A 56,369-nucleotide genomic window follows, 5' to 3' on the forward strand; every position below is an offset into this window, starting at 1 on the left:
CGCGAGGAGTTGCGGGAGCTCGCGGAAAGGGCGCACCAGGCGGCCGAGCGCCCCCATTGAACCGAGCACCACCCTTTGGACGGCCACGACCCTGGAACCGACCACTTCCCTGGAACCGAGCACGCCCCTGGAATCGAGTACGTCCACGGGAACCTCCAGCCGCTCCGCCCACGTTGACCGGATGACTGACGGAACACGGGTGACGGGGGTGTCTGCTCAGTGGGCAGGAGTGCCGCCGGGTCGCGGACTGCCGGGTCAGAAAAACCCGCTCGCCGAAGGTTCGTAGCCCACGCCCCTCACCTCGGGTTACCCCGGGTTATTACCCCCGGGTAGAAAGCACTCACCTACCGGCCGGTACCTTGTGCACGATGTACTTGTGGGCAATTCTCCGGGGGGAGACCAAGCCATGACCGAGGGCGCCGCCATCGACACCCGTCCGACGAAGATCACGTTCGTCGCCGAGGCCACCGCGCACGGTGGCCGGGACGGCTATGTCACCAGCCAGGACGGCCAGATCGAGCTGAAGGTGGCGATGCCCCCGGAGCTCGGCGGAGACGGCAACGGCACCAACCCCGAGCAGCTGTTCGCGGCCGGCTACAGCTCCTGCTTCCACAACGCCCTGATCCTCGTGGGCAACCGCGAGGGCTACGACCTGACCGGCTCCACCGTCGCCGCGAAGGTCGGGATCGGCCCCAACAAGCACCGCGGCTACGGTCTCGCGGTCGCGCTCAGCGTCTCGCTCCCGATCCTCGACGCGGGCATCGCGGCAAAGCTGGTGGACGCGGCCCATGAAGTCTGCCCGTACTCGAACGCCACCCGCGGGAACATCGACGTGACGATTCTGCTTGGGTGAGTGGGGAGTGTCGGTAGGCATTCCCCTGCACTCGCGGGCAGGAGGAGCACGGGCGTGGACGTGAACGGTGCGGTCGCCGAGGGCTTCGAGCCGGTCAGGGAAGCGTTCGTACGGAACTTCGAGGCGCTCGGGGACCGGGGCGCGGCGGTAGCCGTGTACCGGGACGGGCACAAGGTCGTCGATCTGTGGGGCGGCACCCAGGACGTCGACGGCACCGAGCCCTGGCAGCGCGGCACCGCGCAGATCGTGCGCTCGGCGACCAAGGGCGTGGCGGCCGCCGTACTCCTGCTGCTGCACCAGCGTGGAGAGCTGGACCTGGACGCGCCGGTCGGTGAGTACTGGCCGCAGTTCAAGGCGGCCGGCAAGGAGCGCACGCGGGTGTGGCACCTGCTCGCGCACCGGACCGGTGTACCCGTACTCGACACCCCGCTGACCCCGGCGCAGGCGGCCGACCCCGTCCTGGGCGCCGAGGCGGTCGCCGCACAGGCGCCGGCGTGGGAGCCGGGAGCGGACCACGGGTATCACGCGCAGACGTACAGCTGGCTGACCGGCGAGCTGGTGCGGCGGGTCACCGGGCGCGGGATCGGCGAGTGGATCGCGGCGGAGATCACCGGCCCGGTCGGGGCGGACTTCTGGCTCGGACTGCCGTACGCCGAGCAGGCGCGCGTCGGCCGGGTCGCGCAGCTGGACGAGCCGCCGGTCGACCCCCACGGCCTGCGCGCCCGCCCCAAGCGCGCCGTCTCCGAGGCCTACGCCGACCCCGGCTCCCTCACCCGCCGCGCCTTCGCCGCGATCACGCCGCTCCCCGACGAGAACGACCCCGAGTACCGCGCCGCCGCCCTCCCCGCCTCCAACGGCATCGCCACGGCGGACGGTCTGGCCCGTTTCTACGCGTCTCTCGTCGGCGAAGTGGACGGCGGGACCCGTCTGTTCACACCGGAGACCGTGGAGCTGGCGCGTACCGAGCGCAGCGCCGGGCCGGACCGTGTGCTGGTGGTGCACACCCGGTTCGGCCTCGGCTACATGCTGCACGGAGCGGCCTCACCGCTCCTCGCCCCCACCTCCTTCGGCCACCCGGGCCGCGGCGGCGCCCTCGGCTTCGCCGACCCCGAGTCGGGCATCGCCTTCGGCTATGTGACCAACGGCTTCAGGAAGAGCGTGACAGCGGACCCACGGGCCCAGGCGCTGGTACGGGCGGTGCGGGGGGTCGTAGGCCCGTAGTGGAGCGGTCGCGGTGCACGGTGGGCCAGTGACGCGTGTAGTGCACGTGTAGTGCACAGTGTTATGTGACATAACACTGTGCACTACACGTTAATCGGATGCGACGTCCGCCCGGACGCCGAGTCGATCTCCCCGTGCGCCTTGGTCAGCAACTGCATCGCGATCTCGTTGAGGGCCCGTGCGCCGGCGATCTCCTCGCCCACCCTCGGCTGAGGGGAGTCCGTGTGGTGCCGGGCCGCGTGGCCGTGTGCCCGCACCTCGGTCCCGTCCGGCAGCCGCACCAGCGCGACCGCCTCCGTGTGCTGCTCGTCCTCCCGGAACTCCAGTTCGATGTGCCATCCCACAGTGGTGTGCATCATGACGATCACCTCCGGAACACCTGCTTCCAGAGTGCTCCTCGGCGGGCCCGTACGCACGACGTTCCGGGGTCAGGGTGTCTCCGGGGCGAGTATGAAGATGCCGGCGACCTTCTCGTCCGTGTCGAACGCGACCCGGGCCTTCATGTCGCCGGCCTCGTAGCGCAGCGGGACGTCGACGACCGTGTGGTCGCCGATGCGGCGGACGAACGGCTCGGCCTCGCCGAAGCCCTCGAAGGCGCCGACCAGTCCGGCGACCGTGGCGAGGCCGCTGCCCCGCACCTCGTCGGTGAACGCGGCGAGGACCTCGTCGTTGAAGGACCGCCGGGCCCGCTCCATGCGGCCTTCCAGGACGTCCTCGACGATGCCGACGGCGCGTTCGGCGGCGTCGGTCATGTGCACCGTCTTGTCCATGGGCTCTCCCGTCCGGGGATCGATGGGCTTGCCGAACCTCTGGAAGGCGGCCTGGCGGGTGACGCCGAGCAGGTCCCCGATCTCCTGCCAGGTGTGTCCGGCGTCCCGGGCCTGCTGCACACAGAGCCTGAGCACCTGCTCCGCCATGTCGTCGACGTCCCTGGAGCGCCGGACCAGGTCGAGATAGGCCGGCGGCGCGAGCGGACTGCCCAACGCCCCGGCCAGGACCGAGGACCGCTCGGCCAGCAGGGCGCTCAACTCGGAGAGGGACGGCGAGGTTTCGGGCACACGTAAAGGATGCCTTTACAGCCCATCGCCGTCAAGGGATCCTTTACAACGCTCCTTCCCCGCGCTCCGCGCTCTGCACTCTGAACCCCATCACGGCCATCCACCCACCCCCGGACCTCCTACCCGGCGTGCAGCATCAGCCCGATCCCCACCACCAGCAGCCCGGCTGCGGCGATCCGCGGTGTGCCGAACCGCTCCTTGAAGAACAGGGCGCCGATCGCCGCGCCCACGATGATCGACGACTCGCGCAGGGCGGCCACAGGCGCCAGCTCGGCCTTGGTCTGGGCCCACAGGACGAGGCCGTACGCCAGCACGGACAGGGCGGCGCCCAGCAGTCCCAGGGCGGCGAACGGCCGTAGCGTGCCCACCAGCCGGCCACGCAGACGGTGGGCCGCGTACGCCGGGAGGAAGACGCCCTGCACCGCCATCAGCCAGGCGATGTACCCGAGGGACGACCCCGAGGCCCGTACCCCCAGCCCGTCCACGACGGTGTACGAGGCGATGGTGAGCCCGGTCGCGAGGGCGGCGCCGATCGCGGCCCAGTTGGGCCGGCGTCCCCGCAGCCCCCACAGCGCGACACCGGTCAGGCCCGCGCAGGACAGCGCGATACCGGCGGCGGCCCAGCCGTCGGGGACCTCATGGGCGAAGACCGCCGCGAGCACGGTGACCACGAGGGGCGCGGTGCCGCGTGCGATCGGGTACGCCTGACCGAAGTCGCCCAGCCGGAAGGACCGCATCAGCAGTACGTAGTACGCGATGTGGATGAGCGAGGAGCCGAGGAGGTACGGCCACGCGGCGGCCCTCGGGAACGCCGTGAACGGCGCCATCGCCAGCCCGATGAGCATGCCGCCGCCGGCGATCAGGGTGAAGCCGACCAGCTTGTCGGTGATCTGGTGGGCGATCGCGTTCCAGCTGGCGTGGGTGACCGCGGCGAGCAGGACGGCCGCGGCGACGAGCGGGGTCACGAGGCCGGCTCGCGCACATCCACGAGGGTCGCGCCCGCGTGGGCGATCAAGTCCTTGGGCTCCATCGGGAACACGGCGTGCGGATTCCCGGCCGCGGCCCACACCACGTCGTGCGCGAGCAGCGAACGATCGGCGAGCACACGGGTCTTCGTACGGTGCCCGAAGGGCGGCACCCCGCCGATGGCGTACCCGGTCGCCTCCCGTACGACGTCCGCCTGAGCCCGGGTGACCTTCCCGGCGCCGAGTTCCCGCCGTACCCGCTCGACGTCCACCCGGGAGGCGCCGTCCATGAGGACCAGCACCGGGACGCCGTCGGCCGCGAAGATCAGGGACTTGCAGATCTCGCTGAGCTCGCACCCGATCGCGGCCGCGGCCTCGGCGGCGGTGCGGGTCGCGTCCGGGAAGCGGCGGATACGGGTGTGCAGGTCGTCCAGGCCCAGTTCGCGCAGGGCGTCGGCGAACCGGGGGTGGGCTCCGGAGCTGTCGGCGGTCGTCATGCACGGCACGCTAGCGGCCGATGTCCGGTGCAGGCGACCGAGTTCCCCCGGGCTCGGCGTCCTCCACGAAGTAGCTGTCGTGATGGGTCCTGGCGCCCGCGAACCGTGCTCCCGACTCCACCTTGTAGAGGCCGAACTCACCGCCGGTGGACTTGGTTGGTGGCCAGGTGGTGGGTCGAGGACCGCCTGGTGACGAGATGTCGGCGGGGGTGTCGGCGGGCCGGAAGACCGCGCTCACCTCGCCCTTGTCGCCGTGAAAGCGGTCCGCCGGGTACTCCGGGTCCTCGGGGAACGACATGCCGCACTCCTCACCTCGGGTGTCCGCGCCCCATCCCGATCCGCGCCCCGGGGGCCCGCATCGGGCCGGGGCACCAACCCCCACGGAACCCTCACCCTCGCCCTGGCAGGACACTCAGCCGCCGAAGCCGACCGCCTTCGTCTCCGCGACCGCCGCCGTGCGCCCCGGCGCCCCCTGCCAGCGCCAGTACAGGTTCGTATGGGCGATGACCTGGTCCGGGGGCGGTGCCCCCCACTCGCTGTTGTCGTTCGTCGTGTGCGCGTCGGCGACCAGCGTGACGTCGTAGCCCCGGACGAACGCGCCGTGGATCGTGGAGCGGATGCACGCGTCCGTCTCCGCGCCGGTCACCACCAGGTGGCCGACCGCCGCCGCGGCCAGGGCCTCTTCCAGGTCCGTGCCCTCGAAGGAGTCGCCGTAGCCCTTGTGGATGAGGGGTTCCGAGTCACGGCGGGGCAACTCGGGGACGTACTGCCAGTCCTCGCTGTCCTTCGGCAGGCCCTCGTCGGAGTGCTGGACCCAGATGACCGGAACCCCCTCCACCCGGGCCTTGTCGACAAGCGCCGCGATGTTCGCGACTACCGCGTCCCGTTCGTGCGCGGACGCCACGACGCCCTGCTGGACGTCGATCACCAGCAGGGCGGTGTTGGGTCGTGCGGTCAATGTGGTCATGTCCGGCAGGCTAGCCCCGGCCACTGACAATCGCCTCGGGCTCGGGCTCGGCCGTGGCCTCGGGCTCGGCCGTGGCCTCGGGCTCGGCCGTGGCCTCGGGCTCGGCCGTGGTCTCGGCCTCAGCCGTGGTCTCGGCCGTAGTCCCGGCCTCAGGCCCACGGCGTCTGTGCGACCTGCTCCTGTCGCGTCGTCTCCGTCCGCTTCCGGCGGCCGGAGACCAGCCCGCCCGCCGCTCCCAGCGACACCAGGCCCATCATCGCGGCGGCGAGGATGCCCTTGACGCCGTCCATGGTGAAGTACATGGCGACCGCGGTCCCGCCGTTGAAGAGGAACAGGAACCACAGTGTGCCGGGGCGGCCCAGGAACGCCTTGATCTTCGGCTTCTTCGCGATCCGCGAGCCCGCGAGCAGCGCGATCACCGTGCCGACCGCGGTGACGACGTTCTTCTGGGTGCTGTCGTCGATGACGGCGCCCGAGCCCGCGCTCGCGGCGAGGCCGACCACGAAGAGCTGCCAGAGGATCAGGTCGCCGATGAAGCGCTTGACGCGGGCGAAGGGGGAGGAGACGGCGGGCTTGACGGACTTGGCGTGCTTCACGGGAGGGGCCTTCCGGGCGGGAGGTGAGGGGCGGGACGCGGGTTTCGGGGTCTCTTCGACCCGTCGTCAACGATCCCGTCCGGCGCTCTCCGCAACGAGGGAGCGGCCTCCCGAACAGGGGGTGTAGCCCGCTACACCCCGCAGCCGTCCGGAAGGCCGCTCCCCGCTCAGCGGGACGTCACGCCCGCACCAGCTCCCTGTCCTCGTCCGCGTCCGTCCCCTTCGCGTCGCCGTCGGCCAGGTCCTTCAGGCCCTCGCCCTCGACGTCGACGTTGGGCAGCGCCCGGTCCAGCCACTTCGGCAGCCACCAGGCACGCCGTCCGAGCAGCGCCAGCACGGCCGGGACGATCGCCATGCGTACCACGAACGCGTCGAAGAAGACGGCGATCGCGAGGCCGAAGCCGATCATCTTGATCATGGACTCGCTGGAGGAGATGAAGCCTCCGAAGACGGCCATCATGATGACCGCGGCGGCGCCCACGACCCGTGCGCTGTGCCGGAAACCGGTCACCACGGCCTGGCCGGGGGTCTCGCCGTGGACGTAGGCCTCCCGCATCCGTGTCACGAGGAACACCTCGTAGTCCATCGCGAGACCGAAGACCACGCCCACCATGAAGATCGGCATCATCGACATGATCGGGCCGGTCTGTTCGACGCCCAGGAGTCCGCCGAGCCAGCCCCACTGGAAGACCGCGACCACGGCGCCGAGCGCGGCGAGCACGCTGAGCAGGAAGCCGAGCGCCGCCTTGAGGGGCACGAGGATCGAGCGGAAGACCGCGATCAGCAGCAGGAACGCCAGGCCGACCACCAGGCCGAGATACGGGATCAGCGCGTCGTTCAGCTTCTGCGAGAAGTCGATGTTCATGGCCGTGGTGCCGGTGACCAGGACCTTCGCGTCGGTGGCCGAGGTGATGTCCGCGCCCTTGTCGCGGATCGCGTGGACCAGGTCCTCGGTCTGCACGGAGGACGGCTTGGAGCCGGGTATCACGGTGATCGTCGCGGTGTCGCCGGCCTTGTTGAAGACCGCCGGGGTGACGGTGACGACGTCCTTGAGGTCCTTGATGTCGTCGGACACCCTGGTGGCGGCCGCCTTGGGGTCGTCGCTGTTCTTCGCGTCGACCACGATCATCAGGGGGCCGTTGAAGCCGGGCCCGAAGCCCTCCGACAGCAGGTCGTACGCCCTGCGCTGGGTGGTGGAGGTGGGCTGGGAGCCGTCGTCGGGCAGGCCCAGTTCGAGCTGGGTGGCGGGGAGCGCGATCGCGCCGAGGCCGACCACGCCGAGCAGCAGTACGGCGGCCGGGCGGCGGACCACGAAGCTGGCCCAGCGCTCGCCCAGACCGAGCTTCTTCGGGGTGTCCGCCTTCTGGGTCTTCTTCCCCCGGCGCTTCTCGCCCGCCGGCCTGACCTTCCTGCCCGCGTAGCCGAGCATCGCCGGGATCATGGTGAGCGCGATGAGGACGGCGACGACGACGGTGCCGGCCGCGGCGAGGCCCATCTTGGTCAGCATGGGTACGTTGACCACCGCGAGGCCCGCGAGGGCGATCACGACCGTCAGGCCCGCGAAGACCACCGCCGAGCCCGCGGTGCCGGTGGCGCGGCCGACCGCCTCCTCGCGGGAGCGGCCCTCGGCCAGTTCGCCGCGGTAGCGGGAGACGATGAACAGCGCGTAGTCGATGCCGACCGCCAGGCCGATCATCAGGGCGAGCGTGGACGTCGTGTCGCCGAGGTCCAGTGCGTTGGCCAGGGCCGTGATGGTGGAGACTCCGATGCCCACGCCGATGATCGCCGTCAGCAGGGGGAGTCCGGCCGCGACCAGGGAGCCGAGCGTGACGACCAGGACCACGGCCGCGATGGCGAGGCCGACGACCTCGCCGGCCGCCCCGGGTTCGGCGCCGGCCTGCAGCGCGTCACCGCCGATCTCGACGGTCAGTCCGGCGTCCCGCGCGTCCTGCGCGGCCTCCTTCAGGGCGTCCCGGGAGGCGTCCTTGAGCTCCATCCCGGAGACGTCGTAGCGGACGGACGCGTAGGCGACCGTGCCGTTCTTGCTGACGGCGTTCGCCTTGTAGGGGTCGGCGACGGAGGTGACCTCGGAGCCGTCGGACAGCTCCTTGACCGTCTTCTCGACGATCGCCTTGTTGCCGGCGTCGGTCATCTTCTCGCCGGCGGGTGCCTTGAAGACGACCCGGCCGGTCGCGCCGTCGGCGCTGGCGCCGGGGAACCGCTGCTCCAGCAGGTCGAAAGCCTTCTGTGCTTCCGTGCCCGGGATCGAGAAGGAGGTGGAGCCGGCGGCGGGCGCACTCGCCGCGCCGGCCCCGGCGAGGGTCAGCAGCGCCACCCAGAACAGGGCGACGAAGTGCCGTCGCCGGAAGGCGAAGCGGCCGAGTTTGTACAGGAACGTGGCCATGGAGATGTGACTCCCGGTCAGGTCGTGGGCATGAGGACAGGGGTGATCACCCGGTGGGGGAGGACAGGGGTGACCGTCCCGACGACTTGAGCGGTGACGTCAGGCGGGGAGAACGAGAAGGGGAGGGGTCAGGCGCGGAGGGCGGGTAGGACCACCGCGTCGATGTACGAGGTCAGGAAGGCCTGGGTCGGCGGCTGCTCGTCGATCATTCCGCGGGCGGCGAACGCGCCGATCATCATGTGCACGATGAAGCCGATCGCCGGGTTGTCCGCGCGGATCTCGCCCCGGTCGATCGCCCGTTGCAGGACGGCGCGGAACTCCGCCATCTCGGGCTCCACCAGGTGCTCCTTGAACGCCCTCAGGAGATCCTCGTTGCTGTGGATGGCCATGGCCAGGCCCCGCATGAGGGCGGAGTTGGCCTCCATCTCGCAGTCGTCGGACCGCAGGGTGAGGGCGTGCAGGTCGCCGCGGAGCGATCCGGTGTCGGCGACTTCGAGGGAGCCGGGCTTGTTGTGCCGCACCGCCTTGGCGACCAGTTCGGCCTTGCCGCCCCACTGGCGGTAGAGCGTGGCCTTGCTGGACTTGGTGCGGGCCGCCACGGCGTCCATGGTGAGGGCGTCGTAGCCGACCTCCCGGAGCAGGTCGAGCACGGCCTCGTACAGCTCGGCCTCGCGCTCGGGCGTGATCCGACTGCGACGCGCCGTTGCGACCTCAGTCATGCGATTCACCTTCCCGCTCGGGACATTCCTTCTTCGTACCTCCATGAAGATACCCTGAGACAGTTCGAAACGAAACCGTTTCGTACGTGTCCTGCCTCACGATCGTGAAGCGCGCATAAGAAGCGGACGACGGGACACGCACAGACGCGGACGAAACGCCACGCGCAGATACGGACGAAGTGGCACGCACGAGTTGCCCGGCCCCTGATGCCGGAAAAGCATGGGGAGGTGAGCTATCTGCGCCTGCCGCACCTGAGCGGTGACCTGTTGTGCTTCGTGGCCGAGGACGACCTGTGGCTGGCCCGTCTGGACAGCCCGGACCGCGCCTGGCGCCTCACCGTCGACCGTACGAAGACCGGCCACCCGCGCTTCTCGCCGGACGGCGGCACGATCGCGTACACGAGCTGGCGGAGTCTGGTCCCCGAGATCCATGTCGTCCCCGTGGACGGCGGACCGGGCAGACAGCTCACCCACTGGGGGTCGGCGGACACCCAGGTGTGCGGCTGGACCCCCGCCCAGCAGGACAAGGGGGGAGCCATCCTGGCCGTCGCCTCCCACGGCGAACCCTTCTCCTACTTCACCTGGGCCTACAAGGTCTCCCCCGACGGCGACCCCGGCCGCAAGCTCCCCTGGGGCCCGGTCTCCGACATCCAGGTCGCCGACATCGACGGCGAGCGCCGAACCCTGCTGCTCACCGGCACCCCGCCGCATGAACCGGCCGCCTGGAAGCGGTACCGGGGCGGCGCGACGGGACGCCTGTGGCTGCACGGCGAACGCCTCCTGGCCGACCTCGAAGGCCATCTCCACTCCCCCATGTTCGTCGGCGGCCGCATCGCCTTCCTCTCCGACCACGAGGGCGTCGGCAACCTCTACTCCTGCGCCTACGACGGCTCCGACCTGCGCCGCCACACCGACCACGACGCCTTCTACGCCCGGCACGCCGCCAGCGACGGCACCCGCGTCGTCTACCAGTGCGCCGGCGACCTGTGGCTCGTCGACGACCTGAGCTCCGAGCCACGCAGACTCGACGTACGGCTGGGCGGACCGCGCGCGGGGCGCAGGCCGTACCAGGTGCCGGCCGCCCAGCACGTGGACGGCGTCTCGGTCGACGAGACGGGCCGCGCGAGCGCCGTCGTCGTACGCGGCAGCCTGTACTGGCTGACCCACCGCGACGGACCCGCCCGTACGATCACCGACACCCCCGGCGTACGGGTCCGGCTCCCGGAGATGCTCGGCTCGGTCGGCCAGGTCGCCTACGTGACCGACGCGGAGGGCGAGGACGCGGTCGAGATCGCCTACCTTCCGCGCGCGACCGGCGACCGGGAACCCCGCCGTCTGGCCTCCGGCGGACTGGGCCGGGTCCTGGAGCTGATCTCCGACCCGATGGGCGAACGCATCGCCCTCGCCGCGCACGACGGACGGGTGCTGCTGATCACCGTGTCCGACGATGCGGCTACCGCCGCGGGCACGGAGGACTCCAACGGCGAGGTCACCGAGCTGATCCGCTCGATCAACGGCCCGGTCCGCGACCTCGCCTTCTCTCCGGACGGGGCATGGCTGACATGGTCGCATCCGGGCATCGGCCGCTCCCTGCGCCAGATCAAGATGGCGCGCATAAAGGACAGACTGATCGTCGACGTCACCAACGGCCGCTTCGAGGACGAGAACCCGGTGTTCACCAGGGACGGCCGCTATCTGGCGTTCCTGTCGTGGCGCGGCTTCGACCCGGTGTACGACGTCCACACCGGGGATTTGTCCTTCCCGCTGGGCTGCCGCCCGTACCTGGTGCCCCTGTCCTCGGCCACGCCCTCCCCCTTCGCGCTGACGCCGGAGGGTCGGCCGGCCGCCGGCGGTCTGGACCCGCTGGAGGAAGAGGAGGGCGACGGCGCGGTGACCGTCGAGATCGAGGGCCTGGAGAGCCGGGTCACCCCCTTCCCGGTCACCGCCTCCAAGTACTCGGCGCTGTACCCGGTGGCGGGTGGCGGACTGGTCTGGCTGCGCTGGCCGATCTCGGGCGCGCTCGGCGAGACGTTCGCCAACCCGGACGACACCAGCGGCCGGCCGACGCTGGAGTACTTCAACATCAGCAAGGCGAAGAAGTCCGAACTCGTGGACCACCTGGACTGGTTCGCGGTGAGCGGCGACGGCAGCAGACTGGTGGTCGTCGACGAGGACGATCTGCGCGCGGTCCCGTCCGCCGAGTCCGGGGACGGCGACACGACGGTCTGGATCGACCTGCGCCGCATTCTGCACGAGGTCGATCCGGCGGCGGAGTGGCGCCAGTCGTACGAGGAGGCGGGCCGGCTGATCCGGGCGTACTTCTGGGACCCGGGGATGTGCGGGGTCGACTGGGAGGCGGTCCTCGACCAGTACCGCCCGCTGGTCGAACGGGTCGCCTCCCCCGACGAGTTCGCGGACCTGCTCCGCGAGGTCCTGGGCGAACTGGGCACCTCCCACGCCTATGTCACCGCGGCCCGCCGCAACGAGGGCCCGCCGCACTACCAGCGCCGGCAGGGCCTGCTGGGCGCCAACTTCGTGCGCAGGGAGGAGGGCTGGGTGGTCCGGCGGATCCTCCCGGGCGACTCGTCGGACTCCAAGGCACGCTCACCGCTGGCGGGCACGGGCATCCGCGAGGGCGCCGTCCTCACCCATGTGGACGGCCGCCCGGTGGACCCGGCGACGGGCCCGTACCCCCTGCTGGCAGGTGCGGGCGGCACGACCGTGGAACTCACCTTCACCCCGGCGGAGGGCGAGGCGGGCGGCTCCCGCAGGGTCGCCGTGGTGCCCCTGATCGACGAACGTCCGCTCCGCTACCAGGACTGGGTGGCCAAACGCCGTGCCGTCGTACGGGAGTTGAGCGGCGGCCGCTGCGGCTATCTGCACATCCCGGACATGGGCGGTTCGGGCTGGGCCCAGTTCAACCGGGACCTGCGCATGGAGGTCTCGCGCCCGGCCCTGATCGTGGACGTGCGCGGCAACGCGGGCGGCCACATCAGCGAGTTGGTGGTGGAGAAGCTCACCCGCACGATCCTCGGCTGGGACCTGACGAGAAACGCCCAGCCGGTGTCGTACGCCTCCAACGCCCCGCGCGGCCCGGTGGTCGCCCTCGCCGACGAAGCGACCTCCTCCGACGGCGACATGATCACCGCGGCGTTCAAACTCCTCGGGCTGGGGCCCGTGATCGGCCAGCGCACCTGGGGCGGGGTGGTCGGCATGACCGGCCGCCACCGCCTCGGCGACGGGACGGTGATCACGGTCCCGATGAACGCGGCCTGGTTCGACGCCTACGGCTGGGGCGTGGAGAACAGAGGCGTCACTCCGGACCTGGAGATCCTCCGCACCCCCCTGGACTGGGCGGAGGGACGCCACGCCCAGTTGGACGACGCGGTGCGGCTGGCGGTGAACCTGCTGGAGACGAACCCCCCGGCGACACCGCCGGACTACAGCGACGTGCCGGACCGTTCACGACCCAAGTTGCCGCCGCGTAAGGTGTCCTGACGCTGCAGAGTGGGGTGCCCGTCACACACCGGGCACCCCACTCGACTACGGCCGACCGCTACGACTAGACGTCGTAGTCCTGGTCGAGCCGCTCCTGCTCGTCCCGCTCGAGCCGCTCCGGCTCCTCGTCACGCATACGGTCGCGCTCCTGGCCCTGCCGGCCACGCTGCTGGCCCTGCTCGCGGCCCTGCTCCCGGCCCTGTTGGGCCTTCTGCCTGGCCTGCTGCTGCCACTGCTCCGACTGGTCCTGGAACTTGTCCTTCATACCCATGTGGGTTCACTCCCGTGGGGGTGGGGGAAGAGCCCCTGTCCGGGGCCTCGACCAGATTCACACGGGCGGACACAGCGCGCATTTCGATCAGTCACGGTGTGTAGCACGCGCCGCCTCATCGGCCGCCCCACCTGCGCCGACGAGTCCCGAGCCGATGCCCTCCAACCGTGCCCCGAACCGCCGCATCTCCCGTTGCCCGACCGTCCCGATGAGCCCCGGCAGATATCCGCGCACGCCCTGCATCCCGCGCAGCCACCCCTGCCCGTACACATGACTGGACCGCCGCTCGATCCCCGCCACCAGCCGGTCTACGGCCGGCCCCAGCGGATACGTCCTGTTGGCCGGCCAGGGCAGCCGCTGCCGCAGCTCCCGCATGACCTCGTCCTGGTCAGCGCCCCGCACCATGTCCGTGTCGGTCCACGACAGATACCCGACCCCGACCCGCACGCCCTTGTACCCGACCTCGGCCCGCAGACTGTGCGCGTACGCCTCGACCCCCGCCTTGGACGCGCAGTACGCGGTCATCATCGGCGCGGGCGTCATCGCGGCCAACGACGCGATCTGCAGCAGATACCCCCTGCTCTCCACGAGAACAGGCAGAAAAGCACGGGCGGTTACGGCGGACCCGACCAGGTTCACCTCGATCACCCGCCGCCACGCCTCGGGATCGGAGTCCACGAAGGGCCCACCGGTGGCGACACCGGCGTTCGCGACCACGATGTCCACCTTCCCGAAGCGCTCCTTCACCTCACCGGCCACCCGCGCCATCGCCTCGTGGTCGGTGACGTCGGCGTACCAGTGCTCGCTGTCGCTGTGCAGCCGCTCGGACACCTGCTTCAGCTCGTCCGGCTCCAGACCGACCAGCGCCACCTTGGCGCCCCGCGCCGACAACTTCCGCGCCAGCAGCTCCCCCACGCCACGCGCGGCACCCGTGACGACGGCGACCTGTCCTTCGAGGCTGACCCTGCTCATGCGCCCTCCTTGATCGTTGCGTACGTCGTCACAAGCTCCCGGATCCGGCCGCTGACCAGCTCGGGCGCCTCCACCGGGCTCATATGGCCGACGCCCGGCAGCTCCGTGGAGCCCACGCAGTTCGGCAGCGCGGCGACCAGCGCCCGCGCGTGCACCGGCGGCGAGAGCCGGTCCGCCGTCCCGACCACTACGGCCGTCGGCACTCTCAACTCCCGTACGCCGTGGTCGAGGTCGAGCAGGGCCAGCACCTGCGACCAGGCGTGGCGCACCTTGCGCGGACAGGCGTGCACGATCCGCGCGCACGCCTCCACCATGTGCGGAGCCGAACCCGGCCCCATCGTCCCGTACTTGAGGATCCGGCGCGCGACGGGCGTGACCGGCCCCAGCGGCGCCCGCGCCCCGAGAATCCGCCGGGTCAGCCAGGTCCGCAGCCGCCCCGCTCGGATCGGTACGACCGTCGACTCGGCGACCAGCCGCGACGAACCGGTGCTGCACAGCAGCACGGCCGCGGCATGCTCCCGGAACGCCGGCCGCCCGGCCGCCGCCATCACCGTCATACCGCCCATGGAGTGTCCGGCGATCACGGCCTTCTCACCGGGCGCGAGGCTCGCTTTGAGCACGGCTTCGAGGTCGTCGGCGAGTGCCTCGGTGCTGCAGACCGGGCTCGCCGGGCTGCGTCCGTGGCCCCGCTGGTCGTAGGCGATGACCCGGTGGTCGACGGCGAGGTCGCGTATCTGCGCCGCCCAGAAGGCGGTCGAGCAGGTCCAGCCGTGGGCGAGGACGACGGCGGGGGCGCCCTCGGGGCCGTGGATCTCGACGTGCAGCCGGGCGCCGTCGGCGGAGACGGCGACGAGTTCACGGGCGGGGGCGGGAGGGGCGTACGGCCCGGTCCTCACATGCGTCAGACGGCTCACGCGTCCACCTCCGCCTTCCGACCGGAGGCTTCCTCCGTGCCCGCCTCCGCCTTCCGGTCGGCCGCTACCTCCGTGCCCGCCTCCGCCTTCCTGCCGGCGGCCGCGCGCAGGAGTTCGTACTCGCTCAGGTCCACGCGCCGGGTCGCGCGCCGGAACTCGGTGGTCGTACCGGGCCAGATGGTGGTGTTGCGGCCGCTCGCGTCCAGGTACCAGCTGGTGCAGCCGCCGGTGTTCCACACGGTCCGTTCCATGCGCCGCTGCACCCGCGTGTTCCAGGCGGCGACGGCGCTCGGACGGGCGTCGAGCGCGGCGCGACCGCCGAGAACGCCCAACTGCCGTACGAAGTCCGCCATGTAGTTGAGCTGGGACTCGATCATCAGGATCATCGAGGAGTTCCCGAGCCCGGTGTTGGGTCCGATGATCGTCATCCAGTTGGGGAACCCGGCCGCGGACGCGCCGCGCAGCGCCTCCATGCCGCCCTTCCAGGCCTCGGCCAGCGTCCTGCCCTCCGCGCCCACGACCCGCTCGGCGATGGGCATGTCGGTGACGTGGAAGCCCGTACCGAAGATGATGGCGTCGACCTCGGCCTCCGTCCCGTCGGCGGCCACGACGGTCGACCCGCGGATCTCGCTCAGACCGCTCGCCACCACATCGACATTGGGCTCGGCCAGCGCCGGGTAGTACGCGCTGCTCAGCAGGATCCGCTTGCAGCCGATGCGGTAGTCGGGGGTCAACTTGGCGCGCAGCGCGGGGTCCTTGATGGCGCGTGCCATGTTCCGCTTGGCCAACTGCTCGACGAACCCGAGCTCGTTGGGGTGCTTGGTGAACGCCTGCACCTGCAACTCGCGGATGCCCCACAGCAGTCCGCGCCGGGCCTGCGCGGTGAAGGGCAGGGCGCGGTGCAGGGCCCGCTCGGCGCCGCTGATGGCGCGGTCGACACGGGGCATGACCCACGGCGGGGTGCGCTGGAAGAGGGTGAGGCGGTCGACCTGCTGCCGGATGGCGGGCACGATCTGGATGGCGGAGGCCCCGGTCCCCACCATGGCGACGCGCTTGCCGCGCAGGTCGTAGTCGTGGTCCCAGCGTGCCGAGTGGAAGACCTTGCCGGGGAAGGAGTCCAGCCCCGCGATGTCGGGGATCCTGGGGTCCGACAGCGGCCCGGTGGCGGAGACGACGATGTCCGCCGAGAGCCTCCCGCCACTGGTCTCGATGTCCCAGCGCAGCCGCTCGCTGTCCCAGGTCATCAACTTCACTTCGGAGTTGAAGCGCAGATGGGGCCGCAGGCGGAAAACGTCGGCCACATGCTCCAGATAGGCGCGGATGTGCCCCTGCCCGGAGAAGGTGCGCGGCCAGTCGGGGTTGGGCGCGAAGGAGAAGGAGTAGAGGTGGGAGGGCACGTCGCAGGCGCACCCCGGATAGCTGTTGTCCCGCCAGGTACCGCCGACGCTGTCGGCCCGCTCCAGCACGACGAAGTCGGTGACTCCTTCGCGCCGCAGCCGTACGGCGGCCCCCAGCCCGCCGAACCCGGACCCGACCACCGCCACGCGTACATGTTCGTGCTCGGCCATCCCGTAGCCTCCACGCCTCGCTCTTCGGACTCTGCCAGTGAACACTGGCGCAATGGGAGCGTAGAGCAGCTCCGTACCGATGGGTAGGGTTCCGGAAGGGAAACTTACCGGCGGTACAACATAGGCTGCGGGCGTGACCGAGAAGCGCGAGTACCGCATGGAGGAACTGGCCCGTCTGGCCGGCATCACGGTGCGCACCCTGCGCTTCTACCGCGAGCGCAAACTGATCCCACCGCCCCGCCGCGACGGCCGTATCGCCTGGTACGACGACCATCACCTGGCCCGTCTGCGCACCATCGCGGCCCTCCTGGAGCGCGGCCACACGCTCACCGGCATCGCGGAGCTGGCGGAGGCCCTGGACCACGGCCGTGACGTCGCCGACGTCCTGGGCGTCGAGCCGACGGAGGAGGAACCGGTCCGCCTCACCCCCGAGGAGCTCGCCGCCCGCTTCGAGGGCCAGGTCACCACGGAGAACCTCGCGGCCGCGCTCGACCTCGGCTACCTCGGCACCGACGGCGACGAGATCGTCCACATCAGCCGCCGCCTCCTGGACGTCTCCTCGGCCCTGGTCCGCGAGGGCATCCCGCTCGCCGAGGTCCTGGCGGCCGGCAAACAGGTCCGCGAGCACGTCGACGACATGGCCGAGATGTTCGCCGAACTGGTCCTGCGCCACGGCACCGACGACGACCTGCAACGGCTGCGCCCCCTGGCACGGAGCGTGGTGGAGGCGGAGCTGTCACTGGCACTGGACCGGCGATTGCGGAAGCGGGCGTAGGGATCCGGCAGGGGCGGGGCTCCCGGCGACCACCGCCCGGTGACTATACGCACTACGTATACTCGGCATGTATAGTCACCCGCCATGACGATCAGCACAGCCATCGGCTCGGTCCCGGGGCTCAACCGGTGGTGGATATCCGCGCCGGTGGCGGGAATCGCGCTCGGCGTTCTCACCAACCTCGCCCAGGGCACGCTCCCCGGCGCCTCCAACCAGATCGCCAACTCCGGCGCGGTGTGGTGCGTCCCGGCGTTCACGGCCGGCGCGCTGGTGGCCGCCGGAGGCCTGGCCCCGCGCAAATCGGTACTGGCGGGTCTTGGCACGACGATCGGCCTGGTCGTCGGGTACTACGGCTACGCGGAGTTCGGCCGCAGCGGCATGGGCAACGCGTTCTGGCCGGTGGTGTGGCTGGTGACGGCACTGGTCAGCGGGCCGCTGTTCGGTGCGGCCGGCGCGTGGTGGCGGCGCGGGCGGACCGTACACCGCCGTGTCGTCGGACTGGCCGCGCTGGCGGGCGTGTTCGGGACGGAGGCCGTCCTCGCCGGGCGGGTGCTGCACTACGCCGGGCAGACCTGGGCCTGCGCGGCGCTGCTCGTCCTCATCCCCCTGACACTGGCGCGCGGCCACAAGGAGCGCGCACTGACCCTGCTCACGGCGCTGCCCCTGTCGGTGATCGCCTACGTCGTCGTCGAACTGCCGTTGCAACAGTTGTCGGGGTGAGGGCGGGGCGTGGGCGAAGGCGGGGGCGGGGGCGGCGGCGGCCGGAAGGGCCGAAGCCGCTTTTGAGGTCACCGCGTGAGCAGCTCACCTCTCGAAGGTCACGGTCACCGGCGCGTGGTCCGACCACCGCTCCGGATGGGTGGCCGCGCGCTCCACGATCGCCTTCACGGCCCGCGCGGCGAGCCCGGGAGTCGCGATCTGGTAGTCGATGCGCCAGCCGGTGTCGTTGTCGAAGGCCCGCCCCCGGTACGACCACCAGGAGTACGGCCCCGCCACCTCCGGATGCAGCGACCTTACGACGTCGACGTACCCGCCGTCGCTCTCGTCGAGTACACGGCTCAGCCACGCCCGCTCCTCCGGCAGGAACCCGGAGTTCTTCTGGTTGGCGCGCCAGTTCTTGAGGTCGGCGGGCTGGTGGGCGATGTTCCAGTCGCCGCAGACGACGACCTCGCGACCGTCGGCGGCGGCCCGCTCGCGCAGCCCCTTGAGGTAGGCGAGGAACTCGCCCATGAAGCGGATCTTCTCGTCCTGCCGCTCGGTGCCGACCTCGCCGGAAGGGAGGTAGAGGGAGGCGACCGTCACACCCGGCAGGTCGGCCTCGACGTAGCGGCCACTGCCGTCGAACTCGTCCGATCCGAAGCCGACCTGGACGCGGTCCGGCTCACGGCGGGTGTAGAGGGAGACGCCGGCGCGCCCCTTGGCGGCGGCGGGCGCGTGCACGACATGCCACCCCTCGGGCGTACGCACCTCCTCGGGCAGCTGCTGCGGCTCGGCGCGCACCTCCTGCAGGCAGAGGACATCGGCGGAGGTCCCGGCGAGCCACTCCACGAAGCCCTTCTTCGCGGCGGCACGCAGTCCGTTCACATTGGCGGAGGTCACAGTGAGCACGCGGGAACGATACCGGCACACTGGAGGGGACCCGATTCTTCTGCATGCATAGGTGTACGATCTTCAACATGAATATGCGTCGCGTCCCCTTCGACCACCCGGACGCCGTCAAGCTGAACGACGAGGTCCAGGCCGAATACCACGTCCGCTACGGCGACGGCGGAGACGCGACCGCCCTCGACCCGACGGACTTCGAGCCGCCGAACGGCGTGTACCTGATCGTCTACGACGAGAACGACTCCCCCGTCGCCACCGGCGGCTGGCGCGCCCGGGACCTGAACGCCGAGGGGAACCTCGACGGCGACGCCGAGCTCAAGCGCATGTTCGTGGTGACGGCGGCCCGGGGGCGCGGCCTCGCCCGTCGCGTCCTGGCCGCCCTGGAGGAGGACGCCCGCGCGGCGGGCCGGGCCCGGATGGTCCTGGAAACCGGTATCAAGCAGCCGGAGGCCATCGCCCTGTACACGTCCAGCGGATACGAGCCCTGCGCGAAGTTCGGCCACTACCGCCACTACGAGGACAGCCGATGCTTCGCGAAGGCACTGTGATCAGCCGCGACCGTGGCGATCAGTCGTGATCGGTGGTGGCCACCCCGGCTGACGAGGCATCAGCCGGGCGGCAATGCAAAGATCCCGCCCGATCATCCGATCGGACGGGATCTCTCAACTGCCCCGGGTTTCCCCGGCCAGTTGTTGCGGTGGACCTGAGGGGATTTGAACCCCTGGCCCCCTCGATGCGAACGAGGTGCGCTACCGGACTGCGCCACAGGCCCTTGCAACGAGTGAAACTCTAGCACCCCGATCCGCGTGCTTGGAAATCCGTTCCCGGCACCGCGGACGGCAGCAGCACAGGTGGGGCGGGGGGCGCTTTACTCGTTTGCGGCCCGCGGCCGCTCGCCGTCCTCGTACTGGTCGAACAGCGGCGTACGGCCTCGCTCCCGCGCCCGCCGTGCGGAAGCCGCCCGGCGGGCGTCACTGCGCCCGTCCTCGTCCCCCTTGACATCCTCCGCGGGGTCCTCTCCGGCGGCGGCCTCCTCCGGCACCGCCCCGTCCCGCCGCCCATCGACGGTGCCGGCCTGCGCCTCCTGCTCCGGTGCGACGGAACTCGACCGCGCCGAACTCCACGCGTCCGGCGCCCCGAGGTCCACGTCCGCGGTGGCCCGCGGAGCGACCGGCGCGGTCACATACGTCGGCAACGGCACCGGTACCGGATCCCAGCTGTCCCCGTGCCCGGGCCGCCGCTGCCGCTCACGCTGCTGGTCCACCCACTCCGCGTGATCGGTCTGCTCGACCAGGGCCCGCCGGTCGGCGGCGAGCGCGGACAGCCCGGTGTCGGTCTCGGTCTCTGGTCCCTCGTCCGGCTCGTCGGCGTCCGCCTCCGCGGTCGCGCGCCGCCGCGGCTGACGCGCCCGCTCCCTCAGCCGCTGCGCGGCGGCCTCGGCCCGGCGCCGGTCCATCTGGTAGGCGAAGCGCCTGCGTTCCTGGGAGCGCAGGTAGGCGATGTACCCGCTGAGCAGCACGGCGGGCACGCCGGGCGCCCACAGGAACGCGAGCCCCCCGACCGCGGCGACGATCGCGCCGAGCGTGAACGCGAAGAAGAGCATCACGGTTGTGCGCCGACGGCGCGCGAGCGCCTTCGTGCGCCGGGCGCGCGCTGCGGCCGCCTCTTGAGAGGGGGTGCGGCGTGCGGCCGGGACGCGCCCCCGCGCCGGCGCGGGGGCGGATGCGCGCGCGGGCGCGGATCCGGAGGCGGGCGCGGGCTTGGAGCCGGGTGCGGGCGCCGGCGCTTCCGCCTTTTCGCGCGCCGGTTGGGTGCGCCCGGGTACCGGCGCCTGCACGTCCGAGCGCGCCTGCTGGCGCGTCGGAGGCATGGCGAAGGCCCGGACGTCCACCGAGTCGGTGACCGCGCCCGGATCGTCGGCGCTGGACTCCCCCTCTTCGGTGGAGCGCGCGCGCAGGTCCTTGGCGTACCGGCGCTCCATGCCCGCCCGTCCGGACAGCAGCCGGATGGCGGTGCTGAAGCGTTCCGTCGGACGGGCCTCGTTCAGCTCGTCCTGCCTACGGAGCCACATCGGCACCAAGTAGGCGGCCCAGGCCCCGACAATGACTGCGTAGATGAGGCCGCTGCTGCTCACGCCTCACACGGTAGAGGGGTTTGCGTGAGGCCATCTGCCAATTGCGCCGGTGTGTCGCACGATCTGGCTGATATTTCGAACTTTTTTTGTGACCGATGCGATCAGCAGCCCACCGAGGCCGCGAATTTAATGGCTTGAGCCGGTCGCCGATCGATCAGTTTCGAACACTTATTCCATTTCCTGGCTCTCGGGACGGCTATCCGGGATTCCCCGGCGTGTTCTGCGGGTTCCGCGGGGTGGTGCGCGGCGCGTCGTGCGAGGCCTGCTGAGAACGTGCCCGCTGCCAGCGCTTGAGCAACCCGTCGGGAACCTCTTCCGCGGTGAGCGCGAACACGAGATGGTCGCGCCAGGCTCCGTCGATGTGGAGATAACGCGGTCTGAGGCCCTCCTCGCGGAATCCGAGTTTCTCCACGACCCGGCGGCTGGGCCCGTTCTCCGGGCGAATGCAGACCTCGATGCGGTGCAGACCGACGGCGCGGAAACAGTGGTCCACGACGAGCGCCACGGACGTCGGCATCACACCGCGGCCGGCCACCGACTCGTCCACCCAGTAGCCGATGTGCCCCGAGCACATCGAGCCCCAGGTGATTCCGGCGACCGTCAGCTGCCCGACGAGCCGCCCCTGGTACTCGATGACGAACGGCAGCATCCGGCCCGAGTTCGCCTCGGACCTGAGGTGGCGGACCATCTGCCGGTAGGTCGGCCGGTGCACGATCGGTCCGCTGGGGGTGGGGGGCGGGATGGTCGCCTCCCAGGGGCGCAGCCAGTCCCGGTTGCGCCGGTTGACCTCGCGCCACACCCGCTGATCGCGCAGTTTTATCGGCCGGAGGACGATGTCGCCGTCCGCCAGCACGACGGGCCAGGATGGGCTGTTCAGCTCGCACCCCCACTGGTGGCGCCGGGTCTGGGGTGGTCGCCGCCGCGGATCTGGTCGACGGCGTGGGCCAGCAGGGGCTCCAGGACGGCCAGCCCGTCCCTCACCCCGCCGGTGGAACCCGGCAGATTGATGATGAGCGTCCGCCCCGCGACTCCGGCCAGTCCCCGGGAGAGCGCGGAGGTCGGCACCTTCTCCCGTCCGAACGCCCGGATCGCCTCCGCGATGCCCGGCACCTCGTAGTCGATCACCGCGCGCGTGGCCTCCGGCGTGCGGTCGGTGGGCGAGACGCCGGTGCCGCCGGTCGTCACGATCACGTCGTACCCGGCCTCGGCACCGGCCCGCAGCGCGATCTCCACCGGTTCGCCGTCGGGCACGATCTGCGGGCCTTCGACGGCGAACCCGAAGCGCTTGAGACCCTCGGCGATCAACGGACCACCCCTGTCCTCGTAGACGCCGACGGCGGCGCGGTTGGAGGCGGTGACGACCAGCGCGCTGTACGGCGCGCGGTGCTCGGCGTGCGCCCCGGCGCTCACGCCCGGCTCCAGTCGCCGGACTTGCCGCCGGTCTTCTCCTCCACGCGCACGTCCGTGATGACCGCTCCCTTGTCGACCGCCTTGACCATGTCGATCACGGTGAGCGCGGCGACGGAGACCGCGGTGAGGGCCTCCATCTCGACGCCCGTACGGTCCGTGGTCTTCACGGTGGCCAGGATTTCCACGGCGTCGTCCGCGACCGACAGATCCAGTCTCACACCGGAGACCGCCAAGGGGTGACAGAGCGGGATGAGGTCCGGGGTGCGCTTGGCCCCCATGATGCCCGCGATGCGCGCGGTGGCGAGTGCGTCGCCCTTGGGGACCCCCTCGCCGCGCAGCAGCTCGACCACACGCGGCGAGACGAGGACGCGTCCGCTGGCACGGGCCGTGCGCGCGGTCACGGCCTTCTCGGACACGTCGACCATGCGGGCGGCGCCCGCCTCGTCGATGTGCGTCAGTCGGTCCTGCGCAGGGGATCCGGGGGGCTTCCCCCGGGAAGGAACAGTCATGCTGTGTGGCGCTCCCGGTCCGGGCCCCTCGCGGTGCGGCGCGTGGGCCTGTTGTGCGCGACACGGTACCCCCAAGTCGGCGCAAACAACTGATCAGGACCGCCCCACGAACCGCTCCGCGCGCGCGGGCTCAGCCGAGCAGTACGACCTCGACCTCGGTGCCGGGTTCGACGGACTCCACGTCCTCGGGGAGGACGATCAGCGCGTCGGCCTGTGCGAGGGCCGCGACCAGGTGCGATCCGGCGCCACCGACCGGGGTGACGGTGCCGTCGGCGTACCTTCCGCGCAGGAACTGCCGACGGCCCTTCGGCGAGGTCAGCGCCTTGCCGGTGGTGAGGGTCGCGCGCGTGCGCGGCCGGTGGACGTCGTCGAGCCCCATGAGGGTGCGGATCGCCGGACGCACGAACAGCTCGAAGGAGACGTACGACGACACCGGGTTGCCCGGGAGCGCGAGCAGCGGGGTGTGGTCGGGGCCGATGGAGCCGAAGCCCTGGGGTTTGCCGGGCTGCATGGCGAGCTTGCGGAACTCGACGCCGCTGCCCGCCTCGTCCTCGTCGCCGACATGGGACAGCGCTTCCTTGACCACGTCGTACGCCCCGACGCTCACGCCTCCCGTGGTGACCAGGAGATCGGCGCGGACGAGCTGGTCCTCGATGGTGGAGCGGAGCGTCTCGGCGTCGTCGGCCACGGCGCCCACGCGGTAGGCGATGGCACCGGCGTCCCGGGCGCAGGCGGTGAGAGCGAAGCTGTTGGAGTCGTAGATCTGGCCGCTGCCCAGCTTCTCGTCGGGCTGGACCAGCTCGCTGCCGGTGGACATGACGACCACGCGCGGGCGCGGGCGCACGCGCACCGTGCCCCGGCCGATCGCAGCCAGCAGCGCGATCTGCGGCGGCCCGAGGACCGTACCGGCGTCGAGGGCCCGGTCCCCGGCCTTCACGTCGCTGCCCTTCGCGCGCACGTGCGCGCGTGCCTCGGCCGACCGGTACACGTGCACGTGTCCCTCGGCGCCTTCGGGCGCCAGGCTGCGGGCGCGCATCCCGGTCACCGGGCCCTCACCGAGACCCCCGTCGGTCCATTCCACGGGGACGACGGTCTCGGCGCCGGGCGGCATCGGGGCACCGGTCATGATGCGGGCGGCCTGGCCGGGGCCGACGTGGAGCACTTCGGCCTGGCCTGCCGCGACGTCCCCGACGACGTCCAGGACGGCGGGGAACTCCTCGCTCGCGCCCGCGACATCCGCGACCCGCACCGCGTACCCGTCCATGGAGCTGTTGTCGAACGGCGGCAGTGAGACCGGGACCGTGACGTCCTCGACCAGGACGCAGCCCTGTGCGTCAAGGAGCTGCAGCTCGATGGGTTCCAGGGGGCGGACGGTCGCGAGGATGTCCTCCAGGTGTTCGTCCACCGACCACAGATGGTCCGGGCCGGGGGTGCGGGGCGCGGCGCTGCTCAACGTTGTTACATCTCCTCGGCTACGTAACTGCGAAGCCAGGTCCGGAAGTCCGGGCCCAGGTCTTCACGTTCGCACGCGAGTCTGACAATGGCACGCAGATAGTCACCTCGGTCACCGGTGTCATAGCGGCGGCCCTTGAAGACCACGCCGTGCACGGGGCCGCCGACCTTCTCGTCCTGCGCGAGCTGCTGGAGGGCGTCGGTCAGCTGGATCTCACCGCCGCGGCCCGGCTCGGTCTTGCGCAGTATGTCGAAGATGTGCGGGTCCAGGACGTAACGGCCGATGACCGCGTAGTTCGACGGCGCGTCCGCCTCGTCGGGCTTCTCCACCAGGCCGGTCACCTTGACGACGTCGCCGTCCTCGGTGGTCTCCACGGCCGCACACCCGTAGAGGTGGATCTGCTCCGGCGCGACCTCCATGAGCGCGATGACGCTGCCACCGTGCCGCTCCTGGACCTCGACCATGCGGGCGAGCAGCGGGTCGCGCGGGTCGATCAGGTCGTCGCCGAGCAGAACGGCGAAGGGCTCGTGCCCCACGTGCGGGGCGGCGCACAGCACGGCGTGACCGAGGCCCTTGGGGTCACCCTGGCGCACGTAGTGCATGGTGGCGAGGTCACTGGACTCCTGGACCTTGGCCAGCCGGCCCGCGTCGCCCTTCTTCTGCAGGGCGGACTCGAGCTCGTAGTTGCGGTCGAAGTGGTCCTCGAGGGGGCGCTTGTTGCGGCCTGTGATCATGAGAACGTCGTCGAGGCCGGCGGAGACGGCCTCCTCGACCACGTACTGGATCGCCGGCTTGTCGACGACCGGCAGCATCTCCTTGGGAGTGGCCTTGGTGGCCGGCAGGAACCGGGTGCCGAGGCCTGCTGCGGGGATGACAGCCTTGCTGATCCTGGGTTGCGCCTGAGTCATGCCCGCAACCTTATCCGGTGCCTTTGCGGGGAATCTGAGGCTCCGGTTAATTGGCTCTCATATGAGCACATTAGGAAGGGTATGGGTGCGACCTGTGAGTCACGTCGGACGTGGGGCCGAGCCTGACAAGCGAATGTTGCGGCGAGAGTTCCTCGCGGTGAGAAACAGATTGACGGCGGATGACGTGCGCGCGGCCGGTGACGCGCTGGCCGGGCGCGCGCTCGAACTGCCCGAGGTGGCGCAAGCGCGCACGGTGGCGGCGTACGTCTCCGTGGGAAGCGAGCCGGGCACGCTGGCGCTCCTGGACGCGTTGCGCGAGTGCGGCGCGCGGGTCCTGCTCCCGGCGCTCCTGCCCGACAACGACCTGGACTGGGGCGCCTACACCGGCGAGGGCTCCCTCGCCCGCGTCCAACACGGCGGCAGGATGGCGCTGTTCGAGCCGGCCGGCGCGCGGCTCGGGCCGGACGCCGTGACCGAGGCCGACGTGGTGCTGCTGCCGGGGCTCGCGGTCGACGCGCGCGGAATGCGGCTGGGGCGCGGCGGTGGGTCGTACGACCGTGTCCTCGCGCGCCTGGAACACGCGGGCGTGCGCCCCGCGCTGGTGGTGCTGCTCTACGACACGGAGGTCGTCGAGCACGTCCCGGAGGAGGCGCACGACCGGCCGGTGCACGTGGTGGTGACGCCGTCGGGCGTGCGCCGCTTCCGTGGCGGCGCATGAAACGCCGAGGGGCGCGCGAAGATCATCGCGCGCCCCCGGCTCGGCTCTCGCTCGGGCCTGCCGTCTCAGGAGCCCGGCTTGAGCACCAGCGTGTCACTCGTGCCCTTGTCGACGGCCTTGTCCGAGAAGCTCCAGTCGAGCAGCTCGCCCTTGACCCACTTGCCGGTCTGGTCGGTGTAGTGCGCGCTGAACGCGTGCCCGGAGGCGCCGGTGAGGTTGATCCACTTCGACTTGTCGAGGTCTCCTAGGTTGACCACCATGCGCATCGACGGGACCCACACGACGCCGTAGCCGCCGGCGGCGTTCCAGCCGGTGGCGTTGACGGTCGCCTCGCCGCCGCTGAGCTTCCACGGGCCGCGGTTGAGGACGTACTTCAGGAAGCCGGGGCCGTCGGTGCCCAGGGTCTGGTTCTTCAGGAACAGGCGGTGCAGCCGGCCCCAGCTCCAGGTGTCGATGTCCTTGCCGAGCTTGGCGGTCAGCTCCCAGCGGGCGTCGATCATGGCGCGCTTGAACAGGTCGTCGCGGTTGTCGCTCGCCCCGGGCCGGGTGAGCGACTTGGGCGTGCTCCACCAGTCGCTCTTCGGGTCGTCCATGAGGTTGCGCACGACCTCGAACCAGCGGTCGCCACCGTCGGGCTGCGCCTGGTCGGCGTCGCGCTCGCCGCACTCGCGGACCTTGTTGGTCTCGTCGGCGGGCCCGGTGGTGTCGGCCGGGTCGACCCACAGGCACTGTCCCTTGACGCGCAGCTCCTTGGGCAACTTGTTGCCGAAGGCGAGCTTGAGGATGTTGCGCCAGACCGCGTTGAAGTAGGCGGCCGCGGCCGAGTCGGCGTCCTGGGTGTAGTCCCAGCCTTCCAGCAGGTCCTGCGCCTCACGGACGGCCTTCGCCCCGCGGACGTCCTTGTCCTTGATGTCGATCTTCAGCAGCTTGGGCACGAGCAGCTTGGCGATCTCGCTGCTGTTGTCCAGCTGCATCTGACGCATGTCGTCGGTGGAGATCTTGCCTCCGCCCTTGATCTTCGACTCGATCAGGTCGGTGATGCGCTGGCTGCGAGTGCCGTAGCCCCAGTCCGTGGTGAGCGTGTAAGGGTACTTGTCCGGGTCGATCACGGCCTGGTTGGCGGTGACGATGTAGCCGCGCGACGGGTTGTACTCGTAGGGCAGCGCGTCCTCGGGGATGTACCCGGTCCACTTGTAGCTGGAGTCCCAGCCGGGCGCGGGGATGGAACCGGTGTCCTTCTTGGCGCGCGTGGGGATCTTTCCGGGCAGTGTGTAGCCGATGTTGGTCTTGTCGGCGTAGACCAGGTTCTGCGACGGCACGTCGAACAGGGCCGCCGCTGAACGGAATTGGCTCCAGTTCGAGGCCCTGTCCATGGCGAAGACCGCGTCCATGGAGGTGCCGGGGTCGAGCGCGGTCCAGCGCAGGGCGACCGCGTAGCCGTCGCCGCGGTCGGGTGCCGCAGTGTCGACGGAGGCCTTCTTGCCGACCTTCACCAACTCGTCGTCGCGGTCGGACAGCAGGGGCATTCCGTCGCTGGTCTGGCGGACGACGATCTTCTTGGAGGTGCCGCCGGCGACCTTGATGGTCTCCTCGCGCGACTTGAAGGGCTTGACCGTGCCGTCGTAGAGGTAGCCGTCGCCGCTGAGCTTCTCCAGGTAGAGGTCGGTGACGTCGACGCCGGAGTTGGTCATGCCCCAGGCGATGTTCCCGTTGTGGCCGATGATCACGCCGGGCATGCCCGCGAAGGTGTAACCGGTCACGTCGTACTGGCACTTGCTGGAGACGGAGCGGCAGTGCAGGCCCATCTGGTACCAGACGGACGGCAGCGAGGCCGACAGGTGCGGGTCGTTGGCGAGCAGGGGGTGGCCGGTGATGGTGTGACTACCGGCGACCACCCAGGAGTTGGAGCCGATGCCCTGACCGTTCACGCCGACGGCCGTGGGAAGGTCGTCCATGACGTCGTAGAGGCCCGAGAGCTGGCTCTGGACGGCGGAGGTCGCTGAACCCGTCGACGTGCCCGTGGAGCCGCTTGTGGAGGTTCCGCCGGCCGATGTACCGCCGTTCTGCTCGAACGTCTTGGTGAGCTCGTTGTACTGGCCCTCCTGGACGATCGTTTCGTTACGGCTGTACGGGTACTCCGGGTAGAGGTCCTTGATCTGCTGGGGGCCCAGGCGGCTGGTCATCAGGGCGCGGTCGATCTCGTCCTGCATGTTCCCGCGCAGGTCCCAGGCCATCGCCTTGAGCCACGAGATCGAGTCGACCGGGGTCCACTCCTCGGGCTTGTAGTCGTTGGTGAAGCCCAGGGCGGCGTACTCCAGGGAGATGTCCTTGCCGTCCTTGCCCTGAAGGTAGGCGTTGACTCCCTTGGCGTACGCCTGGAGGTACTTCTTGGTGGAGGCCGACAGCTTGCTGTCGTACTCCTGCTTGGCGACACGGTCCCAGCCCAGGGTGCGCAGGAACTCGTCGTTCTTGACCTGGCCCTTGCCGAACATCTCCGACAGGCGCCCGGAGGTCATGTGACGGCGCACGTCCATCTCGTAGAACCGGTCCTGTGCCTGGACGTAGCCCTGGGCCATGAACAGGTCCTCGTCGGAGGACGCGTAGATCTGCGGGATGCCGTAGCTGTCACGCTTGACGTCGACGGGTCCTGACAGGCCGTCGAGTGTGATCGAACCCTTGGTCTGGGGGAACGACGCGCGGACGGTGCTGATGGACCAGTACGCCCCGTAGGCGACGCCTCCGATGATGGCCAGGACCAGTACCAGCACGATGAGTCGGGCTTTGCGCCCCTTCTTCCTGCCGGACTTGCCGGGCTTGTCACCCGTTGTGGCGGTGGTGTTGGGGGGCATCGCTGTCCTTGCTGTCCTAACGCGAGCGGCAGGCGGTCCTGGAGTGCTGGAGCAACCATAGGCGCAGGGCCCTGTACCCCTTGACGCGGTGTCGGGAACGGGCGCGGGCGCGCGTTCGATCTTGCCTCGGGAAGCGTCAAGAAATCGTCAAGAGTTAGGTAAGGTAACGAAGTACTTGGGTGCGGAGTCCCACGACTTCGTGTCCTATGTACGTGAGCTCCCGCGCGGGATGTGTGTGAGCCAGGGAAGGGAACGGCCGCTGACTGTCCACCACCTCAACCAGCTTCTGCTCGTCTGCTCGCTCGTCCTGCTCGTCGCCGTGGCAGCGGTCCGGATCTCCTCGCGCAGCGGGCTCCCCAGCCTGCTCGTGTACCTGGGGATCGGGGTCCTCATGGGCCAGGACGGGATCGGCAACATCCACTTCAACAATGCCGAGATGACCCAGGTCATCGGATACGCGGCACTGGTCGTGATCCTGGCCGAAGGCGGCCTCGGCACGAAGTGGAGGGAGATCAAGCCGGCCCTGCCGGCCGCCTCCGCACTGGCACTGGTCGGAGTCGCGGTGAGTGTCGGGGTCGCGGCGTCGGCCGCGCACTATCTGGTCGGCCTGGAGTGGCGCCAGGCGCTCATCGTCGGAGCGGTCGTCTCCTCGACCGACGCGGCGGCAGTCTTCTCCGTCCTGCGGAAAATCCCCCTCCCCGCGCGCGTGACGGGCACGCTGGAGGCGGAGTCCGGCTTCAACGACGCTCCCGTCGTCATCCTGGTGGTCGCCTTCTCGACGGCGGGCCCGGTCGAGCACTGGTACGTGCTGCTGGGCGAGATAGCTCTGGAACTGGCGATCGGCGCGGCCATCGGTCTCGCGGTGGGCTGGCTCGGCTCCTGGGGTCTGCGGCATGTGGCCCTGCCCGCGTCCGGCCTCTATCCGATCGCCGTCATGGCGATCGCCGTCACCGCGTACGCGGGGGGCGCGCTGGCCCACGGCAGCGGCTTCCTGGGCGTCTACCTGGCCTCCATGGTGATGGGCAACGCGAAGCTGCCCCACTGGCCCGCCACGCGCGGGTTCGCGGACGGCCTCGGCTGGATCGCCCAGATCGGCATGTTCGTCCTGCTCGGCCTCCTGGTCACCCCGCACGAGCTCGGCGACGACGTATGGCCCGCCCTGGTCATCGGCCTGGCGCTGACCATGGTCGCGCGCCCGCTGAGCGTGGTGCTGTGCCTGACGCCGTTCCGGGTGCCGTGGCAGGAGCAGACCCTGATGTCCTGGGCGGGGCTGCGCGGCGCGGTGCCCATCATCCTGGCGACCATCCCGATGGTGCAGGGCGTCGACGCCAGCCGCCGTATCTTCAACATCGTCTTCGTCCTGGTGGTCGTCTACACCCTGATCCAGGGTCCGACCCTGCCCTGGCTCGCTCGCAAGCTGCGTCTGGGCGAGGACAGCGAAGCCGCCGACCTCGGCATCGAGTCCGCCCCTCTGGAGCGGCTGCGCGGGCATCTGCTGTCGGTCGCGATCCCCGAGGGCTCGAAGATGCACGGCGTCGAGGTCCACGAGCTGCGGCTGCCCGCCGGCGCCGCGGTCACCCTGGTCGTCCGCGACGGAAAATCGTTTGTTCCCCTGCCTACGACAGTGCTCCGACGCGGCGACGAACTCCTCGTCGTCGCCACGGATCCGGTCCGTGACGCGGCGGAGAAACGACTCCGCGCGGTGGGTCACGGAGGAAAACTGGCCGGGTGGCTCGGGACGAACGGGGCGAGTGCGGGGCGCTGAGGGGGCTGAAAGGGCGGGGCTGATGTGCGGCGGGACGCCGCTCGGCGGGGCGCTGCGCGGGCGCGCGCACGAGGGCGCGTCGCCGGGTTGCGCGACGAGGGGCGCGCAGTGAGGCGGCGTGATCGTGGGAGGCGCGCGGGCGGCGGCGCGACGGCTGGGGCGTGCACGGCGCACAGAGGGGCGCCCCGCGTCGTTAATGGCGCGTTTCGTACGGTTCACACCCCCGCCAATCACAGGCGAACGCCGCGCATGGTGCTCGTTTTCACAGGCACCTCGGGTGTCGAAACCTGTAGGATGAAGGCGCACTTTGATCGAACCAACTCTGCCTGACGCAGAGCTGGCGCGACCGTATGGCGGTCGGGGCGCCTTTCGCAGTGGGCACCGGCATCTACCGCAGTTCCGCGCAAGAGGACAGCTCTCGGCGCCCCCGCACGGGCGCGCTACCAGGCGGCAGAAAGGCACGGGCCGTGGCGTCCACGGTCACCACCGAGCCGTCGAAGGACTTGTCGGCTTCCTCCCGTCCGGGATACGGGCAGCTGCTGCGCACCCGTGGCGCCTGGACATTTCTGCTCCCCGGCTTCGCCGCACGCCAGCCGTTCGCGATGCTCACCATCTCCATCGTGCTGCTCGTGCAGCACACCACCGGCTCCTACGGAGCGGCGGGCGCCGCCGCGGCCGTCACCGGGGTCTCCATGGCGCTGTTCGCGCCCTACAGCGGGCGGCTGGCCGACCGTTACGGGCAGCGCGCCGTGCTGGTCCCCGGCGTACTGGTCCACGCGCTGTCGGGCCTGGCCCTGACGGCGCTCGCGCTGGCCCACGCGCCGATGTGGGCGCTGTTCGCGGCGGCCGTGCCTACGGGGGCCTCGGTGCCGCAGGTCGGGCCCATGGTGCGCGCCCGCTGGGGAGTGAAGCTCCAGGGTTCGCCCCTGATGGCCACCGCGGCCGCCTTCGAGTCCGTCACCGACGAGCTCACCTTTGTCTTCGGGCCGCTGCTGGCGACCGCCCTGTGCACCACCGTCGCCCCGGCCGCGGGTCTGGTGACGGAAGCGGCGCTCACGCTGCTGGGCGGCCTGCTGTTCGCGGCGCAGAAGGGCACGCAGCCTGGTGTCACCATGGCCGGGCACGCGCGCGTGGAGCAGGCTTCCGCGCTGCGCGTCCCCGGTGTGCGCGTGTTGATCGTGGCCTTCCTGGGCATCGGTGCCGTCTTCGGCGGCATGCAGGTCTCGCTGGCCGCGTTCAGCGAGTCGATCGGTGAGCCCGGCCTGAACGGCGTCCTGTACGGCGTCTTCGCGGCGGGCAACATGCTCTCCGGGGTCGTGTGCGGTGCGATCGCCTGGAAGGTGGCGCCGCAGCGGCGCCTGGTCGTGGGCTACGGCGCGCTCGCGCTGACGGCCTCCGGTCTGTGGGCCGCGCACTCGGTGCCGGTCCTGGCCGGCCTGGGTCTGCTCGTCGGCATGAGCATCGCACCCGCGCTGATCACGGGCTACACGCTGGTCGAGGGTCTGGTGCCGGCCGGTGCGCGCACGGAGGCCTTCACCTGGCTGACCGGCGCGGTGGCACTCGGCCAGGCGGCGGCCGTCACCATCGCCGGACAGCTGGAGGACCGCTTCTGGCACGGCGCCGGATTCCTGGTGCCGATGGCCGGTACAGTGCTCGCCCTGGCGACCCTCGTGTCCCTGCGCTCGCGCCTCGTCGCACGGTCTCGGAGCCGGACCGTGGCACGTGGCGTCGGTCACCGCGTGCCGGTGACGGTGGACTGATCCTCAGGAATACGTCACTATGGAGCCTCGTTAGCACTCATTGAGTGAGAGTGCCAGGAGGAAGACAGTGCCCACCTACCAGTACCAGTGCACCGAGTGCGGCGAGGGCCTCGAGGCGGTGCAGAAGTTCACCGACGACGCCCTGACCGAGTGCCCCAACTGCGGTGGCCGCCTGAAGAAGGTGTTCTCCGCGGTCGGCATTGTCTTCAAGGGCTCCGGCTTCTATCGCAACGACAGCCGCGGCTCCTCGTCGAGCAGCTCGCCGGCGTCGTCGTCGAAGTCGTCGGCGTCCACCACGTCCTCGGATTCGACGTCGTCATCGTCGTCCTCGGCGTCCTCGGAGTCGAAGTCGTCCGGCAGCGACGCTTCCTCCAGCAGCAGCTCCGCCGCGTAGGACAAGCGCACGGAACCCTGTCGTCGTAGGGCGGCAGGGTTTTCGGTGTTCCCGGAGCCCCTCTCCCCGCGCAGCGGTCGCCGGATACTGTGCTGGTCATGGCGAACGCAGAAATCGGTGTAATCGGCGGCTCGGGCTTCTACTCGTTCCTCGAGGACGTGACCGAGGTCCAGGTGGACACCCCGTACGGTCCGCCCAGCGACTCCCTCTTCCTCGGCGAGGTCGCCGGACGGCGCGTAGCCTTCCTGCCCCGCCACGGCCGCGGCCACCATCTGCCTCCGCACCGGATCAACTATCGGGCGAACCTGTGGGCGCTGCGGTCGGTCGGCGCCCGCCAGGTCCTGGGTCCGTGCGCCGTGGGCGGGCTGCGCCCGGAATACGGGCCGGGCACACTGCTCGTGCCGGACCAGCTGGTCGACCGTACGAAATCCCGGGTGGGGACGTACTTCGACGGGCTTCCTCTGCCCGGCGGCAACGTGCCGAACGTCGTGCATGTGTCCCTGGCCGACCCTTACTGCCCCGTGGGACGTGCGGCCGCTCTGAAGGCGGCGCGCGGCCGGGACTGGGAGCCGGTGGACGGCGGCACACTGGTCGTGGTCGAGGGACCGCGTTTCTCGACCCGCGCGGAGTCGCTGTGGCACCAGGCGCAGGGCTGGTCGGTGGTGGGCATGACCGGTCACCCCGAGGCCGCCCTCGCCCGTGAACTGGAGCTCTGCTACACGTCGTTGACCCTGGTCACGGACCTCGACGCGGGTGCCGAGACCGGTGAGGGTGTCTCGCACGAGGAGGTGCTGCAGGTGTTCGCGGCGAACGTGGACCGACTGCGGGGCGTGCTGTTCGACGCGGTGGCGGGCCTGCCGTCCGACGAGGACCGCGATTGCCTGTGCACGACGGCACTGGGCGGGATGGATCCGGGGTTCGAGCTGCCGTAGCGCTGGAGGGGCGGGTATGCGAGGGGCGGAACTTCCCATTCGGGTGAGGGAGTTATCCACAACTCGTCGGTAGTCCACCGGCCTCGGCGGGAATCGGTGCGAAGCCTCATCGTGGGCCTGCAAGCCGATTCCTCGACGCAGGTGGTGATCCGCATGTCCACTCCCCCTCCGCCTCTTCTCCCCTTCCCTCTCCCGCTCGGCAACGACGCACCCGCCACGTGCGAGGTCCCGCACTTCGCCCCCGTGCGGGTACGCGGCGGGCGGTATCAACTTCAGCGCCTCGTACGGCACCGCAGGAGGGCCGTGGCGCTGGGCCTGGCCATGACCGCCGCGGCGCTGGTGGCCGCCGGGCCACGGGACACCGAACAGGCGCGCGGGCATCCGGTGGCGGATCCCGTGCGCAAGCAGCGTGCCGTCGAGATGGTGGCCGCACCGGTGCGGATCGCCGACGGGGCCACAGTCCGGTTGCTGCGGCCCGGTGACCGGGTGGACGTCATTGCGGCCCGGGAGACGGCGACAGGCGGTGACGCCCAGGTGGTCGCGCGCGGAGCACGGGTGACCAAGGTGCCCGAGGCGTTGGACGGTGACGCCGTCGACGGAGCGCTGGTGGTCCTGTCAGTTCCTCGGACCACCGCCGCACGCCTCGCCGGTGCGGGGGCGACGGCGCGGCTGGCGGTGACGTTGTGCTGAGCCAAGTCGTCCGTGTCCTGCGGATCTTCCTGTCAAGTCCCTCGATCGAGCTACCCAATTGGACAGAGTGGCCGAGTGTTGACGTAAGTTGCGGAGCTGTCTGTTCCACAACCTGTGCGTGCGAGAAGAGGCCCCGAGGTGAGCGAGAAGAAGGAACCGAGCATCTGGCAGGGCTTCAAGGCCTTCCTGATGCGCGGGAACGTCGTCGACCTGGCGGTAGCGGTGGTCATCGGCGCCGCCTTCACCAACATCGTCAACTCGGTGGTGAAGGGTGTGATCAATCCACTGGTCGGGGCGATTGGCACGAAGAGCCTCGAGAGCTACACCTCGTGTCTGAAGGACCCGTGCGTGGTGAGCGCGGACGGCACGGTGAAGAGCGGCATCCCGATCATGTGGGGCTCGGTTCTCGGCGCCACGCTCACCTTCGTGATCACCGCGGCCGTCGTCTACTTCCTGATGGTGCTGCCGATGTCGAAGTACCTGGCGCGGCAGGAGGCGCGCAGGAAGGCGAAGGAAGGCACGCACGAGGTGATCGAGGTGACCGAGCTGGAGGTGCTCAAGGAGATCCGCGACGCCCTGGTGGCGCAGCGCGGATCCGGGCACGACGAGCGGTAGCGGCAGCTGCCCGCTGGGGCTGGCGGACGGGTCTCCGCACTGCTCAGAGGTGGTGGGGCGGCTTCTCGTCGAGGAAGCGCCTGAGGTCGGCCGCGGCGTCGCCGTCGGAGGCCGGCCGCTCGCCCCAGCCGCGGTCGGTGTCGTCCGAGGACTGCCGGTCCAGCGGGTCGTCGAAGATCAGCGCGGGCCTGGGGGCGCGCGGCTCGGGGGTGGGGGCGGAGGTCATGCCTCCAGAGTACGGCCCCGGGGGCGTGCGGCGGCCGGGTCGCGCCGGCGGCTCAGACCGCGTGCAGGCCGTGCGCCACGAAGACGCTTCTGGCCAGCGCGGTCTGCTCCGCGGTGGGGCAAGGGGTGTCGTGCAGGGTGAAGGGCCGACCGAGCCGCTGCCACTTGGCCTCGCCGAGCTTGTGGAAGGGCAGGACGTCGACGCGGGTGATGTTGCCGAGCGAGGCGGCGAAGGCGGCGACGCCCTCGATGTTGACCGGGTCGTCGGTGAGGCCGGGCACGAGCACGAAGCGGACGTGGACCTCCTTGCCCAGGTCGGCGAGACGCCGGGCGAAGTCGAGGGTGGGCCGCAGGGGGCGGCCGGTGACCTCACGGTAGGTGGCGCGCTCCCAGGACTTGATGTCGAGCAGGACCAGGTCGGTGTCCCTCAGCAGGGCTTCGGTGGCACGGACACCGAGAAAGCCCGAGGTGTCGAGGGCGGTGTGCAGGCCGAGTTCATGCTTGAAGCGGTGCAGCAGCTCGCCGGTGAAGACCGGCTGGAGCAGCGGTTCTCCCCCGCTGACGGTCGTACCACCGCCCGCGACTTCGATGAACCGCGTGTACTTGGCGGCCTCCGCGACGATCTCGTCGACGCTGGTGCGCTTGCCGTCGCGCATCCGCCAGGTGTCGGGATTGTGGCAGTAGAGGCAGGTCAGCGGGCAGCCCGACAGGAAGGTGACGAAGCGGGTGCCGGGGCCGTCGACGCCGGTCGACAGGTCCCACGAGTGGACCGAGCCGACCACAGGGCGCCGGGTGGCCGCCGCGGCCGGGGTAGTCGCCGCGGGCACGGCCCCGCCGGCCGGCGTCGGCAGGGTCGGCGTCGTCGGAAGAAGCGGAGTCATCGCCCAACTCCCTCAGAGCGAGCCGTGGAACGTGCGGTTGATGACGTCGAGCTGCTGCTCGCGCGTGAGGCAGACGAAGTTGACCGCGTAGCCGGAGACCCGGATGGTCAGCTGCGGGTACTTCTCGGGGTGCTCCATCGCGTCCTGGAGAGTCGCCCGGTCGACGACGTTGACGTTCATGTGGAAGCCGCCGCTGGCCATGAAGCCGTCCAGGACGCCGGAGAGGTTGGCGACGCGCTCCTCGGAAGTGCGACCCAGCGCGTCCGGGGTGATGGTGTTGGTCAGCGAGATGCCGTCCTCCGCGTCGTCGTAAGGGAGCTTGGCGACGGAGAGCGCCGAGGCGATGTAGCCGTGCTCGTCGCGCCCGTTCATCGGGTTGGCACCCGGTGCGAAGGGGGTGCCCGCGCGGCGGCCGTCGGGCGTGTTGCCGGTCTTCTTGCCGTAGACGACGTTCGACGTGATCGTCAGGACCGACTGGGTGTGCACGGCGTCGCGGTACGTCGGGTGACGGCGGACCTTCTCCATGAACTCGTGGACGATCCAGCGCGCGATGGCGTCGGCCCGGTCGTCGTTGTTGCCGTACGCCGGGTAGTCGCCCTCGACGACGTAATCGACGGCGAGGCCCGTCTCGTCGCGGACGACCTTCACACGCGCGTGCTTGATCGCCGACAGCGAGTCGACGGCGACCGACAGGCCTGCGATGCCGCACGCCATGGTGCGCAGGATCGACCGGTCGTGCAGGGCCATTTCGAGGCGCTCGTAGGCGTACTTGTCGTGCATGTAGTGGATGACGTTGAGCGCGTGCACGTAGGTCTTGGCGAGCCAGCCCAGCAGGGCGTCGTAGGCCACCAGGACGCTGTCGTAGTCGAGGTACTCGTCGGTGATCGGTTCGAGGCCCTCCACGACCGTCTCGCCGGACTTCTCGTCGCGGCCGCCGTTGATGGCGTAGAGGAGGGCCTTGGCGACGTTGACGCGGGCGCCGAAGAACTGCATCTGCTTGCCGACGGACATGGCGGAGACGCAACAGGCGATGGCGGTGTCGTCCCCGTACTTGGGGCGCATGAGGTCGTCGGACTCGAACTGCAGGGCGCTGGTGTCGACGGCGACCTGGGCGGCGTACGACTTGAAGGCCTCGGGCAGGCTCGGGGACCAGAAGACGGTGAGATTGGGTTCGGGGGCCGGGCCGAGGTTGTAGAGCGTGTGCAGCGCGCGGAAGGTGGTGCGGGTGACCAGGGGGCGCCCGTCGCTGCCGATGCCGCCCAGGGACCAGGTCACCCAGGTGGGGTCGCCGGAGTAGAGCTCGTTGTACTCGGGGGTGCGCAGGAAGCGCACGATGCGGAGCTTGATGACGAAGTCGTCGATGAGTTCCTGGGCCTCGGACTCCGTGAGCAGGCCGGCCTCGATGTCCCGCTGGAGGTAGGTGTCGAGGAAGGCGTCGATGCGGCCGATCGACATCGCGGCGCCGTTCTGTTCCTTGACCGCGGCGAGGTAGGCGAAGTAGAGCCACTGGACGGCCTCGAGGCTGGTGCGGGCGGGGCCGGAGATGTCGTGACCGTAGGAGAGAGCCATGGCCTTGAGTTCTTCGAGGGCGCGGATCTGCTCGGCGATTTCCTCGCGTTCCTGGATCACCTGCGCACTCGGCCAGAGGACTTCGACTGCGCTTTTGTCCGCTCGCTTCGCGACGATGAGCCGGTCGACGCCGTAGAGGGCGACGCGGCGGTAGTCGCCGATGATGCGGCCGCGGCCGTAGGCGTCGGGCAGGCCGGTGATGATGCCGGAGGAGCGGCAGGCGCGGATCTCGGGGGTGTAGGCGTCGAAGACGCCGTCGTTGTGGGTCTTGCGGAGCTTGGTGTAGATCTCCCGGACGGCGGGGTCGGCCTCGTACCCGTAGGCGTTCAGGGCGCTCTCGACCATGCGAAAGCCGCCGTTGGGCATGATGGCGCGCTTGAGCGGGGCGTCGGTCTGGAGACCGACGACGATGTCGAGACCGCGGTCGATGTACCCGGGGGCGAAGGCGTCGATACGGGAGGGCGTCCTGGCGTCGACGTCGTAGATGCCGCGTTCCCTCTCGGTGGGGAACATCCCGAGGAGCTTGCGCCAGACCTTGGTGGTGCGTTCGGTGGGTCCGGCGAGGAAGGAGGCGTCTCCCTCGTAGGGGGTGTAGTTCTGCTGGACGAAGTCGCGGACGTCGACCGTGTCGCGCCACAGGCCACCCCGGAAGCCGGCCCAGGCGCCCCCGGACGTCGACGGCTCGCGCGACGGCTCCTGGGCAGGGGTGACGGTCGTGGTTTCCGCAGGGGTCGCAGTCATGGCGCGCACCTTCCGCATCGCTTCACTGGTACGGATCCATTGCACGCCCGTGTGCGCTCCGCCGGGCGCCGCAATGGTCCCCGATCTCGGGCCGAAGGTCCCGATGACCGTCGATCGCGGCGGCGGTCGCGGCATCTGACCTGGCTATTTCGTCGGAATTTTGACCCCATCCAGTCTTGTGAATTCCTTCACAAGAAGTTCCGGGGGTTATCTGCTGTGCTTGGACCCATGACGTCCAGTTCGACTCCGCCGCCGACGCCCACCGGCGCGCCCACGAGACACACTCCGCTGCGCGGACTCACCGCCCGCGGCCGCGACGAGGCACACCGCGTCGCCTCACCGCTCGAGCTCTTCTTCGACCTGTGCTTCGTCGTGGCCATCGCCCAGGCGGGCGTCCAGCTGGTGCACGCCATCGCTGAAGGGCACGCGGGCGAGGGCATCCTCAACTACGCGATGGTGTTCTTCTCCATCTGGTGGGCGTGGATGAACTTCACGTGGTTCGCCTCGGCGTACGACAACGACGACGTGCTCTACCGAGTCGTCACCCTGGTCCAGATCGCCGGGGTGCTCGTCCTGGCCGCCGGGATTTCCAAGGCGTTCGAAAGCCACGAGTTCCTGATCGTCTGGCTCGGCTACCTGATCATGCGGCTCGCCCTGATAGCGCAGTGGCTGCGTGTGGCGCGGTCGACCGAGGGCGCGGAGAGGACCATGGCCCTGCGGTACGCCGGCGGCGTACTGCTGTGCCAGGTCGGCTGGCTGGGGCTGCTTTTGTTGCCGGAAGGCGGCCGACCCTGGGTCTTCCTCGTGATGGCGCTGCTCGAGATGTGTGTGCCGCCGTTCGCGGAGAAGGACCACCCGACGTCCTGGCACCCGCACCACATCTCCGAACGGTACGGGCTGTTCACGATCATCGTGCTCGGCGAGACCATCGCCGCGGCCACCGTCGCCGTGAAGTCGGGCATCGACGAGCACGACGCTCTGACGGATCTGCTGCCGATCGCCGCGGGTGGACTGCTGATCGTCTTCGCCGCCTGGTGGATCTACTTCGTCGTACCGATCCACGGCCACCTGCGCTCCAACCGGCAGGCATTCCTCTGGGGCTACGGCCACTATCTGATCTTCGCCTCCGCGGCCGCCGTCGGCGCGGGACTGGAGGTCGCGGTGGAACAGACGGTCGGCAAGGCGGACATCTCCACGCTGGCCGCGTCGGCCGCTGTGACGCTGCCGACGGCCCTGTACTTCCTCACTGTCTGGGCGCTGCACTCCCGCTTCTACAAGGTGGGCATCGCCCAGCAGTTGGTCCTTCCGACCACAGCCCTGCTGGTGATCGTCTGCACGTTCCTGGGCGACTGGGCGGTGTTCGCGGCCGGCATCGTCTCGGCACTGGCGGTCGCGACCGGCGTCACGCTCACGGCGCGCATGGTCGCCAAGGAGCGCGGCGCGAGCGGAACGAGCGGGGAGCGCGCGACGAGCCCGGTCGCCTGACAAGGACGCGTGCGCGGCGGTGGGGGCGAGACTGGGTTCATGACAGTTGACGCTTTGACCGACGTCACCGGGGTTCGGGTGGGCCACGCGACGCGCTCCGGCAGCGGTTGGCTGACCGGGACCACCGTCGTACTGGCCCCGGAAGGCGGCGCCGTCGCCGCCGTGGACGTACGCGGCGGCGGCCCCGGCACCAAGGAGACCGACGCCCTCGACCCTCGGAATCTCGTCGAGAGGGTCGAGGCGATCGTGTTGACGGGCGGTAGCGCGTACGGGCTCGACGCGGCGTCCGGCGTCATGGCCTGGCTCGAGGAGCAGGGGCGCGGTGTGCGGGTCGGGGAGGACCCCGCACACGTGGTACCGGTGGTGCCCGCCGCCTGCGTCTTCGATCTGGGGCGGGGCGGCGACTTCCGGGCCAGGCCCGACGCCGCCACCGGTCGCGCGGCGGTCGAGGCGGCCGCGGCGAGCCCGGTCGGGGCGCCCGTACGGGAGGGATGCGTGGGCGCCGGCACGGGAGCCGCCGTCGGAGCGATGAAGGGCGGGGTGGGCACCGCGAGCACTGTGCTCGACTCGGGGATCACCGTGGCCGCGCTCGTGGTGGCCAATGCGGTGGGGTCGGTGATGGCCCCGGAAACGGGCGTCCTGTACGGGGAGTTGTTCCAGGGGCGCGTGAACTACCCGGAGGCGCACGTCCACGAGACCGCGCGCCGGCGCCTCGCCGAGGCCGCGGCGAAGAGCGCCCGCCCGCTGCTGAACACCACGCTCGCCGTGGTCGCCACCGACGCGGGCCTGTCGAAGGCGCAGGCGCAGAAGGTGGCCGGCACGGCGCACGACGGGATCGCGCGCGCCGTGCGGCCGGTGCACATGCTCAACGACGGCGACACGGTGTTCGCGCTGGCGACCGGGGCGCGCCGGTTGGACGCCCAACGCCCCCTCGCACTGAACGAGATCCTCGAGGCGGGCGCGGACCTGGTGGCCCGAGCGATCGTGCGCGCCGTGCGCGCCGCCGAGTCGGTGGACGGGCCGGGCGGGGTGTGGCCGTCGTACGAGGAGTTGTACGGGAGGCGTTGATCAGGCGGGGCGCATGTGTCCGGCTCACACAACACCCGTCCTGTACCCGTTCGAGGCTCGTAGCGGACGTAGCGGCAATCACCGGCTCGCGCACGAGGGAGACGCACCCCTCAGGTCATCCGGACCCCATCCTCGCCCCACTCGCAAATGTCCTGGTTCTGTCACGTGCTGGCGTTCATGGCGTACGAGGGGAACCTCAGCAGCCGCCCGATCCCTCTTTCCCCACGCACTGGAGCGGATCACGCACATCACATGAAACGGGAGCAGCTCGTGACAACGCCGAACAAAGCAGCGCGGCGCGCACTGGGGGCCTGTGCCGCCCTGATGATCGGCGCCCTCACCCTCACCGCCTGCGGCGGCAACGCCAATGCCGACGCCAACAGCGACAGCAAAAGCGGCGACAAGGGCTCGGCCAAGACATCGACGGCGCAGATCGTCATCTCGGCGAAGGACGGCTCGACCGACGCGTCGATCAACACGACCGGCGTGAAGGTCAGTGGGGGCAAGCTGACCGACGTGAAGATGACAGTGGCGGGTTCCGGGCAGGTGGTGGCGGGCTCGATATCCGGGGACGGCGGCACCTGGAAGCCGAACGAGCAGCTCGAGCGGGGAACGAAGTACCAGATCTCGGCTACCGCCAAGGACTCCGGCGGCCATACGGCGGCGGCCAACTCCATCTTCACCACGGTCACGTCGGCGAACAGCTTCATCGGCACCTACACGCCGGACAACGGGACCACGGTCGGGGTCGGGATGCCGGTGTCGTTCAACTTCGACAAGGTGATCAGCGACAAGAAGGCCGTGCAGTCGCACATCACGGTCACCTCCAGTGGCGGGCAGAAGGTCGTCGGGCACTGGTTCGGCTCACAGCGGCTGGATTTCCGGCCCGAGGAGTACTGGAAAGCCGGCTCCAAGGTCACGATGAACATCGACCTGGACGGCGTGCAGGGCGCGAAGGGCGTCTACGGGGTACAGAAGAAGACCGTCACCTTCACCATCGGGCGTTCGCAGGTCTCCACGGTCGACGTCAACACGCAGACCATGACGATCGTCCGGGACGGCAAGACGTTCAAGACGGTCCCCGTCTCGACGGGCAGCCCTCAGCACACCACGTACAACGGGCAGATGGTGATCTCCGAGAAGTTCGTGCAGACGCGCATGAACAGCCAGTCCGTCGGTCTGGGCGGCGAGTACGACATCCCGGACGTGCCGCACGCGATGCGCCTGACGACCTCGGGAACGTTCATCCACGGCAACTACTGGTACAACAAGGGCAACCCGCCGTTCGGGCGCGAGGGCACCAGCCACGGCTGCGTCGGACTCGCGGACGTGCAGGGCGCGCAGGGCGCCACGAACGCCAAGTGGTTCTACGACAACTCGCTCATCGGGGACGTCGTGATCGTCAAGAACTCCCCCGACAAGACGGTGGCCCCCGACAACGGGCTCAACGGGTGGAACCTGTCGTGGAGCGACTGGATCGCGGGAAGCGCCGCCTGATCGTCGCAAGCGGCGCATGATCAGCTCAAGGGCCTTCTGAACAGCGTGTTCTGACAGAACGTCGGGCCATGTGGGAACTTCTCACACGGCCCATGCGTTTTCTGTGCGCACGTTTTCTCGGTTCCCGGACATGATGTCCGACCGAGGGGCTACGGTATGCACCCACAAGGTGACATGCAGCAACGCCGGGAGAAACCTTGAGCGTTCCGTACGAGACCACAGCGTACGAACCACCCGAGTCGCCCGAGTCTCCGGAGGAGCACCTCGAGCGGCTCCTCGGTCGTGCCCTGAACTCCTTCGAACTGCCCGATGACGTCATACAGCGGCTCGACTGTGCGCTGGCGCACGACAGTTCGTTGCACTCCGCGCATCACAGCGCGGGGCTGCACCGCGAGACGTACCGGCACACGTGGCTGCTCACGGACGGCTCGGCGCTCACCCTGTGGGAGCTTGTGCACAACACCGCGCCGGGCAGCGCCGCGCAGCACGAGGTGTACGTCGACGAGGAGGAGCTGCGTACCGCCACCGCGCGCCTGCCACTGCCTCCGGACGCGCCGGACTTCGAGCTGCCGGTGGCGGTTCAGCTGTCACCGATCCCGGCGCCCCGGCACGCGTACGTGCCGGACGACTCGGCGGACCACGCGCGCCGGCTCCTGCGCCGCGCGGAGAACGCCGACCGGCCGGACGCGGAGACGGCGACACTGCTGTCGACCGCGTTCGCCCACCAGATCACGCAGGCCTTCGGGCGTCCGAGCCGGGCGGGGCGCGCGGGGCTGTGCTTCGCGCTCTACGAGCACGCGTTCCTGCTGCGCGACGGTGCGGAGCTCTCCCTCTGGGAGGTCGAGCACACGGCCACGCCCGACGGGCGGCACATGTGCGAGGTCTACGTCACGGAGCAGGCGGCCCGGGACGCGATGGAGCGGCGAGCGGCGCAGGTTTCCTGAGCAGGGGCGGGCACATCTCCGGTGCCGGTCTCCGGCTCCGGCTCCGGCTCCGGCTCCGGCTCCAAGGCGTACGGCATTGGTGCACGCCTCCGGCGGGCATGATCCCGCACGAGTTCCACTTCGCGCCCCAGCGCCGGTCATTGAGCCGACGCCATTCGTCGGTCACGCCGGTTGCCGCGTCGGCACCTCGCCGCGCTAGCGCCCGTCGCTGAGCTGTCGTACCAGACCCGCGAAAGCGGCCCTCTCCGCAGGGGTCAGTTCGACGGACTCCAACTGGGGGCCGGCCTGCCGCTGGTGCGGGAGGGCGTGCAGGGTGTGGCCGTGCCGCAGGCCGGCTCCGGTGCGGGCGCGGCGCAGGAGACGGACCAGGCCGATCACCCAGACGACGGTGGCGAAGGCGAGAACGGCCACACCCAGCGACTGGAGGATCGAGACGTGCTCATCGGGCATGCGCTCAGTAGACACCACGGTCCGGGACTTTGGTCCCGGACCGTGATGTATCTCGCATGAGGCGCAGGGAGCATGTTTACACCTCAGAGGCAGCGAACAACTCACAGCACGCCAAAGGGACATGCGGGTGGGCCCGCAGTCCCTTTCACGGGGACTGCGGGCCCACTCGTACTCCGTGTGGCCGGGGCTTACGCCGCGACCGGCTGCTTCGTCTCCGTGGCAGCAGCGGCGTCGGCGTCCGTCGCGCCGGCGGGCACGGCGCCCGCTGCCGGCTTGCGCATGCCCTTCAGTACGACGACCAGGGTGGCCGTGACGCACACGCCGACCGCGATGGCGATCAGGTAGAGGAAGGCGTTGCCGATCAGCGGGACCACGAAGATGCCGCCGTGCGGGGCGCGCAGGGTGGCGCCGAAGGCCATCGACAGGGAGCCGGTGATCGCGCCGCCGACCATCGAGGACGGGATGACGCGCAGCGGGTCGGCCGCCGCGAACGGGATCGCGCCCTCGGAGATGAAGGAGGCGCCGAGGACCCAGGCGGCTTTGCCATTCTCGCGCTCGGTCTCGGTGAAGAGCTTGCCGCGGACCGTGGTGGCCAGCGCCATCGCAAGCGGCGGGACCATACCGGCGGCCATGACCGCGGCCATGATCTTCATCGCGGAGTCGCTCGGGTTGGACACCGCGATGCCGGCGGTGGCGAAGGTGTAGGCGACCTTGTTGACGGGCCCGCCGAGGTCGAAGCACATCATCAGGCCGAGCAGGGCGCCGAGCAGGATGGCGTTGGAGCCGGAGAGGCCGTTCAGCCAGTCGGTCATGCCCTTCTGGGCGGAGGCGATGGGCTTGCCCACGACGACGAACATCAGGAATCCGACGATCGCCGAGGAGATCAGCGGGATCACCACCACCGGCATGATGCCGCGCAGCACCGCCGGGATGTCGATCCTCTGGATCGCCATCACCACACCGCCGGCGAGCAGACCGGCGACCAGGCCGCCGAGGAAGCCCGCGTTGATCGTGGACGCGATCATGCCGCCCACGAAGCCGGGGACGAGGCCCGGCCGGTCCGCCATGCCGTAGGCGATGTAGCCGGCCAGGACCGGGACCAGGAACCCGAAGGCCACGGCACCGATCTGGAACATCAGGGCGGCCCAGCTGCCGGTCTGCGTCCAGACGAAGTGGTCCATGACCGACGGCGCCGACTTGATCTTGTAGCCGCCGATCGCGAAGCCGAGGGCGATGAGAAGGCCGCCCGCGGCGACGAACGGGACCATGTAACTGACGCCGGACATCAGCCACTTGCGCAGCTTGGTGCCGTAGCCCTCGCCGGAGTCACCGGCGCGCTCGACCGGCGTGCCCGCTCCCGGGGCGGCGCCCGCGGTCACCTCACCACGCGCCGCCTTGCCGCGCACCTCGGTGATCAGCTCGCCGGGGCGATTGATGCCGGCCTTCACACCGACGTCGACCGTCGGCTTACCGGCGAAGCGTTCCTTCTCGCGTACGGGGACGTCGTGCGCGAAGATCACGCCGTCCGCCGCCGCGATGACGGCCGGGTCGAGCCGGGTGAAGCCGGCTGAGCCCTGCGTCTCGACGACGACCTCGACGCCCGCGTCGCGGCCCGCGTTCTCCAGGGACTCGGCCGCCATGTACGTGTGGGCGATGCCGGTCGGACACGAGGTGACGGCGACGATCCGGAAAGGGCGCTCGCTTTCACTCCCGCCCGCGCCCCCGCCCGCGCGCTCGTCCTCGGAGCGGGCGCCCGGCGCCGGGGCGGAGGTGTCCTCGGCACGCGCGCCCGGCGCGGGAGCCGTACTACCCGGTGCGGCGTCGACGGAGGCCGCCCCCGACGCCGCACCGGAGTCTTCGGAGGCGCTCGCAGCGCCCTTCGCGCTGTCGGAAGCGCCGCGCGCGCCCCCCGAACCGGCCCCCGCACCAGCAGCCTGCGCGTCAACCCCGGCGCCAGCCTCAACGGCAGCACCAGCACCAGCACCGGCACCAGCGCCGGCGCCTGCGCCCGCCGCAGCCGGCGCCTCCTCGCCCCGGATCAGCGCCGCCGCGCTCGCCGCGTCCCCCACCGACCTCAGCGCGCCGGTGAACTCGGCGTTCATCAGCTGCCGTGCCAGCGACGACAGGATCGTCAGGTGGGCGTCGTCGGCACCGGCGGGTGCCGCGATCAGGAAGATCAGATCGGCGGGGCCGTCCGCGGCGCCGAAGTCGATTCCGGCGGCGCTGCGCCCGAAGGCGAGCGTCGGCTCGGTGACATGCTCGCTGCGGCAGTGCGGGATGCCGATGCCGCCGTCGAGGCCGGTGGGCATCTGTGCTTCGCGCGCGGCCACGTCAGCGAGGAAGCCATCGAGGTCGGTCACCCGGCCCAGGGCCACCATGCGCTCGGCGAGGGCACGCGCCGCCGCTTCCTTGGTGTCGGCGGACAGGTCGAGATCGACCAGGTCCGCGGTGATCATGTCGCTCATCGCGGGCTCCTTCGCACGCGTATCGCCCGGGGAGTGGGGTGGGCGGGGGTGGGGACGGGGGTGCAGTGGGGGGTGGTGAGAACCTCGGGGCCTGGGGAGGCGGGGCCGGGGGAACCCCGCCTCCCCAGGGCGGCAGGGCGGCTCAGGCCGTTCTGCCGCCTGTCGGCCGCGGCGAGTAACGGGGAGCCTCGCCGCTCCAGGGCCGGATCGGGGTAAGCGGCGGGAGCGTGTGGCTCTGCGGGCGGCGCGAAGTTGAAGTGGATGGCGCACACTGCCACGCGCGCGCCCATGCCAGTCACCGGTCGCGACACCGCGCACGCCTCCGCACCAGCCACCAGGGACGCCTCCGCACCAGCCACCACACACGTCCGCATACCAGGTGCCGTCCGCGCCGTGACGCGCATTCCTGCGCGCAGCCCCACGCCGGGTACCGTCCGCGCTGTAACGTGCGCCTGCCCGCCGGGCGCCGTGCCCGCCGACGCGCAAGCGCCGTCACCGGCCAACACGCGAACTCCTTCACCGGTCACGGCGCAAGCCGGTTCGCCAGCCACAAGACACGCACCCGCGCCCGCGTCCGCACCCGCCACGACACACGCCCCCGCACCAGCCACCGAGCACGCCCCCGCACCGCACGCCGGTCGCGCACCCGTGCAGGCCGTCGGCCTGAAGGTCGTACGAAGGCTCATGACACCGGCTCCGTCAAGGCGCGATCCACGGGCACCTCGGCCGTCACCGTGACCGCCGCGGGGTCCAGGTCCCTCGGGGTCGGCATCACGCTGCCCGGGAGCTGGACGGCCGCGGCGCCGTGTGCCACGGCCGAGGCGAGCGCGTCCGGACCGCTGCCACCGGCGATCAGGAAGCCGGCCAGGGAAGAGTCGCCGGCGCCCACGTTGCTGCGTACGGCGTCCACGCGCGCGCTGCCGAACCAGGCGCCCACGCCGTCCACGAGCAACTGCCCGTCGGCGCCCAGGCTCGCGAGCACGGCGCGTGCGCCCATCTCGCGCAACTCCTCGGCCGCCTTCACCGCGTCGCCCACGGTGAACAGGGGGCGCCCGACGGCCTCCGCGAGCTCCTCGGCGTTGGGCTTCACCACGTCGGGCCGCTCGCGCAGCGCCTCCAGGAGCGCACGCCCCGAGGTGTCCAGAGCGATTCGCGCGCCCCCGGCGTGCGCCCGCGCGACGACATCGGCGTACCACGCCGGCGCGAGCCCCCGCGGCAAGCTCCCGCAGCAAGCGATCCACGCGGCATCGCGCGACTGTTCGCGCACCGTCTCCAGAAGCAGTTCCTGCTCCTGCGCGGACAGCTCAGGCCCCGGCGCGTTGATCTTGGTGAGCACCCCGTCCGCCTCGGCAAGCGCGATGTTCGACCGGGTGGCGCCCGCCACCGGTACCGGCGCGACCTCGATGCCCTGCGCGTGGAGCAGATCGGCGACGAGCGCCCCCGGCGCACCACCGAGGGGCAGGACGGCGACCGTGCGCTGTCCGGCGGCCGCGACGGCGCGCGAGACGTTCACACCCTTGCCACCCGGGTCCATGCGCTCACCGGTGGCCCGGATGACCTCGCCGCGGTCGAGGGAGGGAACCTCGTACGTGCGGTCCAGGGAGGGGTTCGGGGTGACGGTGAGGATCATGTGCGCACTACTTCCGTGCCGCCGTGCTCGATCGCGACGGCGTCTTCTTGGCTCAGCCCGCTGTCGGTGATCAGCAGGTCCACGTCGGTCAGGTCGCCGAAGCGGGCGAAGTGCTCCTGGCCGTGCTTGGAGGAGTCGGCGAGCAGCACGACACGGCGGGCGGCGGCGAGGGCCGCGCGCTTGACCGCGGCCTCGGCGAGGTCGGGGGTGGTCAGGCCGTGGTCGGCGGAGAAGCCGTTGGCCGCGACGAACAGGACATCGGCACGGATCTCGCCGTAGGCACGCAGCGCCCAGGCGTCCACGGCGGCGCGCGTACGGTGGCGCACGCGCCCCCCGACGAGGTGGAGCTGGATTCCGGGGTGGTCCGCGAGGCGCGCGGCGATGGGCAGGCTGTGGGTGACGACGGTGAGCGAGGCTTCCAGCGGAATCGCGGCGGCCAGCCGGGCCACTGTCGTGCCGGCGTCGAGAAGGAGCGTGCCCTCGGTGGGCAGTTCCGCGACGGCGGCCTTGGCGATGCGGTCCTTCTCGTCGGCGGAGGTGCCCTCGCGCTCGGCGAGGTCCGGTTCGAAGTCGAGACGCCCGGCGGGTATGGCCCCGCCGTGCACCCGGCGCAGCAGGCCGGCGCGGTCGAGGGCCTTCAGGTCCCGGCGGATCGTCTCCGCCGTCACCTGGAACTCCTCCGCCAGCGACACCACGTCCACCCGGCCGCCGTCACGGGCGAGCCGGAGGATCTCCTGCTGCCGCTCCGGTGCGTACATGCCCGTTCGCCTCCCGTTCGCCTCCGCCTTGATGTCCGAGTGTTCTCGGCTCATGCCCGAACTTGTGGTTTCAGTCGGGAGGCTACGCCCGGATTTCCGAGAAGTAAACAGGTTCGGGCATCGGTCAGACACAAACGGGCACGCCTCAAGCGCACCGCTGCGATTCGATCTTCTGCTGGGCGGCGATGACGGCGCGTGCGAGTTCGTGGCGGGCGGCCTCCTGGCGCATGGCCAGGACGAGCTGGGAACGGTGGTCCGCGGCGGCGATGCGCGCGGCGGGGACCGGTTCGGGGAGGGCGGTGGCGACGTATTCGTCGACGCGTTCGACGACCTTGGTCAGTTCGACGCGGACGGCCTCCGTGTGGTCGGCGATCCCCTTGATCATGTTGCCGGTCTGGCAGATGTCCTCGAAGTCTTCGGCCCGGCACGGCTTCTGGGCACAGCGGCACTGGGCCTTGTAGAGGTCGGCGAGCCATTCGGCGGGCCGGTCCAGTTCGGTGCCGGCCTCGTCCCTGCCGCGGATCTTCTGCATCCAGGCGAAGACCTGCCGGTGGTGCCGGAGGGTGTACGAGGCGAGGACACCCGTGACAAGGGCGGAGACGGCGGTCAGCGCGAGGGTGCCGGCACTGGTGCCGATCGCCAGTGTGGTGGTGCCGTTCGCCAGTGTGGTGGTGCTGGTCATCATGCTGTGGTCCGTTCAGGGGCGGAGCGTGAGCGGAGGGAGGGGAAAACTCGCCGGAGCGGCTCTACCGGTACCGGAAAGGCACGCCGGAGCGGCTCTACCAGTACTGGAAAGACTCGCCGGAGCGGCTCTACCCGTACCGGAAAGGCTCGCCGGAGCGGCTGTGTCAGCGCCGGGGCGGGCTCGTCGCAGTGGCTGGGTCAGTGGCCGGCGGCGAGGTGGCGCAGGGCGTCGACGTCGTGGACGACGAACTGGCGGTACCGGGCTTCGACGATCCCGTGGTAGCGCAGGGTCCGGATCGCGTTCTCCGTCGTGGAGACGGCGAGTTGGAGGGCCGCGGCGATGTCCTTCTGGCCGGGTCCCGACACGACGGCCCCGCCCGTCCGGGGGTCCGGCCGCCCCGCGGTGTCGGCGAGGTGCGCCAGCAGCCGGCTGGTGCGCTCCAGCGGCGGCCGGGTGGCCATGGTGTAGACGAGCTCGTCGCTGCGGTTGCGGTCCTCCAGGCTGCGCAGGAGGGCGAGCTGGATGTCGGCGTGTTTGCGCAGCAGGACGTTGAAGTCGCGTGCGCCGCAGGGGATGGCGACGGTCCTGGTCAGGCATTTGGTGAGGACGGCTGAGCCGGGGTCGATGAGCTTGCCCTCGCCGACCAGTTGGCCGCCGCCGCGGAACCGGATCACGGCGGGCACGTTGTCACCCTCGCCGAGCGGGAAGCGGTCCTGCCGTACGACGCCGTCCCAGATGATGTAGATGTTCCGGTCACCCCGCCCCATGGGCAGGTGCTCGTCCCGTTCGAAGGTGCGGGCGCGCAGTCCAGCCTGTAACAGAGCGCGCCAGCTGTCGGCCTCCAGTCGGTGCAGGAAGCTTCCCTCGGGCTTGTTCTCGTGACCGAGGAGGTCGGTCGTCCGGGCGGAGTCGACGGTCGAGGGCGAGCTCACGGGCAAGCTCACTCCCCTGTTCCGACGGCGCGTGTCCCGGCGTACGCGCCGCGGGACACGTATGGGTGACGGAGTGTCACGGTCGGGGTGTCATGGGGTCCGCGGCACGACGGCGGGACTATGCCGTCACCCTTCACGGTGCGCATCGCGATTGATCCCTGTTCTGTTGATTCTTTGGAACCCCGCTGGTCGGCGGGGTTCCGGGTGGCGGGTCCGGCCTCCCGATCCGGGAGGTGCGGCAGGCGCCCGGGTAGTGAGTCCGGGCGGGTGGAAACGGTGGAGCGAGATAGACCGTACCCCTCGCCGCGAGCGAAGAGCCAGTCGGCTTTTCGAAGGCGCCGAGATGAATAATGATCATGTAGAAAACCCCTCACCGTGGGGCTTTGTTACAGAAGATCAGGCGCGGTCGGGACGGAGAATCCGCCGGCCTTCGGACAATTCCTCATCACGGTTTTCCTGGCATTCACACCGGCGAAGGAGCGAGAGGATCCTTCTCGGGTGAGCGGCATATGACATCCACGCAAACATCCACGCAAACCCCGGGAAAAACGAGAGGCCCCGGGGCACTACCCCCAGGACCTCCCGGAAAGGTCCGGACCCGCCAGGGATCAGACCGCCGCCCAGTAAACACCACGGATGACCTTTCAGTCACTCCCCGCCGAGCGCCAACCGGCCCCACCCGGGCGAATCAGCCGCCGAAACCCCCAGCCGCGGGGGTTGTCACACACCGCACACCATTCCGCACACGCCGTCGGAGCGCCCGACTCGCACGCGCACTTTATCCCTTTTGCCGACACGGGGACGGGTCGACTCGACCGTCACACGTCACCGCCGAATGATCCGACACCGATCAAGATTAAACAGATTCGGCCAACCCGTCCGGAGCCGAACGAGGCTCCACCGGGGCGGAACAGATCATTCCTCATCACCGAAATGACCGCCCGCCGCTCCTGTAATTCCTCCGGGAGAGGGGGCGGGAAGGAATCCGATTCCAAAGGAAATTCAGCCGGGGTCCGCGCGACGAGCTTAATCCAGTGCGGGAATCCAGTACCTGAGGGAACGCATCACCGTATGTCGACCAATGAATAAGGGCAGGCCCGACATCCTCACTCCGGCGCACCCTCAGGACCCCGGCGCCCCATCCGTCCGACGCCAACTTCCGCCCTGTCAGTTTCCTTGTATTGCAAGAGAGTTGAAGCCATCGGACACCCAAAGCCGGAGCGTCCGGGCCAGATGCACCCATTCCACCCACCTGAGGCCCCCACGCCACCCGCGCCACCCGCGCCACCCGAGAGACGCGCCCACTCTCCACCCCCACACAAAGCACGACACACAGCACGACACCCCGGCCCGATACAACCCCCGGGCCGGGGTACGGCACCACCGCTCATCGACTGCGACTGCGACTGCGACGGGGACTGCGACGAACGACCTCAGCTCTCGCTCGACCCCACCGTCTCCTCCTGCCCGGCCACCCGTCCCGGCAGCGCGAACATCAGCAGGAAGATCAGGCCCAGGACTCCGGCGACCCATCCGAGCGCCCCCTGGAAGGCGTCCACGAACGCCGGCCCCACCCGCTGCGGCGCCAAGTGGTCGTCGATCGTGCCGAAGAAGACCACCGACACCAGTCCGAGCCCCAGCGCATTGCCCATCTGCTGAACGGTGTTGATGAGCCCCGACGCCGAACCCGCGTGCTCGCGCGGCACGTCCGACAGCACCGCGTCCGTCAGCGGCGCCACGATGAGCCCCATGCCCACACCCATCACGACCAGCGGCAACGCCATCTGCCAGGACGCGATCCCGAGCCCGTAGCGGTGGGACTCCCCGATGTAGAGCAGCACGCCGAGCGTCATCAGCAGCGCGCCCGCCTGGAGCACCCGGCGTCCGAAGCGCGGGACCAGCTTCTGCACCGACAGCCCGGCCGCCGTGGACACCGCGATCGAGAACGGGACGCCCGTCAGCCCCGCCCGCAGCGGGCTCCAGCCCAGGCCGATCTGCATGTACAGCGTCCACACCAGGAAGAACACACCGAGGGCGACACCGAAGACGGTCTGTACGGCGATGCCGGCCGCGAAGCTCTTCACACGGAACAGGGAGAGTTCGATCAGCGGAGAGCCGTCCCGTACGGTCTTCCGCTTCTCGTACGCCACCAGCGCCGCGAAGACCAGGACCGCGCCGGCCATCGACGCGTAGCCCCACAGCGGCCAGCCCAGCTCACGGCCCCTGGTCAGGGGGTAGAGCAGCATCAGCAGACCGAGCGTCACCAGCGCCACGCCCACCAGGTCCAGCTTCAGCGCCTTGGGGGCCTTCGACTCGGTGATGAAACGGCTGCCGAGGACCAGGGCCGCGATCCCGACGGGGAGGTTGATGAGGAAGATCGGCCGCCATTCGAGGCCGAAGAGGTTCCACTCCGTCAGCAGGGCGCCGAGCAGCGGGCCCGAGACCGCGCCCAGTCCGACGATCGCGCCGAACAGGCCGAAGACCTTGCCGCGCTCCTCCGCCGGGAAGGTCGCGTGCACGATCGACAGCACCTGCGGCACCATCATCGCGGCCATCCCGCCCTGCAGGATCCTGGACGCGACCAGCATCTCCGGGTTCGCGGCGAAGCCGCACAGCGCCGACGCGAGTGTGAAGCCGGCGATACCGACCAGGAAGAGCCGCTTGCGGCCGTGGATGTCGCCGAGGCGTCCGCCGGTGACGAGGCCGGCGGCGAAGGCGAGCGCGTAACCGGCGGTTATCCACTGGATCTGGCTGAACGACGCCCCCGCGTCCCGCTGGATCGACGGGATCGCGATGTTGACGATCGTGACGTCGACGAGGTCCATGAAGGCCGCGGTCATCACGATGGCGAGGGCGAACCAGCGGCGGCGGTCCGCGCCGACGGCACCGCTCGGCGCGGAAGCCGCCACCTCGGCGGGTGCCGTGCTGTCGACAAGGAGTTCTGTGTCGGTGGAGGTCATACCTTGAAGCTACGTCCCCACTAGGTCAGATCATGTCCTAGTTCTACGGCATCCTCGAACTCATGACGACCGACACCCCGGCGCGACTCCTCACGCTCCTCTCCCTCCTCCAGACGCCCCGCGAATGGCCCGGCGGCGAACTCGCCGAGCGTCTCGGGGTCTCCCGCCGCACCGTCCGGCGCGACATCGACCGGCTGCGGGAGCTCGGCTATCCCGTGCAGGCGACCATGGGCGCCGACGGCGGCTACCGACTGGTCGCGGGCAAGGCGATGCCTCCGCTCGTGCTCGACGACGAGGAGGCGGTGGCGATCGCGGTCGGCCTGCGGGCGGGGGCGGGGCACGCCCTGGCGGGCGTGGACGAGGCGTCCGTACGGGCCCTCGCCAAGCTGGAGCAGGTGCTGCCCTCGCGGCTGCGGCACCGTGTCTCCACGCTCCAGGCGGCGACCACGCCGCTGACCAGCGGGGACGGGGCGAGTATCGCGCCCGAGATCCTGACGGTCATGGCCTCCACCGTGGCCGGCCACGAACGTCTGCGCTTCGCCTATCGCGCCGGTGACGGGACCGAGTCGCGGCGGCTGACGGAGCCGTACCGCCTTGTCTCGACCGGGCGCCGCTGGTACCTCGTCGCCTACGACCTCGACCGCGCCGACTGGCGCACCTTCCGCGTCGACCGGGTGGCCGAGCCGTTCGCGACCGGCGCGCGGTTCGCTCCGCGGGAGCTGCCGACGGGGGACGCGGCGGAGTACCTCCGGCGGTCGATGCAACGCCATCAGGAGTCGTACACCATCGACGTCACCTTCGACGCCCCCGCGGAGACCGTCGCGACGAAGGTGCCGGCCTGGCTGGGTACTCCGGAGCCGATCGACACCACAACCTGCCGTCTGCGGGCCACCGCCACCGACCCGGTGGAGTGGACGGCGGTACGGCTGGCGATGACGGGCGTGGAGTTCAGGGTACGGGAGCCGGCGGAACTGGCCGAGTTCGTACGGGAGTTGGGCGGGCGGTTGGTTCGGGGCGGGGGTGAGTGAGGGGGGTGGCGGAGCTTCAGGAGGACGGCCGCTGCGCCTCAGGCACCCTCACCTGTGCCCGCCCCCGCCTACGCCCGTCCAGGCCGTCGCCCCCCGAGCCACCCCCAGGGAAAGTCGCGCAGTGCCTCCAGGTTCCGCAGGGCCAGGGCCGCCGGCCCCTCCGGTCCCGTCGCCGGTGCGCGCCCCGCCGCCCAGGCCTCGACCGCTGTCCGTACGGCCGCACTGGCCACCGCCGCGACGAACCGCAGCTCAGCGGAGCCGACGAGGCCCGTGCCAACGTTGTCCACGTCCACGGCGCCCCCGCCACCCGAACCCCCCGGCACGCTCCCGCCACCCGAAGCTCCCAGCACTCCCGGCCCTCCCGGCCCTCCCGGCACCCCCACGTCGTCCGCCCCGGCCAAGCCCCCCTCGGGACCCGCGCCCCCGGCGTCGTCCCCGGGTGCCGCCCCTGCCGCCTCGCCACCGTTTCCGCCCCGCACCCGCGCCACCAGCACCTCCCCCAGCCGTCCTTCCCCCTCGTGGCACACCTCCGCCCACACCTTGCCCAGGGCGGGGCTGTGGTCGGTCAGGCGGATCAGGGTGCGGACCAGTTCCCAGGAGGCCGCCGAGATGCCCGCGCCGGGGGTCAGGGTGTGGTGGACGGCGTGGGCCAGGGCCTCGGGGAGCGGGAGGCCGGCCGGGGCCTGTGCGACCGCGTCGGCCCAGCGGTGGGCGCCCGCCGCGTAGAGGGGGGCGACGGCCTCCTCCTTCGTCGCGAAGTAGCGATAGAAGGTGCGGGGGGCGATCCCCGCGGCCTGGGCGATGTCCTCCGCGCGGGTGGCCCGCAGACCGCGTTTCACGAACAGGCCCGCCGCCGCCCGGGCGATCTCCATCCGGGTCGTCGCCTTGCGTCGCTCGGTCAGGGAGGTCGGTGCGGGGGTGGGGCTGCTCACATCGGCAGGCTATGCCCATGTGACACAATCTGCCACCGGCGGGCCACCCCGGGGTTCAGGTCCGGGGTGCCCCGCCCTCCAGCATGCCCGCCTCCATGGAGCGGGCGCAAAAAAGCGAGCCGGGCCCCGGCACCCGGGGGGAGGGTGCCGAAGCCCGGCTCAGGGAGAGTCCCGGCGCCGGGGGGGGGATGTGCGTCGGGACTTGGTTCGGTGGGAACCTGCCGGTTCCGGATGGGCCTGTGCGAAGGGTGAGAGACCTCGAACTCCTGTGCCCTGAAGTCTTGTTCCCGGTGCTTTCGCGGTTAAGCGGCGTCACACAGCCATGTTTGCGCTGTCTTTCGCCACCCGGCGTGCGCGGTGGGCGCCCCGCGCACCCAGCCGCACTCCGCACCCGACACTCCGCATGCACTCCGCACTCGGCCGAATGCCTTACGCCGCCGCCTCGAACCCCGTGTCCCGCGCCAGCTTCTTCAGCTCCAGCAGCGCGTGCTTCTCGATCTGCCGGATCCGCTCGCGCGTCAGACCGTGCTCCTTGCCGACCTCCGTCAGGGTCCGCTCCCGGCCGTCCTCGATGCCGTAGCGCATCTTGATGATGGAGGCCGTGCGCGGGTCCAGGCGGCCGATCAGGTGGTCGAGTTCCTCGCTGCGCAGGAGGGTCAGGACCGACTGCTCCGGGGAGACCGCGGAGGTGTCCTCGAGGAGGTCGCCGAACTGGGTCTCGCCCTGGTCGTCCACCGCCATGTTCAGCGAGACCGGGTCACGGGCCCAGTCCAGGACGTCGATCACACGGTCCGCGTTCGAACCGAGCTCGGCGGCGATCTCCGAGGGCTCCGGGTCGCGGCCGTGCTCGCGGTTGAACTCGCGCTGCACGCGCCGGATCCGGCCCAGCTCCTCGACCAGGTGGACGGGGAGACGGATGGTGCGCGACTGGTCCGCTATCGAGCGGGTGATGGCCTGGCGGATCCACCAGGTGGCGTACGTCGAGAACTTGAAGCCCTTGCGGTAGTCGAACTTCTCCACCGCGCGGACCAGGCCCGCGTTGCCCTCCTGGATCAGGTCCAGGAGCGGGAGGCCGCTGCGGGGGTAGCGGCGGGCGACC

The 56,369-nt window shown here is 70.5% G+C and carries 53 protein-coding genes and 1 tRNA gene (2 of these 54 cut by a window edge); 20 read left to right on the forward strand and 34 right to left on the reverse strand.

Annotated features, from left to right (window positions below):
• From ABZT17_RS03760 to ABZT17_RS03770, 3 genes are all read left to right on the forward strand, one after another.
• Positions 1 to 60, forward strand: the 3' end of a protein-coding gene (locus ABZT17_RS03760; protein WP_356343260.1) for a MarR family transcriptional regulator. The gene continues 411 nt to the left of window position 1, outside the view; the window shows 60 of its 471 coding nt (coding positions 412–471); its start codon lies beyond the left edge, outside the window; the stop codon is at positions 58 to 60.
• 346 nt (positions 61 to 406) lie between these two features.
• A complete protein-coding gene (locus ABZT17_RS03765) occupies positions 407 to 853 on the forward strand; it encodes an organic hydroperoxide resistance protein (RefSeq protein ID WP_356343262.1) in 447 nt (148 codons plus the stop codon).
• 54 nt (positions 854 to 907) lie between these two features.
• Positions 908 to 2,074 (forward strand): serine hydrolase domain-containing protein, encoded by a 1,167-nt coding sequence (locus ABZT17_RS03770; protein ID WP_356343264.1) that lies wholly within the window; start codon positions 908 to 910, stop codon positions 2,072 to 2,074.
• Between the two features lie 83 nt (positions 2,075 to 2,157).
• Here the strand turns inward: ABZT17_RS03770 and ABZT17_RS03775 are convergent, their stop codons facing one another.
• From ABZT17_RS03775 to ABZT17_RS03815, 9 genes are all read right to left on the reverse strand, one after another.
• Entirely contained in the window at positions 2,158 to 2,433 is a 276-nt protein-coding gene (locus tag ABZT17_RS03775; RefSeq protein ID WP_356343266.1) for a DUF1876 domain-containing protein, read from the reverse strand.
• 69 nt (positions 2,434 to 2,502) lie between these two features.
• The gene (locus ABZT17_RS03780) at positions 2,503 to 3,132 is read right to left on the reverse strand and encodes a DUF3887 domain-containing protein (RefSeq protein ID WP_356343268.1); all 630 of its coding nucleotides are present in this window, start codon (positions 3,130 to 3,132) and stop codon (positions 2,503 to 2,505) included.
• Between the two features lie 119 nt (positions 3,133 to 3,251).
• Entirely contained in the window at positions 3,252 to 4,097 is an 846-nt protein-coding gene (locus ABZT17_RS03785) for a DMT family transporter (protein ID WP_356343270.1), read from the reverse strand.
• Entirely contained in the window at positions 4,094 to 4,594 is a 501-nt protein-coding gene (locus ABZT17_RS03790; protein WP_356343272.1) for a YbaK/EbsC family protein, read from the reverse strand. Before ABZT17_RS03790 ends, ABZT17_RS03785 begins: the two co-directional genes overlap by 4 nt.
• Positions 4,595 to 4,604: 10 nt before the next feature.
• Positions 4,605 to 4,892, reverse strand: a complete 288-nt coding sequence (locus ABZT17_RS03795) for a hypothetical protein (RefSeq protein ID WP_356343273.1) — start codon at positions 4,890 to 4,892, stop codon at positions 4,605 to 4,607.
• A 114-nt stretch (positions 4,893 to 5,006) separates the two neighbouring features.
• A complete protein-coding gene (locus tag ABZT17_RS03800; RefSeq protein ID WP_356343275.1) occupies positions 5,007 to 5,561 on the reverse strand; it encodes an isochorismatase family protein in 555 nt (184 codons plus the stop codon).
• 149 nt (positions 5,562 to 5,710) lie between these two features.
• Entirely contained in the window at positions 5,711 to 6,157 is a 447-nt protein-coding gene (locus tag ABZT17_RS03805; RefSeq protein WP_356343277.1) for a hypothetical protein, read from the reverse strand.
• Positions 6,158 to 6,335: 178 nt separating this feature from the next.
• Positions 6,336 to 8,561, reverse strand: a complete 2,226-nt coding sequence (locus ABZT17_RS03810; protein WP_356343279.1) for an MMPL family transporter — start codon at positions 8,559 to 8,561, stop codon at positions 6,336 to 6,338.
• 128 nt (positions 8,562 to 8,689) lie between these two features.
• Positions 8,690 to 9,280, reverse strand: coding sequence for a TetR/AcrR family transcriptional regulator (locus ABZT17_RS03815; protein WP_356343281.1), 591 nt, complete (start codon positions 9,278 to 9,280; stop codon positions 8,690 to 8,692).
• A gap of 228 nt (positions 9,281 to 9,508) precedes the next feature.
• On the opposite strand from ABZT17_RS03815, the gene ABZT17_RS03820 reads away from it, so the two are divergent.
• Positions 9,509 to 12,778 (forward strand): S41 family peptidase, encoded by a 3,270-nt coding sequence (locus tag ABZT17_RS03820; protein WP_356343283.1) that lies wholly within the window; start codon positions 9,509 to 9,511, stop codon positions 12,776 to 12,778.
• Positions 12,779 to 12,842: 64 nt separating this feature from the next.
• Here the strand turns inward: ABZT17_RS03820 and ABZT17_RS03825 are convergent, their stop codons facing one another.
• The 4 genes from ABZT17_RS03825 to ABZT17_RS03840 all read right to left on the reverse strand — a co-directional run bounded on the left by ABZT17_RS03825 (position 12,843) and on the right by ABZT17_RS03840 (position 16,503).
• The gene (locus ABZT17_RS03825) at positions 12,843 to 13,049 is read right to left on the reverse strand and encodes a hypothetical protein (RefSeq protein WP_356343285.1); all 207 of its coding nucleotides are present in this window, start codon (positions 13,047 to 13,049) and stop codon (positions 12,843 to 12,845) included.
• A gap of 87 nt (positions 13,050 to 13,136) precedes the next feature.
• Positions 13,137 to 14,021: an SDR family oxidoreductase gene (locus ABZT17_RS03830; RefSeq protein WP_356343287.1), complete on the reverse strand. Its 885-nt coding sequence runs from the start codon at positions 14,019 to 14,021 to the stop codon at positions 13,137 to 13,139.
• A complete protein-coding gene (locus ABZT17_RS03835; protein ID WP_356343289.1) occupies positions 14,018 to 14,935 on the reverse strand; it encodes an alpha/beta hydrolase in 918 nt (305 codons plus the stop codon). Before ABZT17_RS03835 ends, ABZT17_RS03830 begins: the two co-directional genes overlap by 4 nt.
• Positions 14,932 to 16,503 carry an NAD(P)/FAD-dependent oxidoreductase gene (locus ABZT17_RS03840; protein WP_356343291.1) on the reverse strand — a complete coding sequence of 524 codons (1,572 nt, stop codon included), beginning with the start codon at positions 16,501 to 16,503 and terminating at the stop codon, positions 14,932 to 14,934. Before ABZT17_RS03840 ends, ABZT17_RS03835 begins: the two co-directional genes overlap by 4 nt.
• Positions 16,504 to 16,636: 133 nt before the next feature.
• Here ABZT17_RS03840 and ABZT17_RS03845 point away from each other — a divergent pair, with 133 nt between their 5' ends.
• Both ABZT17_RS03845 and ABZT17_RS03850 read left to right on the forward strand, forming a co-directional pair.
• Positions 16,637 to 17,278, forward strand: coding sequence for a MerR family transcriptional regulator (locus tag ABZT17_RS03845; protein WP_356343293.1), 642 nt, complete (start codon positions 16,637 to 16,639; stop codon positions 17,276 to 17,278).
• An 84-nt stretch (positions 17,279 to 17,362) separates the two neighbouring features.
• The gene (locus ABZT17_RS03850) at positions 17,363 to 17,998 is read left to right on the forward strand and encodes a DUF6518 family protein (RefSeq protein WP_356343295.1); all 636 of its coding nucleotides are present in this window, start codon (positions 17,363 to 17,365) and stop codon (positions 17,996 to 17,998) included.
• Between the two features lie 84 nt (positions 17,999 to 18,082).
• On the opposite strand, the gene ABZT17_RS03855 is transcribed toward ABZT17_RS03850, so the two are convergent.
• Complete coding sequence (locus ABZT17_RS03855) at positions 18,083 to 18,886, reverse strand: exodeoxyribonuclease III (protein ID WP_356343297.1); 804 nt, start codon at positions 18,884 to 18,886, stop codon at positions 18,083 to 18,085.
• Positions 18,887 to 18,954: 68 nt separating this feature from the next.
• Between ABZT17_RS03855 and ABZT17_RS03860 the strand changes: the two genes are divergently transcribed.
• Positions 18,955 to 19,431, forward strand: coding sequence for a GNAT family N-acetyltransferase (locus tag ABZT17_RS03860; RefSeq protein ID WP_356343299.1), 477 nt, complete (start codon positions 18,955 to 18,957; stop codon positions 19,429 to 19,431).
• 150 nt (positions 19,432 to 19,581) lie between these two features.
• Here the strand turns inward: ABZT17_RS03860 and ABZT17_RS03865 are convergent.
• From ABZT17_RS03865 to galU, 7 genes are all read right to left on the reverse strand, one after another.
• A tRNA-Ala gene (locus tag ABZT17_RS03865) sits at positions 19,582 to 19,655 on the reverse strand.
• A 96-nt stretch (positions 19,656 to 19,751) separates the two neighbouring features.
• Positions 19,752 to 21,017, reverse strand: a complete 1,266-nt coding sequence (gene glpR / locus ABZT17_RS03870) for a gephyrin-like molybdotransferase receptor GlpR (RefSeq protein ID WP_356343301.1) — start codon at positions 21,015 to 21,017, stop codon at positions 19,752 to 19,754.
• A 196-nt stretch (positions 21,018 to 21,213) separates the two neighbouring features.
• Positions 21,214 to 21,870: a GNAT family protein gene (locus ABZT17_RS03875; protein WP_356343303.1), complete on the reverse strand. Its 657-nt coding sequence runs from the start codon at positions 21,868 to 21,870 to the stop codon at positions 21,214 to 21,216.
• A gap of 20 nt (positions 21,871 to 21,890) precedes the next feature.
• Positions 21,891 to 22,427 carry a MogA/MoaB family molybdenum cofactor biosynthesis protein gene (locus ABZT17_RS03880; RefSeq protein ID WP_356343305.1) on the reverse strand — a complete coding sequence of 179 codons (537 nt, stop codon included), beginning with the start codon at positions 22,425 to 22,427 and terminating at the stop codon, positions 21,891 to 21,893.
• Entirely contained in the window at positions 22,424 to 22,936 is a 513-nt protein-coding gene (gene moaC / locus ABZT17_RS03885) for a cyclic pyranopterin monophosphate synthase MoaC (protein ID WP_356343307.1), read from the reverse strand. The genes ABZT17_RS03880 and moaC overlap by 4 nt, the downstream gene beginning before the upstream one ends.
• 130 nt (positions 22,937 to 23,066) lie before the next feature.
• On the reverse strand, positions 23,067 to 24,389 hold the full coding sequence (gene glp, locus ABZT17_RS03890; RefSeq protein ID WP_356343310.1) for a gephyrin-like molybdotransferase Glp: 1,323 nt from the start codon (positions 24,387 to 24,389) through the stop codon (positions 23,067 to 23,069).
• A gap of 5 nt (positions 24,390 to 24,394) precedes the next feature.
• Entirely contained in the window at positions 24,395 to 25,297 is a 903-nt protein-coding gene (galU, locus tag ABZT17_RS03895; protein WP_356343312.1) for a UTP--glucose-1-phosphate uridylyltransferase GalU, read from the reverse strand.
• A 133-nt stretch (positions 25,298 to 25,430) separates the two neighbouring features.
• Here galU and ABZT17_RS03900 point away from each other — a divergent pair, with 133 nt between their 5' ends.
• Complete coding sequence (locus ABZT17_RS03900; protein ID WP_356343314.1) at positions 25,431 to 26,015, forward strand: 5-formyltetrahydrofolate cyclo-ligase; 585 nt, start codon at positions 25,431 to 25,433, stop codon at positions 26,013 to 26,015.
• 65 nt (positions 26,016 to 26,080) lie between these two features.
• Here the strand turns inward: ABZT17_RS03900 and ABZT17_RS03905 are convergent, their stop codons facing one another.
• Positions 26,081 to 28,864 carry a penicillin acylase family protein gene (locus tag ABZT17_RS03905; protein ID WP_356343316.1) on the reverse strand — a complete coding sequence of 928 codons (2,784 nt, stop codon included), beginning with the start codon at positions 28,862 to 28,864 and terminating at the stop codon, positions 26,081 to 26,083.
• 229 nt (positions 28,865 to 29,093) lie between these two features.
• On the opposite strand from ABZT17_RS03905, the gene ABZT17_RS03910 reads away from it, so the two are divergent.
• The 6 genes from ABZT17_RS03910 (at position 29,094) to mscL (ending at position 35,020) form a co-directional block, all read left to right on the forward strand.
• Positions 29,094 to 30,629, forward strand: coding sequence for a potassium/proton antiporter (locus ABZT17_RS03910; RefSeq protein WP_356343383.1), 1,536 nt, complete (start codon positions 29,094 to 29,096; stop codon positions 30,627 to 30,629).
• Positions 30,630 to 31,096: 467 nt separating this feature from the next.
• Positions 31,097 to 32,389: an MFS transporter gene (locus ABZT17_RS03915; protein WP_356343318.1), complete on the forward strand. Its 1,293-nt coding sequence runs from the start codon at positions 31,097 to 31,099 to the stop codon at positions 32,387 to 32,389.
• A 67-nt stretch (positions 32,390 to 32,456) separates the two neighbouring features.
• Positions 32,457 to 32,783 carry an FmdB family zinc ribbon protein gene (locus tag ABZT17_RS03920; RefSeq protein ID WP_356343320.1) on the forward strand — a complete coding sequence of 109 codons (327 nt, stop codon included), beginning with the start codon at positions 32,457 to 32,459 and terminating at the stop codon, positions 32,781 to 32,783.
• Positions 32,784 to 32,881: 98 nt separating this feature from the next.
• Positions 32,882 to 33,715 (forward strand): S-methyl-5'-thioadenosine phosphorylase, encoded by an 834-nt coding sequence (locus ABZT17_RS03925; RefSeq protein WP_356343322.1) that lies wholly within the window; start codon positions 32,882 to 32,884, stop codon positions 33,713 to 33,715.
• A gap of 153 nt (positions 33,716 to 33,868) precedes the next feature.
• Complete coding sequence (locus ABZT17_RS03930; protein ID WP_356343324.1) at positions 33,869 to 34,405, forward strand: hypothetical protein; 537 nt, start codon at positions 33,869 to 33,871, stop codon at positions 34,403 to 34,405.
• 138 nt (positions 34,406 to 34,543) lie between these two features.
• Positions 34,544 to 35,020 (forward strand): large conductance mechanosensitive channel protein MscL, encoded by a 477-nt coding sequence (gene mscL / locus ABZT17_RS03935; RefSeq protein WP_356343326.1) that lies wholly within the window; start codon positions 34,544 to 34,546, stop codon positions 35,018 to 35,020.
• Positions 35,021 to 35,063: 43 nt separating this feature from the next.
• On the opposite strand, the gene ABZT17_RS03940 is transcribed toward mscL, so the two are convergent.
• Genes ABZT17_RS03940 through pflB form a run of 3 tightly spaced genes read right to left on the reverse strand, consistent with a single transcriptional unit; the run spans position 35,064 to position 38,436 of the window.
• On the reverse strand, positions 35,064 to 35,246 hold the full coding sequence (locus tag ABZT17_RS03940) for a hypothetical protein (protein ID WP_356343329.1): 183 nt from the start codon (positions 35,244 to 35,246) through the stop codon (positions 35,064 to 35,066).
• A 52-nt stretch (positions 35,247 to 35,298) separates the two neighbouring features.
• Positions 35,299 to 36,126, reverse strand: a complete 828-nt coding sequence (pflA, locus tag ABZT17_RS03945) for a pyruvate formate-lyase-activating protein (protein ID WP_356343331.1) — start codon at positions 36,124 to 36,126, stop codon at positions 35,299 to 35,301.
• 12 nt (positions 36,127 to 36,138) lie between these two features.
• Positions 36,139 to 38,436, reverse strand: coding sequence for a formate C-acetyltransferase (pflB, locus tag ABZT17_RS03950; protein WP_356343333.1), 2,298 nt, complete (start codon positions 38,434 to 38,436; stop codon positions 36,139 to 36,141).
• Between pflB and ABZT17_RS03955 the strand changes: the two genes are divergently transcribed.
• The 5 genes from ABZT17_RS03955 to ABZT17_RS03975 all read left to right on the forward strand — a co-directional run bounded on the left by ABZT17_RS03955 (position 38,435) and on the right by ABZT17_RS03975 (position 43,430).
• Entirely contained in the window at positions 38,435 to 38,575 is a 141-nt protein-coding gene (locus ABZT17_RS03955) for a hypothetical protein (RefSeq protein WP_356343335.1), read from the forward strand. The two genes, pflB and ABZT17_RS03955, sit on opposite strands and share 2 nt — an antisense overlap.
• 89 nt (positions 38,576 to 38,664) lie before the next feature.
• Positions 38,665 to 39,921, forward strand: coding sequence for a low temperature requirement protein A (locus tag ABZT17_RS03960; protein WP_356343337.1), 1,257 nt, complete (start codon positions 38,665 to 38,667; stop codon positions 39,919 to 39,921).
• Positions 39,922 to 39,960: 39 nt separating this feature from the next.
• Positions 39,961 to 40,989, forward strand: a complete 1,029-nt coding sequence (locus tag ABZT17_RS03965) for a P1 family peptidase (RefSeq protein WP_356343339.1) — start codon at positions 39,961 to 39,963, stop codon at positions 40,987 to 40,989.
• Between the two features lie 270 nt (positions 40,990 to 41,259).
• Positions 41,260 to 42,486 carry an Ig-like domain-containing protein gene (locus ABZT17_RS03970; RefSeq protein WP_356343342.1) on the forward strand — a complete coding sequence of 409 codons (1,227 nt, stop codon included), beginning with the start codon at positions 41,260 to 41,262 and terminating at the stop codon, positions 42,484 to 42,486.
• Between the two features lie 197 nt (positions 42,487 to 42,683).
• Positions 42,684 to 43,430 (forward strand): DUF6227 family protein, encoded by a 747-nt coding sequence (locus ABZT17_RS03975; RefSeq protein WP_356343344.1) that lies wholly within the window; start codon positions 42,684 to 42,686, stop codon positions 43,428 to 43,430.
• A 195-nt stretch (positions 43,431 to 43,625) separates the two neighbouring features.
• Here the strand turns inward: ABZT17_RS03975 and ABZT17_RS03980 are convergent, their stop codons facing one another.
• From ABZT17_RS03980 to ABZT17_RS04010, 7 genes are all read right to left on the reverse strand, one after another.
• Positions 43,626 to 43,880, reverse strand: coding sequence for a hypothetical protein (locus ABZT17_RS03980; protein ID WP_356343346.1), 255 nt, complete (start codon positions 43,878 to 43,880; stop codon positions 43,626 to 43,628).
• A 188-nt stretch (positions 43,881 to 44,068) separates the two neighbouring features.
• Positions 44,069 to 46,345 (reverse strand): fructose-specific PTS transporter subunit EIIC, encoded by a 2,277-nt coding sequence (locus ABZT17_RS03985; RefSeq protein ID WP_356343349.1) that lies wholly within the window; start codon positions 46,343 to 46,345, stop codon positions 44,069 to 44,071.
• Between the two features lie 682 nt (positions 46,346 to 47,027).
• The gene (pfkB, locus tag ABZT17_RS03990; protein ID WP_356343351.1) at positions 47,028 to 47,975 is read right to left on the reverse strand and encodes a 1-phosphofructokinase; all 948 of its coding nucleotides are present in this window, start codon (positions 47,973 to 47,975) and stop codon (positions 47,028 to 47,030) included.
• Positions 47,972 to 48,733 (reverse strand): DeoR/GlpR family DNA-binding transcription regulator, encoded by a 762-nt coding sequence (locus ABZT17_RS03995; RefSeq protein ID WP_356343385.1) that lies wholly within the window; start codon positions 48,731 to 48,733, stop codon positions 47,972 to 47,974. The genes pfkB and ABZT17_RS03995 overlap by 4 nt, the downstream gene beginning before the upstream one ends.
• Before the next feature lie 145 nt (positions 48,734 to 48,878).
• A complete protein-coding gene (locus ABZT17_RS04000; RefSeq protein WP_356343353.1) occupies positions 48,879 to 49,418 on the reverse strand; it encodes a hypothetical protein in 540 nt (179 codons plus the stop codon).
• Between the two features lie 197 nt (positions 49,419 to 49,615).
• Positions 49,616 to 50,350, reverse strand: coding sequence for a Crp/Fnr family transcriptional regulator (locus ABZT17_RS04005; protein ID WP_356343355.1), 735 nt, complete (start codon positions 50,348 to 50,350; stop codon positions 49,616 to 49,618).
• Positions 50,351 to 51,783: 1,433 nt separating this feature from the next.
• The gene (locus ABZT17_RS04010) at positions 51,784 to 53,190 is read right to left on the reverse strand and encodes an MFS transporter (RefSeq protein ID WP_356343387.1); all 1,407 of its coding nucleotides are present in this window, start codon (positions 53,188 to 53,190) and stop codon (positions 51,784 to 51,786) included.
• A 182-nt stretch (positions 53,191 to 53,372) separates the two neighbouring features.
• Here ABZT17_RS04010 and ABZT17_RS04015 point away from each other — a divergent pair, with 182 nt between their 5' ends.
• Complete coding sequence (locus tag ABZT17_RS04015) at positions 53,373 to 54,338, forward strand: YafY family protein (RefSeq protein WP_356343357.1); 966 nt, start codon at positions 53,373 to 53,375, stop codon at positions 54,336 to 54,338.
• Positions 54,339 to 54,406: 68 nt separating this feature from the next.
• On the opposite strand, the gene ABZT17_RS04020 is transcribed toward ABZT17_RS04015, so the two are convergent.
• Both ABZT17_RS04020 and ABZT17_RS04025 read right to left on the reverse strand, forming a co-directional pair.
• A complete protein-coding gene (locus ABZT17_RS04020; protein WP_356343389.1) occupies positions 54,407 to 55,210 on the reverse strand; it encodes a TetR family transcriptional regulator in 804 nt (267 codons plus the stop codon).
• Positions 55,211 to 55,699: 489 nt separating this feature from the next.
• On the reverse strand, positions 55,700 to 56,369 hold the 3' portion of the coding sequence (locus tag ABZT17_RS04025; protein WP_356343358.1) for a sigma-70 family RNA polymerase sigma factor. It continues 326 nt past the right edge of the window; 670 of the gene's 996 nt are visible here — the last part of the coding sequence; the start codon falls outside the window, past its right edge; its stop codon occupies positions 55,700 to 55,702.

It is taken from the genome of Streptomyces sp. NPDC005648 (assembly GCF_040605395.1).
Lineage (GTDB): Bacteria > Actinomycetota > Actinomycetes > Streptomycetales > Streptomycetaceae > Streptomyces.

What these genes read in the sequence shown, in the direction of transcription:
- ABZT17_RS03940 (WP_356343329.1), bottom strand. Translation starts at nt 35,246, where the DNA reads ATGACCTCCGCCCCCACCCCCGAGCCGCGCGCCCCCAGGCCCGCGCTG.
- ABZT17_RS03995 (WP_356343385.1), bottom strand. Translation starts at nt 48,733, where the DNA reads ATGTACGCACCGGAGCGGCAGCAGGAGATCCTCCGGCTCGCCCGTGAC.
- ABZT17_RS03965 (WP_356343339.1), top strand. Translation starts at nt 39,961, where the DNA reads ATGACAGTTGACGCTTTGACCGACGTCACCGGGGTTCGGGTGGGCCAC.
- ABZT17_RS03980 (WP_356343346.1), bottom strand. Translation starts at nt 43,880, where the DNA reads ATGCCCGATGAGCACGTCTCGATCCTCCAGTCGCTGGGTGTGGCCGTT.
- pflA (WP_356343331.1), bottom strand. Translation starts at nt 36,126, where the DNA reads ATGACTCCGCTTCTTCCGACGACGCCGACCCTGCCGACGCCGGCCGGC.
- ABZT17_RS03825 (WP_356343285.1), bottom strand. Translation starts at nt 13,049, where the DNA reads ATGGGTATGAAGGACAAGTTCCAGGACCAGTCGGAGCAGTGGCAGCAG.
- ABZT17_RS04020 (WP_356343389.1), bottom strand. Translation starts at nt 55,210, where the DNA reads ATGGAGATCGCCCGGGCGGCGGCGGGCCTGTTCGTGAAACGCGGTCTG.
- galU (WP_356343312.1), bottom strand. Translation starts at nt 25,297, where the DNA reads ATGACTCAGGCGCAACCCAGGATCAGCAAGGCTGTCATCCCCGCAGCA.
- ABZT17_RS03840 (WP_356343291.1), bottom strand. Translation starts at nt 16,503, where the DNA reads ATGGCCGAGCACGAACATGTACGCGTGGCGGTGGTCGGGTCCGGGTTC.
- ABZT17_RS04015 (WP_356343357.1), top strand. Translation starts at nt 53,373, where the DNA reads ATGACGACCGACACCCCGGCGCGACTCCTCACGCTCCTCTCCCTCCTC.
- pflB (WP_356343333.1), bottom strand. Translation starts at nt 38,436, where the DNA reads ATGACTGCGACCCCTGCGGAAACCACGACCGTCACCCCTGCCCAGGAG.
- ABZT17_RS04000 (WP_356343353.1), bottom strand. Translation starts at nt 49,418, where the DNA reads ATGATGACCAGCACCACCACACTGGCGAACGGCACCACCACACTGGCG.
- ABZT17_RS03795 (WP_356343273.1), bottom strand. Translation starts at nt 4,892, where the DNA reads ATGTCGTTCCCCGAGGACCCGGAGTACCCGGCGGACCGCTTTCACGGC.
- ABZT17_RS04010 (WP_356343387.1), bottom strand. Translation starts at nt 53,190, where the DNA reads ATGACCGCGGCCTTCATGGACCTCGTCGACGTCACGATCGTCAACATC.
- ABZT17_RS03860 (WP_356343299.1), top strand. Translation starts at nt 18,955, where the DNA reads ATGAATATGCGTCGCGTCCCCTTCGACCACCCGGACGCCGTCAAGCTG.
- ABZT17_RS03810 (WP_356343279.1), bottom strand. Translation starts at nt 8,561, where the DNA reads ATGGCCACGTTCCTGTACAAACTCGGCCGCTTCGCCTTCCGGCGACGG.
- ABZT17_RS03830 (WP_356343287.1), bottom strand. Translation starts at nt 14,021, where the DNA reads ATGAGCAGGGTCAGCCTCGAAGGACAGGTCGCCGTCGTCACGGGTGCC.
- ABZT17_RS03775 (WP_356343266.1), bottom strand. Translation starts at nt 2,433, where the DNA reads ATGATGCACACCACTGTGGGATGGCACATCGAACTGGAGTTCCGGGAG.
- ABZT17_RS03765 (WP_356343262.1), top strand. Translation starts at nt 407, where the DNA reads ATGACCGAGGGCGCCGCCATCGACACCCGTCCGACGAAGATCACGTTC.
- ABZT17_RS03790 (WP_356343272.1), bottom strand. Translation starts at nt 4,594, where the DNA reads ATGACGACCGCCGACAGCTCCGGAGCCCACCCCCGGTTCGCCGACGCC.
- moaC (WP_356343307.1), bottom strand. Translation starts at nt 22,936, where the DNA reads ATGACTGTTCCTTCCCGGGGGAAGCCCCCCGGATCCCCTGCGCAGGAC.
- ABZT17_RS03800 (WP_356343275.1), bottom strand. Translation starts at nt 5,561, where the DNA reads ATGACCACATTGACCGCACGACCCAACACCGCCCTGCTGGTGATCGAC.
- ABZT17_RS03905 (WP_356343316.1), bottom strand. Translation starts at nt 28,864, where the DNA reads ATGCCCCCCAACACCACCGCCACAACGGGTGACAAGCCCGGCAAGTCC.
- ABZT17_RS03930 (WP_356343324.1), top strand. Translation starts at nt 33,869, where the DNA reads ATGTCCACTCCCCCTCCGCCTCTTCTCCCCTTCCCTCTCCCGCTCGGC.
- pfkB (WP_356343351.1), bottom strand. Translation starts at nt 47,975, where the DNA reads ATGATCCTCACCGTCACCCCGAACCCCTCCCTGGACCGCACGTACGAG.
- ABZT17_RS03910 (WP_356343383.1), top strand. Translation starts at nt 29,094, where the DNA reads ATGTGTGTGAGCCAGGGAAGGGAACGGCCGCTGACTGTCCACCACCTC.
- ABZT17_RS03815 (WP_356343281.1), bottom strand. Translation starts at nt 9,280, where the DNA reads ATGACTGAGGTCGCAACGGCGCGTCGCAGTCGGATCACGCCCGAGCGC.
- ABZT17_RS03925 (WP_356343322.1), top strand. Translation starts at nt 32,882, where the DNA reads ATGGCGAACGCAGAAATCGGTGTAATCGGCGGCTCGGGCTTCTACTCG.
- ABZT17_RS03985 (WP_356343349.1), bottom strand. Translation starts at nt 46,345, where the DNA reads ATGAGCGACATGATCACCGCGGACCTGGTCGATCTCGACCTGTCCGCC.
- ABZT17_RS03850 (WP_356343295.1), top strand. Translation starts at nt 17,363, where the DNA reads ATGACGATCAGCACAGCCATCGGCTCGGTCCCGGGGCTCAACCGGTGG.
- ABZT17_RS03955 (WP_356343335.1), top strand. Translation starts at nt 38,435, where the DNA reads ATGGCGCGCACCTTCCGCATCGCTTCACTGGTACGGATCCATTGCACG.
- ABZT17_RS03900 (WP_356343314.1), top strand. Translation starts at nt 25,431, where the DNA reads ATGTTGCGGCGAGAGTTCCTCGCGGTGAGAAACAGATTGACGGCGGAT.
- ABZT17_RS03960 (WP_356343337.1), top strand. Translation starts at nt 38,665, where the DNA reads ATGACGTCCAGTTCGACTCCGCCGCCGACGCCCACCGGCGCGCCCACG.